General features: G+C 45.1%; 56 protein-coding genes and 5 pseudogenes (1 of these 61 running past the window's edge). 44 read left to right on the top strand and 17 right to left on the bottom strand.

Annotated elements, in window-relative coordinates:
- From J2T14_RS24120 to J2T14_RS24100, 5 genes and pseudogenes are all read left to right on the top strand, one after another.
- Nucleotides 1-808, top strand: a pseudogene (locus tag J2T14_RS24120) (alpha/beta fold hydrolase) (it extends 29 nt beyond the left edge of the window).
- 419 nt (nt 809-1,227) lie between these two features.
- Complete coding sequence (locus J2T14_RS24115; protein ID WP_307474954.1) at nt 1,228-2,025, top strand: SDR family oxidoreductase; 798 nt, start codon at nt 1,228-1,230, stop codon at nt 2,023-2,025.
- 323 nt (nt 2,026-2,348) lie between these two features.
- Nucleotides 2,349-2,933 carry a hypothetical protein gene (locus J2T14_RS24110; protein ID WP_307474953.1) on the top strand — a complete coding sequence of 195 codons (585 nt, stop codon included), beginning with the start codon at nt 2,349-2,351 and terminating at the stop codon, nt 2,931-2,933.
- Between the two features lie 96 nt (nt 2,934-3,029).
- Nucleotides 3,030-3,689, top strand: a complete 660-nt coding sequence (locus tag J2T14_RS24105; protein WP_307474951.1) for a hypothetical protein — start codon at nt 3,030-3,032, stop codon at nt 3,687-3,689.
- Nucleotides 3,690-3,801: 112 nt separating this feature from the next.
- Complete coding sequence (locus J2T14_RS24100) at nt 3,802-3,990, top strand: hypothetical protein (RefSeq protein ID WP_307474949.1); 189 nt, start codon at nt 3,802-3,804, stop codon at nt 3,988-3,990.
- Here J2T14_RS24100 and J2T14_RS24095 read toward each other — a convergent pair.
- Nucleotides 3,987-4,112, bottom strand: a pseudogene (locus tag J2T14_RS24095) (EcsC family protein); the annotation flags it as partial. The gene J2T14_RS24100 and the pseudogene J2T14_RS24095 overlap by 4 nt on opposite strands.
- Before the next feature lie 231 nt (nt 4,113-4,343).
- On the opposite strand from J2T14_RS24095, the gene J2T14_RS24090 reads away from it, so the two are divergent.
- Nucleotides 4,344-6,902, top strand: coding sequence for a rhamnogalacturonan lyase (locus J2T14_RS24090; protein WP_307474947.1), 2,559 nt, complete (start codon nt 4,344-4,346; stop codon nt 6,900-6,902).
- A gap of 239 nt (nt 6,903-7,141) precedes the next feature.
- Nucleotides 7,142-8,377 (top strand): MFS transporter, encoded by a 1,236-nt coding sequence (locus J2T14_RS24085; RefSeq protein WP_307474945.1) that lies wholly within the window; start codon nt 7,142-7,144, stop codon nt 8,375-8,377.
- Between the two features lie 54 nt (nt 8,378-8,431).
- Here J2T14_RS24085 and J2T14_RS24080 read toward each other — a convergent pair whose 3' ends face one another.
- Entirely contained in the window at nt 8,432-9,310 is an 879-nt protein-coding gene (locus J2T14_RS24080) for a sigma-70 family RNA polymerase sigma factor (protein ID WP_307474942.1), read from the bottom strand.
- A gap of 287 nt (nt 9,311-9,597) precedes the next feature.
- Here J2T14_RS24080 and J2T14_RS24075 point away from each other — a divergent pair, with 287 nt between their 5' ends.
- Entirely contained in the window at nt 9,598-9,966 is a 369-nt protein-coding gene (locus tag J2T14_RS24075; protein WP_307474940.1) for a DoxX family protein, read from the top strand.
- A 180-nt stretch (nt 9,967-10,146) separates the two neighbouring features.
- Here the strand turns inward: J2T14_RS24075 and J2T14_RS24070 are convergent, their stop codons facing one another.
- Nucleotides 10,147-11,070, bottom strand: a complete 924-nt coding sequence (locus tag J2T14_RS24070; protein ID WP_307474938.1) for an AraC family transcriptional regulator — start codon at nt 11,068-11,070, stop codon at nt 10,147-10,149.
- Between the two features lie 178 nt (nt 11,071-11,248).
- Between J2T14_RS24070 and J2T14_RS24065 the strand changes: the two genes are divergently transcribed.
- From J2T14_RS24065 to J2T14_RS24040, 6 genes and pseudogenes are all read left to right on the top strand, one after another.
- A complete protein-coding gene (locus J2T14_RS24065; protein WP_307474936.1) occupies nt 11,249-11,986 on the top strand; it encodes an SDR family oxidoreductase in 738 nt (245 codons plus the stop codon).
- 215 nt (nt 11,987-12,201) lie between these two features.
- Nucleotides 12,202-12,528 carry a DUF3892 domain-containing protein gene (locus J2T14_RS24060; RefSeq protein WP_307474934.1) on the top strand — a complete coding sequence of 109 codons (327 nt, stop codon included), beginning with the start codon at nt 12,202-12,204 and terminating at the stop codon, nt 12,526-12,528.
- A gap of 770 nt (nt 12,529-13,298) precedes the next feature.
- A pseudogene (locus tag J2T14_RS24055) lies at nt 13,299-13,811 on the top strand (GNAT family N-acetyltransferase).
- A 269-nt stretch (nt 13,812-14,080) separates the two neighbouring features.
- Nucleotides 14,081-14,422, top strand: coding sequence for a hypothetical protein (locus J2T14_RS24050; RefSeq protein ID WP_307474932.1), 342 nt, complete (start codon nt 14,081-14,083; stop codon nt 14,420-14,422).
- A 385-nt stretch (nt 14,423-14,807) separates the two neighbouring features.
- Entirely contained in the window at nt 14,808-15,722 is a 915-nt protein-coding gene (locus J2T14_RS24045) for an amidase domain-containing protein (protein ID WP_307474930.1), read from the top strand.
- 418 nt (nt 15,723-16,140) lie between these two features.
- On the top strand, nt 16,141-17,061 hold the full coding sequence (locus J2T14_RS24040; protein WP_307474928.1) for an aminoglycoside phosphotransferase family protein: 921 nt from the start codon (nt 16,141-16,143) through the stop codon (nt 17,059-17,061).
- A 174-nt stretch (nt 17,062-17,235) separates the two neighbouring features.
- Here the strand turns inward: J2T14_RS24040 and J2T14_RS24035 are convergent, their stop codons facing one another.
- Together J2T14_RS24035 and J2T14_RS24030 are read right to left on the bottom strand one after the other, a co-directional pair.
- A complete protein-coding gene (locus tag J2T14_RS24035) occupies nt 17,236-18,642 on the bottom strand; it encodes a serine hydrolase domain-containing protein (RefSeq protein WP_307474926.1) in 1,407 nt (468 codons plus the stop codon).
- An 81-nt stretch (nt 18,643-18,723) separates the two neighbouring features.
- Nucleotides 18,724-19,380, bottom strand: coding sequence for a TetR/AcrR family transcriptional regulator (locus J2T14_RS24030; protein ID WP_307474924.1), 657 nt, complete (start codon nt 19,378-19,380; stop codon nt 18,724-18,726).
- 217 nt (nt 19,381-19,597) lie between these two features.
- On the opposite strand from J2T14_RS24030, the gene J2T14_RS24025 reads away from it, so the two are divergent.
- Nucleotides 19,598-21,370 carry a fibronectin type III domain-containing protein gene (locus J2T14_RS24025; RefSeq protein WP_307474921.1) on the top strand — a complete coding sequence of 591 codons (1,773 nt, stop codon included), beginning with the start codon at nt 19,598-19,600 and terminating at the stop codon, nt 21,368-21,370.
- A 311-nt stretch (nt 21,371-21,681) separates the two neighbouring features.
- Nucleotides 21,682-23,502, top strand: coding sequence for an SgrR family transcriptional regulator (locus J2T14_RS24020; protein WP_307474918.1), 1,821 nt, complete (start codon nt 21,682-21,684; stop codon nt 23,500-23,502).
- A 115-nt stretch (nt 23,503-23,617) separates the two neighbouring features.
- On the opposite strand, the pseudogene J2T14_RS24015 reads toward J2T14_RS24020, so the two are convergent.
- Nucleotides 23,618-23,764, bottom strand: a pseudogene (locus J2T14_RS24015) (glycoside hydrolase family 88 protein); the annotation flags it as partial.
- Between the two features lie 272 nt (nt 23,765-24,036).
- Here J2T14_RS24015 and J2T14_RS24010 point away from each other — a divergent pair.
- The 3 genes from J2T14_RS24010 to J2T14_RS24000 all read left to right on the top strand — a co-directional run bounded on the left by J2T14_RS24010 (nt 24,037) and on the right by J2T14_RS24000 (nt 28,586).
- Complete coding sequence (locus J2T14_RS24010) at nt 24,037-25,851, top strand: family 43 glycosylhydrolase (RefSeq protein WP_307474916.1); 1,815 nt, start codon at nt 24,037-24,039, stop codon at nt 25,849-25,851.
- Between the two features lie 211 nt (nt 25,852-26,062).
- Nucleotides 26,063-27,328 (top strand): ATP-binding protein, encoded by a 1,266-nt coding sequence (locus J2T14_RS24005; RefSeq protein WP_307474914.1) that lies wholly within the window; start codon nt 26,063-26,065, stop codon nt 27,326-27,328.
- Between the two features lie 190 nt (nt 27,329-27,518).
- Nucleotides 27,519-28,586, top strand: coding sequence for an alpha/beta fold hydrolase (locus J2T14_RS24000; protein ID WP_307474913.1), 1,068 nt, complete (start codon nt 27,519-27,521; stop codon nt 28,584-28,586).
- Between the two features lie 162 nt (nt 28,587-28,748).
- Here the strand turns inward: J2T14_RS24000 and J2T14_RS23995 are convergent, their stop codons facing one another.
- From J2T14_RS23995 to J2T14_RS23965, 7 genes are all read right to left on the bottom strand, one after another.
- Nucleotides 28,749-28,937, bottom strand: a complete 189-nt coding sequence (locus J2T14_RS23995) for a hypothetical protein (RefSeq protein WP_307205288.1) — start codon at nt 28,935-28,937, stop codon at nt 28,749-28,751.
- 66 nt (nt 28,938-29,003) lie between these two features.
- Entirely contained in the window at nt 29,004-29,435 is a 432-nt protein-coding gene (locus J2T14_RS23990) for a hypothetical protein (protein WP_307474912.1), read from the bottom strand.
- Nucleotides 29,432-29,638, bottom strand: coding sequence for a helix-turn-helix transcriptional regulator (locus J2T14_RS23985; protein ID WP_307205292.1), 207 nt, complete (start codon nt 29,636-29,638; stop codon nt 29,432-29,434). Before J2T14_RS23985 ends, J2T14_RS23990 begins: the two co-directional genes overlap by 4 nt.
- Nucleotides 29,639-29,948: 310 nt before the next feature.
- On the bottom strand, nt 29,949-30,842 hold the full coding sequence (locus J2T14_RS23980) for a CPBP family intramembrane glutamic endopeptidase (protein ID WP_307474910.1): 894 nt from the start codon (nt 30,840-30,842) through the stop codon (nt 29,949-29,951).
- Nucleotides 30,843-30,995: 153 nt separating this feature from the next.
- Nucleotides 30,996-31,640 (bottom strand): response regulator, encoded by a 645-nt coding sequence (locus J2T14_RS23975; RefSeq protein ID WP_307474908.1) that lies wholly within the window; start codon nt 31,638-31,640, stop codon nt 30,996-30,998.
- A complete protein-coding gene (locus tag J2T14_RS23970) occupies nt 31,627-32,568 on the bottom strand; it encodes a sensor histidine kinase (RefSeq protein WP_307474906.1) in 942 nt (313 codons plus the stop codon). The genes J2T14_RS23975 and J2T14_RS23970 overlap by 14 nt, the downstream gene beginning before the upstream one ends.
- Before the next feature lie 352 nt (nt 32,569-32,920).
- Nucleotides 32,921-33,571, bottom strand: a complete 651-nt coding sequence (locus tag J2T14_RS23965; protein ID WP_307474903.1) for a nitroreductase family protein — start codon at nt 33,569-33,571, stop codon at nt 32,921-32,923.
- 115 nt (nt 33,572-33,686) lie between these two features.
- Between J2T14_RS23965 and J2T14_RS23960 the strand changes: the two genes are divergently transcribed.
- From J2T14_RS23960 to J2T14_RS23930, 8 genes and pseudogenes are all read left to right on the top strand, one after another.
- A complete protein-coding gene (locus J2T14_RS23960) occupies nt 33,687-34,052 on the top strand; it encodes a helix-turn-helix domain-containing protein (protein WP_307474901.1) in 366 nt (121 codons plus the stop codon).
- A gap of 166 nt (nt 34,053-34,218) precedes the next feature.
- Nucleotides 34,219-34,389: pseudogene (locus tag J2T14_RS30975) on the top strand (hypothetical protein); the annotation flags it as partial.
- A 303-nt stretch (nt 34,390-34,692) separates the two neighbouring features.
- Nucleotides 34,693-37,314, top strand: coding sequence for a leucine-rich repeat domain-containing protein (locus tag J2T14_RS23955; protein WP_307474899.1), 2,622 nt, complete (start codon nt 34,693-34,695; stop codon nt 37,312-37,314).
- A 327-nt stretch (nt 37,315-37,641) separates the two neighbouring features.
- Nucleotides 37,642-38,082 (top strand): GNAT family N-acetyltransferase, encoded by a 441-nt coding sequence (locus J2T14_RS23950; protein ID WP_307474896.1) that lies wholly within the window; start codon nt 37,642-37,644, stop codon nt 38,080-38,082.
- Between the two features lie 156 nt (nt 38,083-38,238).
- The gene (locus tag J2T14_RS23945) at nt 38,239-38,493 is read left to right on the top strand and encodes a hypothetical protein (protein ID WP_307474894.1); all 255 of its coding nucleotides are present in this window, start codon (nt 38,239-38,241) and stop codon (nt 38,491-38,493) included.
- Nucleotides 38,494-38,805: 312 nt separating this feature from the next.
- Complete coding sequence (locus J2T14_RS23940; protein ID WP_307474892.1) at nt 38,806-39,501, top strand: CTP synthase C-terminal region-related (seleno)protein; 696 nt, start codon at nt 38,806-38,808, stop codon at nt 39,499-39,501.
- A gap of 354 nt (nt 39,502-39,855) precedes the next feature.
- Entirely contained in the window at nt 39,856-41,424 is a 1,569-nt protein-coding gene (locus J2T14_RS23935; protein ID WP_307474890.1) for a class I adenylate-forming enzyme family protein, read from the top strand.
- Between the two features lie 154 nt (nt 41,425-41,578).
- Complete coding sequence (locus J2T14_RS23930; RefSeq protein WP_307205319.1) at nt 41,579-42,088, top strand: hypothetical protein; 510 nt, start codon at nt 41,579-41,581, stop codon at nt 42,086-42,088.
- A 1,712-nt stretch (nt 42,089-43,800) separates the two neighbouring features.
- Here J2T14_RS23930 and J2T14_RS23925 read toward each other — a convergent pair.
- Complete coding sequence (locus J2T14_RS23925) at nt 43,801-44,250, bottom strand: hypothetical protein (RefSeq protein WP_307205320.1); 450 nt, start codon at nt 44,248-44,250, stop codon at nt 43,801-43,803.
- A 171-nt stretch (nt 44,251-44,421) separates the two neighbouring features.
- Here J2T14_RS23925 and J2T14_RS23920 point away from each other — a divergent pair, with 171 nt between their 5' ends.
- From J2T14_RS23920 to J2T14_RS23890, 7 genes are all read left to right on the top strand, one after another.
- Nucleotides 44,422-44,808: a hypothetical protein gene (locus tag J2T14_RS23920; RefSeq protein ID WP_307474888.1), complete on the top strand. Its 387-nt coding sequence runs from the start codon at nt 44,422-44,424 to the stop codon at nt 44,806-44,808.
- Nucleotides 44,809-45,049: 241 nt separating this feature from the next.
- Nucleotides 45,050-45,196 carry a hypothetical protein gene (locus tag J2T14_RS23915; protein ID WP_307474886.1) on the top strand — a complete coding sequence of 49 codons (147 nt, stop codon included), beginning with the start codon at nt 45,050-45,052 and terminating at the stop codon, nt 45,194-45,196.
- A gap of 555 nt (nt 45,197-45,751) precedes the next feature.
- Entirely contained in the window at nt 45,752-46,699 is a 948-nt protein-coding gene (locus J2T14_RS23910) for a helix-turn-helix transcriptional regulator (protein WP_307474884.1), read from the top strand.
- 68 nt (nt 46,700-46,767) lie between these two features.
- Nucleotides 46,768-47,310 (top strand): DinB family protein, encoded by a 543-nt coding sequence (locus J2T14_RS23905; protein WP_307474882.1) that lies wholly within the window; start codon nt 46,768-46,770, stop codon nt 47,308-47,310.
- Between the two features lie 14 nt (nt 47,311-47,324).
- Complete coding sequence (locus J2T14_RS23900; protein ID WP_307474879.1) at nt 47,325-47,849, top strand: EVE domain-containing protein; 525 nt, start codon at nt 47,325-47,327, stop codon at nt 47,847-47,849.
- Nucleotides 47,850-48,349: 500 nt separating this feature from the next.
- The gene (locus tag J2T14_RS23895; RefSeq protein WP_169091743.1) at nt 48,350-48,508 is read left to right on the top strand and encodes a hypothetical protein; all 159 of its coding nucleotides are present in this window, start codon (nt 48,350-48,352) and stop codon (nt 48,506-48,508) included.
- A gap of 247 nt (nt 48,509-48,755) precedes the next feature.
- Nucleotides 48,756-49,331, top strand: coding sequence for a dihydrofolate reductase family protein (locus J2T14_RS23890; protein ID WP_307474877.1), 576 nt, complete (start codon nt 48,756-48,758; stop codon nt 49,329-49,331).
- A 60-nt stretch (nt 49,332-49,391) separates the two neighbouring features.
- Here the strand turns inward: J2T14_RS23890 and J2T14_RS23885 are convergent, their stop codons facing one another.
- A complete protein-coding gene (locus J2T14_RS23885; RefSeq protein ID WP_307205331.1) occupies nt 49,392-49,607 on the bottom strand; it encodes a hypothetical protein in 216 nt (71 codons plus the stop codon).
- Nucleotides 49,608-49,979: 372 nt separating this feature from the next.
- Between J2T14_RS23885 and J2T14_RS23880 the strand changes: the two genes are divergently transcribed.
- From J2T14_RS23880 to J2T14_RS23860, 5 genes are all read left to right on the top strand, one after another.
- Nucleotides 49,980-50,570: a chloramphenicol phosphotransferase CPT family protein gene (locus J2T14_RS23880; RefSeq protein ID WP_307474875.1), complete on the top strand. Its 591-nt coding sequence runs from the start codon at nt 49,980-49,982 to the stop codon at nt 50,568-50,570.
- A 246-nt stretch (nt 50,571-50,816) separates the two neighbouring features.
- Nucleotides 50,817-51,014 (top strand): hypothetical protein, encoded by a 198-nt coding sequence (locus J2T14_RS23875; protein WP_307474873.1) that lies wholly within the window; start codon nt 50,817-50,819, stop codon nt 51,012-51,014.
- The gene (locus J2T14_RS23870; RefSeq protein WP_307474872.1) at nt 51,011-52,204 is read left to right on the top strand and encodes a winged helix-turn-helix domain-containing protein; all 1,194 of its coding nucleotides are present in this window, start codon (nt 51,011-51,013) and stop codon (nt 52,202-52,204) included. Before J2T14_RS23875 ends, J2T14_RS23870 begins: the two co-directional genes overlap by 4 nt.
- Nucleotides 52,205-52,577: 373 nt before the next feature.
- The gene (locus J2T14_RS23865; protein ID WP_307474870.1) at nt 52,578-53,030 is read left to right on the top strand and encodes a GNAT family N-acetyltransferase; all 453 of its coding nucleotides are present in this window, start codon (nt 52,578-52,580) and stop codon (nt 53,028-53,030) included.
- A 38-nt stretch (nt 53,031-53,068) separates the two neighbouring features.
- Nucleotides 53,069-53,431 carry a hypothetical protein gene (locus J2T14_RS23860; protein ID WP_307205337.1) on the top strand — a complete coding sequence of 121 codons (363 nt, stop codon included), beginning with the start codon at nt 53,069-53,071 and terminating at the stop codon, nt 53,429-53,431.
- Nucleotides 53,432-53,594: 163 nt separating this feature from the next.
- Here the strand turns inward: J2T14_RS23860 and J2T14_RS23855 are convergent, their stop codons facing one another.
- On the bottom strand, nt 53,595-53,999 hold the full coding sequence (locus J2T14_RS23855) for a hypothetical protein (protein WP_307474868.1): 405 nt from the start codon (nt 53,997-53,999) through the stop codon (nt 53,595-53,597).
- Between the two features lie 297 nt (nt 54,000-54,296).
- Here J2T14_RS23855 and J2T14_RS23850 point away from each other — a divergent pair, with 297 nt between their 5' ends.
- The 5 genes from J2T14_RS23850 (at nt 54,297) to J2T14_RS23830 (ending at nt 56,766) form a co-directional block, all read left to right on the top strand.
- Nucleotides 54,297-54,728 (top strand): pentapeptide repeat-containing protein, encoded by a 432-nt coding sequence (locus tag J2T14_RS23850; protein ID WP_307474866.1) that lies wholly within the window; start codon nt 54,297-54,299, stop codon nt 54,726-54,728.
- Nucleotides 54,729-54,880: 152 nt separating this feature from the next.
- Complete coding sequence (locus J2T14_RS23845) at nt 54,881-55,261, top strand: hypothetical protein (RefSeq protein WP_307474864.1); 381 nt, start codon at nt 54,881-54,883, stop codon at nt 55,259-55,261.
- Between the two features lie 122 nt (nt 55,262-55,383).
- Complete coding sequence (locus J2T14_RS23840) at nt 55,384-55,776, top strand: hypothetical protein (RefSeq protein ID WP_307474862.1); 393 nt, start codon at nt 55,384-55,386, stop codon at nt 55,774-55,776.
- A 310-nt stretch (nt 55,777-56,086) separates the two neighbouring features.
- Nucleotides 56,087-56,560 carry a DUF2975 domain-containing protein gene (locus J2T14_RS23835; RefSeq protein ID WP_307474860.1) on the top strand — a complete coding sequence of 158 codons (474 nt, stop codon included), beginning with the start codon at nt 56,087-56,089 and terminating at the stop codon, nt 56,558-56,560.
- Nucleotides 56,557-56,766, top strand: a complete 210-nt coding sequence (locus J2T14_RS23830) for a helix-turn-helix domain-containing protein (protein ID WP_307474858.1) — start codon at nt 56,557-56,559, stop codon at nt 56,764-56,766. The genes J2T14_RS23835 and J2T14_RS23830 overlap by 4 nt, the downstream gene beginning before the upstream one ends.
- Before the next feature lie 339 nt (nt 56,767-57,105).
- Here the strand turns inward: J2T14_RS23830 and J2T14_RS23825 are convergent, their stop codons facing one another.
- Nucleotides 57,106-57,321 carry a hypothetical protein gene (locus J2T14_RS23825; protein ID WP_307474856.1) on the bottom strand — a complete coding sequence of 72 codons (216 nt, stop codon included), beginning with the start codon at nt 57,319-57,321 and terminating at the stop codon, nt 57,106-57,108.
- Nucleotides 57,322-57,671: the final 350 nt, after the last annotated feature.

The raw sequence follows: 57,671 nt of genomic DNA, 5'->3' as shown, positions 1-57,671 counted from the left end.
CGGGCAACCCATTGAATTGTATTTTGAGGATCTTGGCGCAGGCAAACCTGTAGTTTTGATCCATGGCTGGCCGTTGAGCGGGCGCTCGTAGGAGAGTCAAGTTCCAGCGCTCATCAATGCGGGTTACCGCGTCATTACATATGACCGCCGCGGATTCGGACAATCCTCTAGGCCGTGGAACGGTTACGACTATGATACGTTTGCGGCGGATCTTCATAAGCTGATCGAACATCTGGACCTTGAGGACGTGACACTGGTCGGATTTTCGATGGGTGGCGGAGAGGTTGCCCGTTACATTGGCACATACGGAACAAGCCGTGTCAAAAAAGCCGTGTTGGCTGCTGCGGTTCCGCCGTTCTTCTACAAATCCGCCGAGCATCCGGAAGGCGGTCTGGATGAAGCCACCATTCAGGGCTTCCAAGACGGTTTAAGAAAAGACCGCATCGCCTTCCTTGACGGCTTCACTCACAATTTCTTTAAAGCAGGGGATAGAACCGACCTAGTCAGCGAGTCCTTCCGTGTTTACAATCTTGATATTGCTTCTTGCGCTTCGCCAAAGGGGACGCTGGATTGCGTTGATGCCTTCGGCCGGACGGATTTCCGTGGCGATTTGGCGAAATTCGATATCCCGTTGCTTGTTATCCATGGCGATTCCGATGCGATTGTGACGTTTGAGGTAAGCGGTCAACTTTCCCACGAAGCTGTTGCAGACAGCCAACTCGTCGTAATTGAAGGCGGACCGCATGGTTTGAACGCGACTCACCCTGAACAATTCAATTCCGCTTTGATTAACTTCCTTAAAAACTAAATCAATGAACAGACGCCGGGACATCAGCCAGAGTGCAGACTCTTGCGACCTGGCGTCTTTTTTGGTGTTCTGAGAATAGCAAAAAAAAAGCGTTCTTACTTACTTTGTTTGTATCTTGACAAAGATTGGATACGTCCGCTAATCTATGGTTTGGAGATGAAGGAAAGGGGACTCGAAAGCCAATGTGGACTTCCTTGTAATGGTTTGTTTGAATCTGATCGCGTGACCCGGTGAATGTTATTCCCCATTCGTCCAGTTAGTCATGCTGATCCTCAACCATTTCAAGGGACTCGAGCAACCGTTTGATCAACCGTTGCGCGGATACTTGATGTATCCGCTTTTTTTATTTATGTGCGGGATCAATCCATCTCCATACGATGAACGGTTCTCTCGTCTCCTCATAACAGGAGGTATATCTAATGACCAGATTGCAAGGAAAAACTGCCATCGTGACGGGTGCGAGCCGTCCGGGCGGAATTGGGGCAGCGATTTGCAGGGCATTGGCTCGCGAAGGCGCCAGCCTGTTTTTTACACACCTTTACGACTACGATAAAACCGTTAATCCGAGTGACGCAGACGAGAGTTGGCCCGATCTTTTCGCCGGAGAACTACGTCAATTCAACGTTCAAGCCGCACATATGAAGTTGGACCTCGCAGCCTCTGGTTCGGCAGTCAGGCTGCTGAAGGAAGTCCGAAAAACCGTCGGGCTTCCAACTATCCTCGTCAATAACGCTACGTATAGCGTAGATGCTGATTTCCGTCAATTAAATGAAGCTCTCATCGATGCGCATTGCGCTGTCAACGTTAGGGGCACCTTCATGTTATCTGTCGAATTTGCACGCATGCTTGAGGCCGAGAAAAGCGCTCGTCCCTCTTATGACATGCTCAGCGGGCGAATCATTAACCTCACTTCCGGCCAGGGTAAAGGGCCCATGCCCGGCAATCTCGCCTATGCCGCGACGAAAGGTGCCATCTCCGTCTTCACCGAATCGCTGGCTGCAGAGTTGGCGCCGCTTCACATTACGGTGAACGCTGTCGATCCCGGTCCTACCGATTCGGGTTGGATGTCGGAAGAGGTAAAAAGTGCCCTGCTTCCGCGATTCCCGATGGGCCGGATCGGTCTTCCTGAAGATGTGTCCCGTCTGGTCGCTTTTCTGGCAAGCGATGATTCCCAGTGGATTACCGGGCAAATCATTCATTCCAGAGGCGGTTTCTAATTAGGAAGACTGTTCATTGGGAGGGACGGGAGACGATAGCTCGATAATGACATGGAGGCAGCCGGTCACAACGATAGGCTGCCTCATTAACTTGCAGGATAGTTCGATCTTGTATATTTGAAGGAAGAACCGAGTGCAATTTAAAGATTGGGAAGTTTCACTTTATTAGAGAGCATTAAGTATTCTAAAGGCATACTTCAATCAAGAAGTGCTATTAACATCAAGGAGAGCTGCGGAAAGATAAAGGAAGGTACGTCATTTAAATACCATAACTTATAATCCCTTGGCCTTTAGAATACAATTGAACCGTTGAGGTGCAAATTATGAGCATAATCGGATTCATATCTCTTCTAACAGTAATAGGGAAAATTTTTGATAAAAAAAACCCGGCTGTGTGGACCATATTTACATTGTTAATTTTCCTTCTTCAAACAATTTTTGTTTTTATTGATGGATACTGTATCAGGTGTATTTTGGCTGGCACATACGATTTCAATAACTTGCTTATGGTTATTTATTCTGCGGCTGTCATTAGCGGGGCTGTTATTTTATACAAGATAGTTAGCAGTAAAAATATTAAGCAGAGAAGAATCATTATTGTAGTGACAATGATCATTTGTATACTTTATACTGAATTTTTTAATGGAATTCTAACATTTAATAGTAAACAGGATTTTTTTGCATATCAGCTTTCTTTAAAAAAATACTATTTCTTAGCACCATTCAAATTACAAGCAATAGACCCTTCAGTTGAACATTATAGAGGTCAAGATGTAGACGTTTATTTATTTCTATATAAGCAAATGGTTAAGCTCGAAAATGGAAAATTAAAATATTATAGAACTAATGGATTTGGCGAAAATGGCGATTGGTTTGAATTTGGCGTTCCAGAGGGACAACAGGTCTGAAAAAGAGTTTACAAACCAACTGCTATTGAAGTAGACCTTGGATTTTTAATCTTTATTTATTACTAACTGTATGATTAATCTTAGGACGGTGAAGGGATGCTTTACATTCGCTATGTTTTACTTTTTGTTATAAGTCTTGGAATAGGTTTATTAACGGGTTTCTACGGTATTGAATTAACAATTGCTCATTTTATACTGATTGTATTCGGGCTCTTGGTATTTATATTTTCAGATCGTATTTTTTCATTCTTCGTTCTTTTTTTCTCTCGTGATATGGACCGCGTTGAAAAAATTCTTTATAAACAAAAACATCCCTACTACGCAGCCCTACTCTATATAACAAAAGGTGATTATGATGAAGCCAATAAAAAAGTAGAACTTCTAAAAAAATGGGGCAGACAAAAAGAGATGCGGGCTTCTTTAAAAGCTGGACTAAATATAGAAATGTGTGATTTATCTGCAGCGAAGAAGGAAGCCGAAATAATCAAAAATCCCGAGATTCGCTCTTATAATTACGCCTTGATCGCGCTGACGGAAAATGAGTGGGAGTCTTTTAGAATGTACAAAAGCAAACTGAAAAATAAGGTTTTTCTGTATGTGCTTGAAGCCGAAGAGGAATTCAAAAAAGGGAATACGGAAAAAGCGGAACAATCGGGTACTCTGGCAATCGAAGCTTCAAGGGGACTTCAGAAATATTTATTGTACACGTCTTTGGCAAGGCAGCGAACCAAACCTAACCGAGAGTCATTTTTTTAAACACTTCAACCTATAATTACCTGAAAATTAACGCAAACGGGAATTTGGATTTATGTTTTCTTAACAATTGCGTGTTACGCTATCCTTACAAGAAAAAAAGGAGAGGATGCGAATGTTAACTACGCTGTTGTTGGTTTTCATATTTATCATGATCGGCTGGGGCGTAATATCTTCGATGACGGCTCCGAAGACCGACCATAAACTCCGCAGACGCGGGAGGGACGGCGGCTCCCCGGCCGAATATTCAGAATCCGGAAACTCCGATGGCGGCTGCGACGGCGGAGGAGGCGGAGGCGATTAAACCCCAGTTTCATAGACCTCGTTCAATCTTCGTAACCGATAAGCGTTCGTTGCGGATTCGCCTAGCTCCTCGAGAATGGTGTAATTCGCCCAAGCTCCCGCCACCGCTCCAATCCCCGGCACATCTACCACTGTTTTTTAACATAAAATAACGGTTATTTGGGTGTTGAAGTCAGAATATTAAGACTATAATGAATAGGAATTTCCTCATTTAGGATGGGCATATCGGAAAGCGTTCATTTTTTTATCGTTTCATGAAAGCGCAATCAAATGAAAGTAAGGGGGAGTATTGCCTTAAAGACTAGCAAACTTGCAAAATTTTTTATCAAATAATTAATGGATGGTGATAGAGGAATGAAATTTAAGAGAGCGCGACTTGCTAGAAAGATGCTTGCCGGTGCCTTGGCCATTCCCCTTCTGCTTACAAGCATGGGCGGGGCATCAGCTGCGGGGGCGGAAATAAAAACTTCGGCTGGCAAGGCCCAAGGCGTACAACTGGAATATCTTGATCGGGGTTTGGTTGCTGCTTCTACATCGGAAGGTGTTTTTCTTAGCTGGAGGCTTCTTGCCAATGAAGTGACGGGTTTTTCGGAGACGGGTCTGACTGGAGCGAACTTCAACGTTTACCGTAATGGCACCAAGATTGCGACTGTAGACAACAGCACCAATTACTTGGATAAAGAAGGAACCGCTGCCTCCCAATATTATGTAAGTGCTGTCGTCAATGGACAGGAAGCGGACGAAAGCTCTCAGGTTAAGCCTTGGGGGAATTCGTATTATGATTTGCCGCTTAAGAAGCCCGCTGACGGCATCACGCCCGCAGGAGAAGCTTATACCTACTCGGCAAATGACATGAGCGTCGGGGATGTCGACGGCGACGGCCAATATGAATTTTTCGTCAAATGGGATCCCTCCAATTCGAAGGACGTATCCCAAGTCGGGTATACCGGCAGCACCTATATCGACAGTTACAAGCTTGACGGAACGCTGCTATACCGCATTGATTTGGGTGTGAATATTCGATCGGGCGCTCATTATACGCAATTCATGGTGTATGATTTTGACGGCGACGGCAAGGCGGAATCTATGATGAAAACCGCTCCTGGCACCAAAATCACAACGTTCGATAAAGAAGGCAACGTCTCCTCCGAGAAGTACATTTCGATGCCAGAAGAGGATATCGAGGCTGGTTACAGCAATACGGATGACTACCGGATGAGCAGAGATGACTATTACGAGCACATGGTCGAGAAGTTTATGGGCTGGTCTGAGCATGAGGAAGTTAAGAACGGGAATTGGCCGGCAACTCTCGAAGAAAGCTTTGGAATAGATAACAAATACCAATATCCGCTGTCCAGAGTAGATGCGGAGAGCTTAGTCGACTACTTCATGGATGTATACGCCCCGAGCAGGAGCAGCCGCAACAATCTCAGAGCGTTCGAGGGCTTTATTGTAAAAGGGCCTGAGTATCTAACCGTATTTAACGGGGCAACCGGCGATGAGCTGGAAACGGTTCATTATAAACCCGGACGCGAGGACGATGGTCTCATGTGGGGCGACTATGCGATGGGAAGAATCGAGCCTGGCAACCGGGTAGATCGTTTCCTGGCAGGAGTCGCTTACCTTGACGGAGAGAAGCCTTATGCCGTCTTTGCCCGCGGGTATTACACGAGAACTGCTTTAGTATCTTATAGCTGGGATGGCAAACACCTAAAGGAACAATGGTACGTGGACAGCGGATGGACTCCGATGACGAATCCATTTAACGACGGACCTCACGGCAGGGACGGCACGGATCCTGAATTCGGCTCCATTACCACGCAAGGTGCCCATACCTTAAGCGCAGCGGATGTTGACGGCGACGGCAAGCAAGAAATCGTTTACGGATCGGCTACGATCGATCATGACGGCACCTTATTGTACAGCTCGATGGATGTCATGCCTCCTCAAAGCGCAGCTCCCGGAACCATAGCAAGATTAGGTCATGGCGATGCGCTTCATGTAACGGATATCGATCCGGACAGACCAGGACAGGAAATCTTCATGGTGCATGAGGGCGGCGTTTGGGCTCCGTATGGCTACTCCTTACGCGATGCGAAAACGGGAGAAATCATCTATGGCGGCTATACCGGCAAAGATACGGGACGCGGCATGGTAGGCGATGTTGATCCTAATCGCAAGGGTCTTGAAACATGGGCGGTTGGCTTGTGGACGGCGAACGGCGAAAAGATAGGTACGACCGCGCCCGGTACGAACATGAATATTAAGTGGTCGGCGGATATGACGACACAGATCGTGAACGGTGCCATTGAAGCCACTCCAACGATTGAAGATTGGAAGAAAGGAAGACTTCTAACCGCTGAAGGGACTAGAACAAACAACTATACGAAGGGAACTCCAGGTCTAGTTGCGGATATTTTCGGTGACTGGAGAGAAGAAATGCTCGTTCGAACGACGGACAGCTCCGCAATTCGCATATATCTAAGCACAGAGGTAACTGACCGCAAGTTATATACGTTAATGCATGACGCTCAGTACAGAGCAGAAGTAGCAAGGCAGAACACGGCGTACAACCAGCCTGCGTATACAAGCTTCTATTTTGCAGCCGATACCGATTGGGCCAATGTTCCGATACCGGATATCCAGTCTCCGGGTATGCTGGCATCGATAGAAAAGCTCATGGATGCTTATAAAGCATCAGGGGAGCTGACGGGTCCGCTAGTGCCGCAGTTGAACAATACATTAAAACAGGCAAAGCATCATCTGGACAAAGGCTCCGTAAAGGATGCGGTTAAGTTTATGGAGAAGTTTATTTCCCAGCTCGACAATAAATCGAAGCAGGATGATATCTCCCCACGGGCAGAGAAGAATTTGTCCTATCACGCCAATTTATTTATTAAGATGTCGGAATAGTTGATAGCCGGAACAACATGGATTCCAAGAGAATACAAGTATACGAAAAACAGGCGCATGCCTGTTTTTTTTGTTGAATGAAGTAGATTAGGGAAGAACGCGTCTTATTGAATAGAAGAATATAAAAGGATAATGGTTAAATGCAGCGAATAAAATTAAAGGCTCACCGGGACCAAGCGGTTCCGACCGAACCATTAGCAAGGTTAAAGGCTAGTTGACAGAGTGATTGGAGGAAAAAGATGTTTGGCCTATCCAGACTTCCCCAAAATGCGCGCGGTTGCCTTCTGTACGAGCCGCTGTTCTTAATCCCGTACAGCATGTTCAGCACGTATGCCACGATTTATATGTTTGAAATGGGGATGAGCGAGACGGCAATTGGCTGGGTCACCACGCTGACTCTGCTTGTGCAGGTATTCTCATCCTTCATCAGCGGTTATCTGACTGACAGGCTCGGCAGGAAATGGGCGCTGCTTTATTTTGACGTGCTCAGTTGGACGGTCGGCACCCTGCTCTGGGCGGTATCGCAAAATATTTGGTTCTTTATCGTCGCGGCTGTCGTGAACGGTTTTCAACGGGTTCCGCATACCGCGTTCTACTGCCTGCTTGTGGAGGATACCGAACCCAAGGACCGGACCTTCGTTTTCTCCGTTCTTCAGTTCGTTGCCATGCTTGGCGGCTTGTTCGCTCCGCTCGGCGGACTGCTCGTCGCGCATTACGGCCTGATTCCCGGCATGCGGATCATGTATATACTCGCCTGCGTTTGCATGACGATTCAATTCGTCGGGCGACATTTTGCCACCCGCGAGACGGAGATCGGGCTTCGCAAAATAGCGGAAACACGCAGCGTTGGTTTTATGGCCGGGCTGCGCGAGTACAAAGGGGTTATCCTAGGCATGGCGGAGAATAAGCCGCTGCTGATGATTTTCGGCGTCTACATTCTGTTCCAGTTCCAGCTTACGATGAAAGGCACCTACTTGTCGCTCTTTCTCGTGGATGATCTTAAGCTGGACAGCGGTCTTGTGTCTATATTTCCGGCCGTAACTTCTATTATTATGCTCCTCTCGATGTGGCTGTTGCTGCCCCGGCTGGGCGATAACAACCTTCACGCGGTCATGCTATGGGGCTTTTTCATCTCGCTGGTGTCCAATCTGCTGTTGATTCTCCCGCTCCCCGGGATGATGTTCTGGCTGATCGTTAGCACCGTTCTCGCCGCGGCGGGTACGATGATGACGTATCCGTATTTGGAAGCGGCGGTCGCCAACGCCATTGACGACGAAAACCGCGCAAGCGTATTTGCCATGCTGTCCGTACTGATTCTGCTTGTCGTATCACCATCCGGCATTATCGGGGGATGGGCTTACCGCCTCGATCCTTCCCTGCCGTTCCTATTGATTGTTTTATCGTTCGCGGCAAGTATGGCGCTGCTGGTGCTGTATAAGAGGATCGCCAGGAGTGATGAGACGAAGGTTGCCTGATTGAAATTTTTTGCACATCAGCCTCTTTGCTTGTGGCTCGCGAGCGTATATGGTTTAATCCTTCATTTCTGCTAAGTCGAGCTGACGAATCCGCGATTGTTCGGCAATCAACTCGATCTCGGTGATTTTACCCTCTACAATCTTGAGTTCGAGTACGAAAAGCATTTGACCGCGAGGAGCGACGATTACCCCCACAGATCCGTTTATGAGCACCTGCCGTGCACCCTGGGCACGACCTGCGAAGCCCTTGGCCACAGCTTCCGCACCGTGAACGATTGGCCATGCTGCGACCGGAGGAAATGCAGGATCCTGTCGGAGCACAACATCGGGATCTAGTACCGCAAGAAGCTTCCCAAAATCTCCCGAACGCGATGCAGCCAGGAAAGCATCTACAAGCTCTCGCTTTCGCTTGAACTCCTTGGAATCCGCAGTCGCTTTTGCTCCCTGAACGCGACGGCGTGCACGGCTTGCAAGCTGTCTGGCCGCAATTTCATTTCGCTCGATAATCGGTGCGATTTCCGAGAAAGACAAGGCGAAAATATCGTGCAATACGAATGCAATACGTTCGGCGGGGTTCAAGTTCCCAAGGACCATAAGCATTGCAAGACCAACAGAATCAGCCAACAATGTTTCGTGCTCAGGATCGCTACCGTCTTGTTGGTTATTCACTGGCTCCGGCACGCTCGCCAGCGTAAGCTCTTCACGCCTCGATTTGCGAGTGCGGAGCATATCCAGACATACCCTGGAGACAATCGTCGTCAACCATCCCCCCATATTCTCGACATTGCTGCTATCGGTGCGGCTAAGACGTATCCATGACTCTTGTACCGCATCATCTGCCTCGCTTAAAGATCCGAGCATCCGGTAAGCCACCGTTTGCAGGTGATTCCGCTGTGTCTCAAACTGTTCTATAAGCCAATCAGGATCATTCATTTATCATATTCCTTTCTTTGGTTCCTTTTTACTATTATGTCGTATGAAGCTTAACAAACGTGACAACGAGATGTACCGGAACTGCATGTTGCGCATAAAGAAATAATTTTCACTGTATTGGTCACGTTTCTTTGCTGACTTACGACATAGTTAGTGACAAGGGAAACCGGAAAAAACAAACTAGCGAAGGTGTCCCGGAAAAATATTAAAACGATAGAGATGAATGTTGTGAGCACGAATTTGAAACGGATAAAGGTATTTACTAAAATTAACGGAGGAGATTCTAAATGATAATTCTTTCGATCGTTCTTCAAAGTTTACTGGTCTTATACTACGCCTTTTCAGGTGGCGCAAAAATCGCAGGGGCCAACTACTGGGTCGATATATTCAAAAATCTTGAATTACCCCAGTGGTTTCGTGTCGTCACAGGAAGCGTCCAATTAGTCGGAGCTGCGGCACTCATCATCGGCTACCGGTATGAAGGAATGGTCGCTTGGGCTGGCATTTGGCTCGGGATCACTATGTTATTGGCATGCGTCGCGCACTTTAGGGTCAAAGACCCAATTAGCAAAACGACTCCAGCCATCTTTTTCACAGCGTTAATCATCGTTCTAACCATCATCAATGCGGATGGTCTGAGACTCCCCCTATCTTAAGGCAAGTCTTTACGGATGTAACGCCTTCTGAGCTGGATGCGGCAAATCCGAGGTTAACTGCCGGCGGTATTCGCTCTGTAAAAAATCTCTACCTTCTTGCCGCAACTCCATTCGGACTATCGATGAGAACAGGACCCCGACATTCAATCGTCAGGGTCCTGTTCTTGTCTATGTCAAACGTTAACGCACGTTGGAACTCGAGATCGAACCGCGAAGCGCCTGAACATCCAGCATCGGTGGTCGTCCGTACACGCGGGCATATTCCCGGCTAAACTGGGACGGGCTCTCGTAGCCTACGCGGAAGGCCGCATCGGAGGCTTGCGCGTTTTCCGTCAACATTAGGCGCCGGGCTTCTTGCAAACGCACCGTTTTCTGGTATTGCAAGGGGCTCATCGCCGTGACGTTCTTGAAATGTTTATGAAACGCCGACGTACTCATGTTTACGGATTTTGCGAGCTGCTCGATCACGAGAGGGCGTTCGAATTGCCTGTTAATCAACCGTATCGCTTGAGCGATGGTGTGCGCTTGGCTGCCAATGATCGCGAACTGATGGATGAGCGCACCTTGTTCGCCCTGAAGCACCCGATACAGAATTTCGCGGATCACGAGCGGCGCGAGAACCGGAACGTCCTCGGGCTCGTCTAGTAACTGCATGAGTCGCACGATGGCTTCGATTAATGCAGGAGACGTCTGATTTACGGCTATGCCGCGTGAGGCTTCTGCGGGAACAAAAAGGGGACGATTCGTCTCCTTGATGATATCCAGGATGACGTCGGTATCGAAGCTCAGTTTCAAGCTTAAATACGGGATCTCGGGCGAAGCCTCGATGATTCTGCCGATGATCGGCAATTCAACGGATGTGACAAGGTAAGTCGAGGGATCGTATCTATAGGTCTCGTCGGCTAGCGTGGCCGTCTTCGCTCCTTGCGCCACGACGCAAATCGATGGCTTATATACCGATTCCAACGGTTCCGACAACTCTGTGGCATGCATCAGCGTCAAAGAAGGCAAGGACGTCCGATGCGTGCCGTTCGAGGGAGCATGACGACTTATCAAGAGCGCTAGCTGTTGCAAGGCTTGCTCCTCGCGCAGTGAATCGTCCATATTGGGAGTTCCTTTCCAGAAAGGGTTGTAGTTACTATTTATAATAGCGGACCCGAAGAGAATTAGGCAAGAATTGAATAGGTATGATCTAACGGGTTTAAACAAAAATTGAATAAGATATATTTACAAGGTCGAGCACGGTGAAAAACCGTAAAACAAGATAAAGGAGAGAACGGAAATGAGTTTAAATGGAAAAGTAGCAATCGTCACAGGGGCGTCGCGGGGCATAGGCCGGCAAATAGCCATCCAATTGGGGCAATCCGGCGCGAAGGTGATCGTCAATTATTCGTCCAGTCAGGGAGACGCGAGTGAAGTCGTAAAGACGATTCAGCAATCCGGAGGCGAAGCAACTGCAATCCGTGCCGATGTAAGTAAAGTGAGCGAAGTTGAAGCGTTGTTCTCGGAGACGATCGAGCGATTTGGACGCTTGGACATTTTGGTCAATAATGCGGGCATCATGGAATGTACGGCTATCGCGGACGTAACGGAGGAGATGTTCGATCGTCAATTCGCGATTAATGTGAAAGGGACTTATTTCGCTTGCCAACAAGCAATGAAGCGCATGTCAACTGGTGGAACGATCATCAATTTCTCGACCTCGGTGTCTGGCGCGATGCTCCCGGCGTACAGCGTCTACGCCGCAACGAAAGGCGCGGTCGAGCAGCTGACCCGTCAATTGGCAAAGGAATTCGGTCCCAAGGACATCGTCATCAATTGCATTGCACCCGGACAAGTGTCGACCGAATTGTTCTTGAATGGCAAATCACAAGAGTTGATTGATTCGTACAGCCGAATGAACGCGTTTGGACGGCTTGGCGAGCCGGAGGACATCGCGAATGCGATCGAGTTGCTGGTCAGCGACAAAGCCCGCTGGATAACGGGACAGACGATTCGCGTAAACGGAGGGTTCAATTGAGTATTAGACTCACGCGAAGGCGCTGCCATGGAGATGTCTTTTTACAGAGAGCCTCGGTTGTTGAAAAGGGGAATGCACAATGGGAGTAAGCCACCATGCAGCTTGCTCCATTTCTGCAATTGAAGTAACGGGAAGGATACTGCGGTGTTTGTTCTACCAGAACGTGTATGCGCATCCAGCTAACAGGGGATCATACACCGTGGAGGTGTGCAAATATGCCAAACATCAATTCCAATAACAATTCAAACTTTGAGGAAATTTACAACCAATACCGCCAAGAGGGTCAGCAAGGAGCTGCCCAAGAAATTAAAGCGGAACCCGGTAAAGAACAAATTGTAGCCGTTCGAAAGAATGAGGACGGGGACATCATTGCTTTTAAGACGGCATCCGGTAGAGAACTCGATTATGTAACTGCTTTAGACGATGCGAAAAGTGGAAAATTGGCGCATGTTGATGTGTTCCACAAATATGGACGCGATATCATTCGCAGTGAACCGGACGGGTTTGACGGGAACAATTTAGATAACCTTCCCACTTTTTGATTTTAATTTATTGGAAAATAAGAAATCCCGCCGAGTAACCGGCGGGATACGTTTTTAGAATATATCCTCAGGTGAATTTCTCTAGCAACGATGCGAGTTTAGTCAACGTTGATGCAGACGGGCTTGAATTGCTTTTTCACTTTTTTCGATACTGTGAGGGAGACATCCCGGTCTGCTGACGGAACATTTTGCTGATGCTGGAAAGGCGTTTTCCCGTAGAGGCGGGCATAATTTCTCAATAAGTGGTTGGGAGAGAGGCAAGCGCATCGTGCAATTTCGTTCAGTGTGATAGGCCTATCGTATAAGGATCTTATATAGTCATGAGCGATTGAAATCCTTTTATACAATTCTTCTTTAGTCGACCTGCGTATAGCGTGGAGATTTTCGATTTCTTTCCAAGAATGGATCTGTTCCAGTAGAAGGGTCTGCATTAGCGTAAGGTATTTTTCTTCCAGCCAGACCAGGTCGTGCTTTAGGACTGGTAACTCTGCTGTTTTAAACGATTCAAGCTGCGTATTAAGTCCCGGGCTTATCAAATAAGTTTTCTCGAAAAATTCGATAGGGTTATGTTCTCGGTACGGGTCGGTTAATAGCCCGTTCGTCGATGTATCCAGCGTACGAAGCACTTCACCGGCCAAATCATTCCTGAAGAAAACGCAAAAGGACTCCACATCCTCCTCTTGATCAATGACCAAGTCGTAGAAACCGGGATTCAGTAACAAATATCGATTTTCATCGATTTCCCAGATGAGTTTTTTACAGAACGACTTATGATTAGAACGCCAAAGCCAGGGGATGGCAAGATTGTAAGTGAGGCTGTCAACGCTTCACTTGAAGAGCTAAAGCCTTGGATGAAGTGGGCATAGGCACAGCATACTGAATATGATTTAGAAATTGGGATAAGAGAAGCACATGTTAAGTTTTTACTCCGAGAAAACCTAAGGCTTCTTGAATGTTTGAAGGGTTCTGGGTAGTTCATAGCTTCTTCGAGCTTACACAATATTGACTGGGATGTATGGAAGTTTGAAATAGGTTACTGGATTGACACGCGGTATAGTGGAAAAGGCTATATGATTGAAGCAGTTCAAGGTATCTGTGATTTTGCATTTAATCAATTGGATGCTCGAAGATTGGAGATACGCTGTGATACAAAAAACAGCAAAAGCAAGGCGATACCTGAACGATTGAAGTTTAACCTCGAGGGTATAATTAAAAATGAAGATCTCTCAGTTGATGGAAGTGAGCTAAGGGATACATTCATATTTGCAAAGATAAAATGTTAAATGGGGTTCAGCCAACATTTTAACGAAAATATATGCTAAGGATGTTTTCAGCTTCGCATTGTGGTATTTCATAGCCATCTATTGACGTTAGCGGACACTATGACCTTACGCATATATGTTCTTTAATTAATTTTTAGTAATATGATGTTGAAGACGTAGCCCAAGTGAAGACGCAGGAGCGTTCTTACCCTATTGCGTTGAACTATTGGGAAGAAAGGTTTAATCCTTAATTTTATGCGTAGTTTGAGAAAAACCTGCGGAGGTGGATTGTGAGATACAAACTTATATTTTTGATTGTAAATGTCGTTTGCTTATTTTACTTATCGTCCTGTTCAAATGCCAATAATTCTTTTCAATCATCCGAAATCGCCGAGGACTTCCCAATCCCAAGAGAAGCGAAATTAATTAGTTTCGACAAGACATCAGAACAGTACACACTTACGAATGTAACTGAAGAGGACGGCTTACCTGAAAGTTATCGAACTGAGATTGAGATACGAAATTGGAAAGAAGTAGACCGATTGGGCGCAAAATATGTCTTCGAAAAAAATGGACATAAAATCAGTTTATTTATTTTCACAGGAAAAATTGAGTTAAGCAAACTTCAATAATATTAAGAAAAGTTTATTTAAATAAGCCGGAATTCCTTAGTGTAAGGAATTTCCGGCTTATTTTATGTACTAGGGGAGTTCAACTTTATACCGTTTTGCTTCTTTGCTTCCTGACTGGTTGTGAAAGTACAGGAATGGGTGGAAGCAAGGTTTCAACAGTTGCCTTAATTCATTCTGAATTTCCACAGTTGGTCTGCAACATAAATGGCATCTATAACGTCGAATAACTAAACGGACAATCATTTTGTATAATTCATGGAAAATTAGGAAGATAGAATCATATGCATTTCGAAACAGTAATGATATCATTAACCAAGTTTCACTAATAAATCCCTATTAAGGTTTTTTTAGGTGTTTTGTGAAACATAATAAAGGAGTGATATAATTGAAGAGGTTTTTCACTAGTTTTACGCTTTCATTAGTTTTAGTGGCAACTTTAGTTACCCCGATTTTTGCAACTCCATCAGTTAAAAACCCAGAAAAGATTAACCCAGAAAAGATTATTATTGAGCATCTAAAACAACAAGGTAAAAATTACAGCGTTGGCAGTGAAGATTACAATATGTACATTCATAATATTCCTTGGAATGTAGATACTTCTCTTTCCAAGCATCCTGAGTATGATGAACTAGTAATATATGCTATTAATTACGGAAAAGAAAATATGAATAAACAGATTATTCAAAAAGATGCTAAAGCTAAACAAGACAAAACAGAGCTTTCTGTTCAAAACGTCGTTGCACCAATGGCATCAACAGCTCTCTCTTACAATCGTCAACAGGTTGTAAATTATGCTTATAATTGGACTACAAACGGGGGCACAAAAAGAAATACTAACTTTGATATCTATCAAAACGACTGCACCAATTTTGGTTCACAAGCTTGGAACGGCGGCGGAAATGTAATGCGTTCTCAGAGCTCAGTACCAGGTGGTATTACACAAACGACCTCTTATTGGTACAGTTTTAAAAGAGGGACCTCATTTGACGTTTCGACATCATGGATAAGAGTTGTAGATTTTTACGGTTACTGGAGTGGGTATAGAGGAGTTATTACTTCATCTTATGCTGATACAGCATTTGACAAATCTATTTTAAGAAACAATGCAGAACCTGGTGATATCGTTCAACTGTCACCTACCGGTGGCGGGGATAAATATCACACTATGGTTGTAACAAAGAAAGATGCAAATGATATTTATTTCACTTACCATAGTGGACCAAATAATTTAGACGTAGTAGACAAGCCATTAGCCCAAATTACAGGTAATAAATTCTTTTTATTGGTATTCGGTTCTTAATATTATATTAACTAACTTCCGGAAAAACATTCTATAATAATTGATAGGTGTTTTTCTTTTTTATAGGGATAGCGACAACATTTTGACGGTTTTTTACGCTAGCATTAGCGGACGACGTGCATTCCTCCCTCCTGACGACCTTAGCGGATGTAGGAAGCCGTTTTCCGACTGCCTTATGACCCTGGTGTTTAGCGGTCATAAGCTTAGAGCTAAGTAAAGTCCGCTTTTCACACGTCATAAAGCCCTTAGCGTATATTTTCGTTTAAATGTTGGCTGGACCTCTAAATTTAACGATTTGGTTTAATTCTAACGGGAAGTATAGTTTAGTTATAAAAGTATTTTCAAAAAAGCGTGTGATATACTGATCGAAGCACGAGACTTGAGGGGGTTGAGAGAAACTATGGAGGACTCTATAGTTATGATAGCAGAACGAATTGCAGGCGATTTTCTTCTGGAACAAGTAAAAACTTCATATCAGATCATAGGTAAAGGCATGACAAATCAGGTTTGCGTAGTTGAGACGGAGAGTCGCAAAGTTGTTGTCCGCATGAACGATAAAGATACATTTCCCAGCTTTATCAAAGAAAAATGGTGTATCGAGCAAGCAGCCGCAGTTGGCGTTCCTGGACCTGAGGTGTTGTCCATTGGTATAGTTGATGAGACCGCATATATGATTCAAGCCTTTATTGAGGGAGACAACGGGGTAGACAGTACGGTTCCGGGGTCCGATGTTTGGAGGAAACTGGGCGAATATGCCAAGCTTATTCATTCGATTCAAGTGAAGGGATATGGAGGAGATCTGATTGATCCAATCCATGGCGATTTTCAGTCACCTTCTCATGCCGGATCAGACGGCAGTTGGCAAGGGTATGTGCAGTATAATATCAATAGTTTGACTGAGGATGATCGCTTGATTGAGCTTGGAGTAATCACTCAGATGGAATCGCAGAGAGTAAGAAAACTGTTTGAAAATTTGAAGAGTGAACCGTTCCGCTTCGGTTTAAACCATGGAGATATCTCTTTAAAGAATACGATTGTCAATCAGGCAAACCAAGTTATATTGCTGGATTGGAATGCAGAAGTAAGCGTGGTACCGCATGCAACTGTTGCTCAATTGATGCATTACCAAATACTGGGACTAGAAGAAAGCGCAAGTGTAGAGGAATTCAAAGCGTTTATGGACGGGTACGGAATAAGTGAAAAAGACCTTTCCGAAACTAGGCATTTGCTGCTATTAAGGGCTTTCGATAGCCTCAGGTGGGCTATTGATCGGAGTCCTGATCTGATTGAACCCTATGCTGCGTTTGCAAAACAAGTCGTTGACATGATTATGGATTAGCAGAAAATGATTCCCAATACGATCAAGCTTGTCAGTAACCAGCGAATACTGGGAATTAGTTTTAGTTGCGAGAGAGTATTGCTGGGGTAGTACCAGCAAAGCTGACACTACCCATCATGCCAAACGGAACGACAGGTTATCCAATAGGGGTGGAGGAATGGGAAATTTATGTCTTCAGTTAACCTCAGCAGATTGACCGCTTAACGTGATCTTAGGTGCGGCGCGCATGCCGATGTAGCAATATACTGAACCGTCCGTCAGTGTGGAGAAAACCACGGGTATCCTGTCCTGACCATCGATCCCCCCGGCAAATACTGTCTCCGACACGGGTATAAGCTCCATTTCAAGCGGTGGAGAGGGGTCTTTTCTGCCGTCGGAGATTTCGTATACCAAATGTAATATTCCGTTGTGTTCTGTGATGGTAATGACGACTCCTTCACGCTTATAGATGCCAACGAACGGTGTGATATCAACCATTGGTGGCTGCGGCGCTGGTTCAAAGGTGGCGTCCGGAATTCTCATGCCGGCTATTTCCTCGAACAATTCCCGAAAAAGAATCGATTGAAGCAAATCGGTGCTCCCGCCGTTGGTCAACAAGGCAATGGCCGCGCCGCTCCCGGGAACTATACGCAAATACCCGTTCTGTCCGATCGTGGCACCGTCGTGCCCAAACACAGGAACTCCGTTCCAGTCATAAATCATCCAACCAAGTCCCCATCCTATGTTGCCAGATGTCCACTTATCAGGCGTTTCGGCCGCTAGACGTTGCATGGCGGCTACCGACTTAGAAGTCAACAAGCGGGTATTGTCCGGCGCAAGGCCTCCGTTAAGATGCATCTTGGCAAACCGAATGAGGTCAGCAGCCGTTGCGCACAAAGCTCCGCCGCTGGGGCCGGACGAGCGCGGCAGTAGGTTCCAGAAAGGAGCAGGTTCCGGAATTTGACCTACCCCGCCGGCCAAATGCCCCATCGCAGCCCGAAACCGCAACACTTCCTCAGGCAGCGTTACCGTCCCAACGAGTTCAAGCGGAACGAGAATTCGGTCTCTTAAGGCATCGTCCCACGTCTGGTTAGTCACGACCTCGACGATGCGGCCCAACACGTTATATCCCACACTGCTGTAAGAAACGACCGTTCCGGGGGAGCTTTCCAACCTTAGCCCATTGCAAGCCTCGATGTAACGAGCCAAGCAGTCATCGCCGCGACCGGTGTCGATTGTAAAATCGCTAGTCAGACCACTACTGTGGAAAAGTAATTGACGAATTGTTATCGCATCGGTTCCTGGGACGGTTAGCTCTGGTAGAACATCTTTAACAGATGCGTCCAAATCCAGTTCGCCCGAATCTACAAGCTGCATCACCAGTACAGCCGTATACACTTTAGAAATCGAACCGATCTGGAACAACGAATCGGTTGTCGCTTCTACACCTGTCCCTTGATGCAGCAGTCCACAGGCCAGCGCTTTAATTTCTCCATCAACGAGCACAGCCAGAGATGCTCCCGGCACGTTATAGATTTTGCGCAGCTCATCCAGTCTTTTTTTCCAGTAATCTAGGTCAAAGGTTTCCGTTGTAATTTTCATAATAGACTCCTCCATTATTTTTAATACCGACCGAAGGTATGAATAACTCCAAAAATTTTTTACATGTCTCTCACCGCCATTTCAATGATTCTCGCTGTAAAAACGATAGTACACCTCGTAACGTTGGATAATTTGCTCATCTAATAGGTCAATTCCAATTCCATTTAGTAAACTCTGGAAGAACCGGCATCTGCGAAGCATTACCTCAGGTGAAGCTTCGAAAATCATGGGGCTTAACCATAGGTTACTTAGAAGCATCACCATCTCGCTAAGTTCCCTGGGATACTCTGATTTGATTGACCCATCCGATACCCCTTGTTCAATGATTGGCTGTATATAAATGGGCACTGCATCCTCGATCATGCTTTGTAGTTGGGCTGCCAATATCTTTGGATTTTTCAAAAGGTTTGGCGCCGTCGACATCATCTCCAGTTGTGCGGGATCATGATTCAAAGAGGCCCAAATTATTTGACGAAGCTTCTCCAGACCGTTTAGTTGCTTGTCATCCCGGACAGAGGCCAATTTATCTTCAACATCTTTGTAGAGTTGTTTTAGAACCGCAATCATTATGTCTTCCTTCGATTTGAAATGGTGGTAAATCGCGCCTTTAGAAAGCCCGCCGAGCCCTTCGATGATATCCTGTATAGATGTGTGTTCATAGCCTTTTTTTATAAACAGATTGAGCGAAACTCTCAGAATCTGGTTTAGTGTTTCTTCGGGATATTTATTCCTTGCCATCAATACTTCCTCCTTCATACATTCAGTCGGTATGTAAATACCATAAAAAAATTATGCAAGATTGTCAAGCTGGAATGCAGCATTGCATGCGCAGATGTTCTATCTTTAGGTATATAATCTTATCTTTCAAAAAATGGATTTGGTTCTCTGGTGTTATTTGATTTTTTCCTGATTATGGTAGGTTTAAATAAAGACATTTCATTTGGAGGGAAACGCGATGAGACGAAGGTTTATGCTTTTGGTTTGCGGATTTCTAATGCTGTCGCTGCTGTTGCCCTTTCAGGCCGATGCCGCCGGAACCGATCCCGAGACGCGCCTTTTCCAGGTTGACGGCATCATTCTTGATTTTGACGAAAACCGTATTGCGTGGAAACAACCGGGCTATCACGAAGTGCTCTGGCTGTACAACCGTACGGATAAAAGCCAAATAAAGATTTTCGATCCAAGCGAGACCGGGGCCTATTATCCCATTGGTATTCATTTGGCGAGGCTAAGCGCTGAAGGCGTTTTTTATTCCCATTCCCGCGGTCTTGGGTATTATGGCTCCGCGCTGCAAGGCTGGGATGAGCACTCGGGGGACCTACACGAAGTAAATGGGAATTTTGCGGTATTTACCAATGGTGTTGCGAATCTAGCTACAGGAGAGTTCCGAACATTACCGACTTCGGGTTTAGAATTTGCATCATACATCCAATTTGATTTGTCGATTGACGGAACGGTGGTTTATACGGATCCGGATCCCACTTCAGAATCCGGCCTCTACAAGTCGCTTCCTGACGGTACGTTGACGACATACGCGCCTTCTTCGAACTACCGGGCATACTCCGGGGCCATGACCGACGGAAAAAACATTATCTACAAAGCACTCGCGCGGGATGACGGAAGTGATTCCAAATGGTCGCTTCAGGTACGCAGCGCAAATGGCGAAATCACTACAGTAGCCCAGAATGCAGAAGACCAGTGGTCCGACCCCCAAACATCATACCAGATCAACAACGGATGGATTGCCTATAGGGAGTATGATGCGGAAAAAGATCGTTGGATCTTGTATGCTCGGTCTCCGGAAGGCGTAGAAAGGCAAGTGTTTGCAACCGACGGGGCGTGGAACGGCCCTCCCCTCTCCATCAAGAAGCTGGGACCGGACGGCACCGTCGCGTACAAGCTTGGAGACACAACTTACATTCATTCCGCCCAGGTAGGCAAACTCTTGTATTCCTTCAGCGGTCCGGGGGAATTAGAATACCGGGAGCATGTCTTCGCCGGCGGTCCCTGGTACCGAGTTGACGGCGGTTCGTTGTATTCGATTCAAGTTGCTTATCCTGAAGCGCCGCAGTGGCCTGAAGGCGACGTTCTGACGGTTACCGGTGTGACCTATAACAGCGTACATCTGAATTGGCTGCCGGCGAGGGATGAAACGGGTGTAGACGAGTATATGGTATTCCAAAACAACACGCTGCTGGAGACCCTGAACGGGGACGTGAACAGCTATGAAGTGAAGGGGCTGTCTCCAAACTCGTCCTACCTCTTTTCGCTGGTCGCCGTCGATGCCGCCGGCAACCAGAGTGTGAAACAAGAAGCGACGATCACTACTGCTGCATATGCGACTCCCGGCTCTTTTCAGCTTTCCGATTCCAGAACTTATTCAGATGGCTGGTACAATTATGAATTTTCGTTATATTACGGGTACATTTCGTCCTCAGGACAAGAGTTGAGCGGATCTTGGAGCCCCCCTGAAGATTTCCGTGGAGTCGTTAAGGTTTCCATGGGTTCCCCGGAAGGGGAAGATTATGACCTTAGCCTGGAGACCGTGGGCGAGGGCAACCGAACGACGGAAGATACGACAAAACTCCCGGATGGTACCGAGTTCAGTGCTGCCGAGGTACCCGAAGGTTACAGAGCAGAGTGGAGAGTTAAGGGACATACGGACAAAGATTATAGTCCGGATAAAAAAGTTTTCGTCTATGTGAGCATCAAATATGACAATCACTGAAGGTATTGCTGTGTTTACAGAAACTTAATGATCGGCCGAGGGATCGCCATTGTTTTTGCCTTTGTCCTTGAATGGTAACAGGAGCACGCGTGATAAATGTCTTAAGGTGGGTTATACGTCATTTGGTTGGAGGAACCCCTTACGGGTATGACTGCAACTTTGTCTTGCTTTCATTTCGTTGCTTTCATTATGACAGTGGAAGAAAGGGGTAAAAAGTTAAGTTTTCGATATATCGGTTTCCCCTTTTAAACAACTGCGGTATACTGACTAGTAATCGCGGTTTGTTGGGTTAACGAATGAGAGGTGTAAGGATGTCTGCTGAAGAGAGGTATCTGGCGTTGTACGATAGCTTTAATCCAGGCCATCAGCTGGATGAGACGTACGAGATCACACTGGACGAGTTAATGGAGATATTCTATTGTACGAGACGCAATGTAAAATTCGTCATACGCAAGCTGGTCGATCAGGGGCTGATTGGCTGGCAGGCCGGTCTGGGGCGCGGCCATCGTTCCCGGCTATCTTTACTCGTCCAGAAGGAGCATTACTTGTTCGAGCTTGCGGTCAGGCATGCGCGGAGCGGGGAGTACAAATACGCGTTCGAACTGCTTGAGCGATATGGAGGGAATACGGCGGCGCAGGAGCGGTTCATGGCATGGCTGACCGACCAGTTCGGTTATCATCAGGAGACAGGCCGGCAGCTGGATGGCTGCAGTTTGGACACGCTCCGCCTGCCGGTCTATCGACCGCTTACGACGCTCGATCCGGCAATGGTGTATTACTGTTTCGATTCGCACATGATCCGGCAGCTGTTTGACCGGCTTTTGCGTTTCGATGAATCGACCGGACGGATAATGCCCGGAATTGCTCATCATTGGACGAGAAGCGAGGACGGTTTGGCATGGACCTTTTATTTGCAGAAAGGAGTCCGGTTTCACCATGGCCGCGAGGTTGAAGCGGAGGATGTCGTGTTCACGATTGAACGCCAGCTTCAGGGGCTGCCGAACAGCTGGATGCTGGATGGCGTCGAACGCGTCGAGGCTGAGGGGCCGCGTATCGTAAAGTTTACGCTAAGTAAGCCTAAATATTTGCTGCCCCGCTTCCTATGCGGAAACTCGATGTCGATCGTGCCTAAGGATCTCGTGCAGCAGAGCGAAGAGACATTCAGCAGGCATCCAGTCGGTTCGGGGCCGTTCAAGCTCGTCAAATGGACTGAAGGGCATGTAGTAATGGCTGCGCATACGGATTATTTCGAGAGGAGACCGCATCTGGACGTTGTCGAGCTGATTCTCTTGCCGGACGATCGTCCTCTCGGCTCGCGGCCGAAAGACTGGAAGCAGCTCATAACCGACCATGAATCCGTTGAGGAGAAACCGGAGCGCGAATGGCAGACGATCGAGGAAGTGGATCAAGGCTGCACGCTCCTGACGTGGAACATGAATAAGGAGGGACCGCACAGGCATCGCGCTTTCCGGCAAGCAATTGATCTGCTGACGGACCGCAGCGGGATGATACGGGATCTCGGAGGAAACCGGAAATTAGCCGCTTCAGGCTTCCGTCACGAAGAAGGCAAGCCTAAGCCGTCAGAACAGGCTTTGGACAAGACACGCGTGAACGGCCTGCTGGCTGAAGCCGGGTACGCCGGCGAACCGATCACGATCAGCTCCTATTCGATTCATGAGCAGGATGCCAGGTGGATTGTGGACCGCTGCGCCGAATTTGGGATACGGGTCGAGTTTAGACTGGAGGATTGGCATACGATTCGGAATACCGATCTGGTCGCTTCCGTGGACGGGATCCTCTACGGGGTCGTTTTCGCCGAAGACGAGGTATGCGAGCTCGAATTGTACGAGCAAGAGGGCAGCTTCATCAAGGAGCATCTGGACCCCGAGTTCCGGCTGTGGGTGAAAGGGCGCATCGACGAAGCGATGGCGAAGGAAGGCCCGGAAGACCGCCGGCGGATTCTGCTTCAGATCGAGCAGCGGCTGCGGGACGAATGCAAGGTCATGTTTCTTCTTCATAAGAAGGTGACGACTCATTTTCACCCGGATGTCAAAGGGGTTAGCATCAACTCGCTCGGTTGGATCGACTTCCAGCATGTGTGGCTGGAGAAGCCGAGTGAGCACGTCAGTTAAATCGGCCAAAAGCGGTAGCCTAGGACTGTATTTCGCGTCCCGGGCTATCGCTATTTCATTTTGAGAGAAAACGGCTTTGGTCAGTTGCGTTTATTATAGCCCTATATTTGACCGTCCGCACGGCTTTGGCAATGGCATGCACGTATAAGGCAGTACAGGAATTTTCCCGCCAGTTATCCGGACGGTCCGCTTTGTCCACGACCTGATACCATAAGCCGGAGGCGGCATCCGGGTATTTCGTCAGCGCGATGAGCAGATTACGGGGCGAATAGCGCGGTGGAGTCGAACTAGTTACCCAATAGGCTGCCGCGGATCGCACGGTAGCCTCGTTAAGCTAAACATTCCTGTTAAGGCGATCATTCGGTGGTTTATCGTGTTTCGTATAGCTTCCGATCCGGGCGGTCCAATCGGTGGCGGCGCATCGGCCTCGAGCATTTTGGGTGCTGAGCAGTTACGATATGTATGATACAATACAATCATAAAATCAGACTTCCAAATACATTATGCATCTTAAATGCAGCAAGGAGGATTATTTTGTCAGTACATAATTACAGTTATTCAGGTTACCTTCTGGTGCATTTTATCGGGGAACAGCCTGACGGAGAGCAGGTCTACTTCTCCTACAGTGAAGACGGCCTGCATTGGAAAGACTTGAACGCGGGTTTACCTGTGCTGCGTTCCGAACTGGGGGAAAAGGGCGTTAGGGATCCGTTTTTGGTGCGCTCGCCCAAGGAAGACAAGTTTTATCTGATTGCCACGGATCTCCGCATTGCAAACGGAAAAGGCTGGGCCGCTGCGTCTGCTGCAGGAAGCCGCGACATGATCGTATGGGAGTCCGCCGACCTGGTGAATTGGTCTTCCCCTTGGGCAGTCACGCTTGGCGTACCGGGCGCCGGCTGCGTCTGGGCACCGGAGGCTGTATACGACGAGGCTGCGGACGACTTCCTGGTGTTCTGGGCCTCCGCGACGCAGGAGCCGCAGGAATATGAACGGAAACAAAAAATCTTCAGCGCCCGTACTAAGGATTTTCGAAGCTTCACACCTTCCGAAAAGTATATTGAACGGGAAAATCATATTATTGATACCACGATCATTGCCCACAATGGCATCTACTACCGTTATTCCAAGGATGAAACGACTAAAAATATCCGGGTGGAAAAAGGCGCATCGCTGGATAAAGGCTCGTTTGACAATCTGAGCGCTCCGGCTTTAGAGGCATTGGTAGGGGTAGAGGGCCCTCAAATATTTAAGCTTGGCGACCGCGAAGAGTGGTGCCTGATCGTAGACCGCTTTGCGGAAGGAAAGGGCTACCTTCCCCTGCTGACCTCCGATCTTGAAAGCGGTGAATTCCGGGTTCTGCCGGAAGGGTCGTTCGATTTGGGGAAAACCAAGAAACGCCACGGCGGAGTCCTCCCTATTACGGCTGCTGAATGCAGCCGCCTTCTGGCGGCGTTTGGCGACGGCCATCAGGTGTTGCCCGGGCAATTCGCCGACCCGGATCTTGTGAAGTTCGGCGACCGCTATTACCTTTATCCCACAACCGATGGCTTCACGGGCTGGTCGGGTACGCAATTTCATGTATTTTCTTCTGCTGACATGCAGATATGGGAAGACGAAGGCGTGATCTTGGATCTGGCGACGGAGGATGTGCCTTGGGCAATAGGAAGCGCATGGGCACCGGCCATTGCAAGCAAAGACGGCAAATACTACTATTATTTCTGCGGCAAAATGAAAAGCGGAGAGAGCGCCATCGGTGTTGCGGTTGCCGAGACTCCGATAGGTCCGTTTCACGCGCAGCCGCAGCCGCTTGTTACCATGGAACAGACGAAGCGGCTTGGGATCGCTATGGGCCAGGCGATTGACCCGTCGGTCTTTTTTGAAGAGGACGGCTCGGCTTACCTGCTGTTTGGAAATGGGCACCCCGCGATCGTACAGCTCGGCGAAGATATGGTAACTGTCATCGAGGATACGATGAAAAACATTGTCGGTCTGCACGACTTCCGGGAGGCGGTCACCGTTCTGAGGCGCGGCGGACTGTATCACTTCACATGGTCCTGCGACGACACTGGCAGCGAGGATTACCATGTGAACTATGGCACGGCAGAGCAGCTTTACGGGCCGGTAACCTACCGCTACCCGGTTCTTTTCAAAAATAAGGAAAAGGATATGCTTGGGACCGCTCATCATTCGATCCTTCAGGAGCCCGGCACCGATAAGCATTGGATTGCTTATCACCGGTTTGTCACGCCGCTGACCCGGTTTACAGAAGGAAAAGGCTATCATCGCGAAGTCTGCATTGACCCGCTTAGCTTCGGCGAAGATGGGCTGATGCGGCAGGTGCAGTTGTAATTGAATGCTAACGGGTAACTTTAGCTCAAAAATCATCAAGAGAAGGCTGCCGATATCGAATCGGCAGCTTTCTTCGCTAAGCGGCAGTAATACGCAATAAAAGAGGAAATCACACAGCGATAAAGAATAAATATTTGGTAGTGTTGCCCATGGATAACACTTACATATTTTTTTATAAATCATTTAATAAGGTGGGGGTTCGCACAAGGTTATGTTACTAGAAAAATTATTTCTTAACGTCCTTATCGTCTTAGCTCCAGTTTTAGTCTTAACAGCGTTTGGTGACCGTTGGCGGTACTCCAAATCTCCTTATACGATAGGTCTTTTGCAAGGGATTTCATCTTCATTTTGCTTGATTTTCTCATACTACGCACTAGATTTATACTGGGATCTCCGGTATGTCCCACTTGTGATTTCTACGGTGTACGGTGGACCGATTGCCGGTTTTATTAATTACCTAATGATTTTGGCTACCCGGACTTATTTAGGCGGAAATGCGATATTGTTTGGGTTTGTAAGCATTACGTTGGCGTTTTTGGGGCCTTTATTATTTGCCAAAAAAATCGCTCGATTAACCGGGAGTCGGCGAATAAGAGCAGTGGTCCTCATTTCCATAATCCCCTCTGTTGTTATGCTGCTTATTCTAATTTCATATACACTCCTCAAACAAGTTGAAAAGCCCTTGGATTTTGAGCCCATCTGGGCAGTCTTGTTTTTTGGATTAATTCAAACATTAGGGACTTGGTTATCTTGCACGCTTCAGGAATTTAACTTTGAACGAGCTAAAATGAAAGAGGAAATTCAACGTGCAGAAAAGCTAAAGACATTAGGTGAAGTTGCCGCATCCATTGCACATGAGATCCGTAATCCGTTGACCGTTGTTCAAGGCTTTTTACAACTCATGAGTGCAACAATAGTCGAGGGCAAAAATCGAAATTATTTAGAAATTGCATTAGATGAGCTTGCACGAGCAGAGCTAATCATTACTGATTATCTGAACTTTTCAAAACCGAAATTAACAAAAATAGAAAAGTTTTCTTTATCTGATTTAATCGAGAATATCACTATACTGTTAACGCCATTGGCAAGTTACAAAGGAATACAGTTCGATAGCCAAGTGGAACAGCAAATTTATATGCATACCGATCGCGGTCAACTGCAGCAAGCATTAGTCAACGTAATTAAAAACGCAGTAGAAGCTTCAACGGAAAAGGCAGTGGTACAAATAAAACTGGCATTAAAAAGTGATCGAGTTGAACTGAAAATAATTGACAAAGGCAAAGGGATGACCCCAGAAGAGATCCAGCGAATCGGGACACTGTTCTATACAACGAAAGAAAGTGGGACAGGGCTCGGCACCTCTGTTGCAGTACGATTCATTGAGGCGATGAAGGGAAGCATAATTTATGAAAGTGAAAAAGGCAAAGGCACGGTCTGCACGATCTCTTTTCCGTTAGAATTACAAAACAGCTTTTGAGCTCAGTGGCATGATTTAGATAAGAATTTTAGTATCTCGCAAGAAAGTAGCTATGAAAGGACTTCTCCGGGCCCGTTCAACGGGCAGAATAGAGCAAGGCACAGACAAAAAGGGGATCTATTTTCCTTGACTTTCGACTAAGGCGTCGAGGCATGCCTGCGACAAAAAAGCCTAATTTTTCATACATCATATGAAAGGGGGCGCGTATCCCATAGTAGATCGAAAGCGAAGAAAAACTAGAAAGGCTGTCTCAATCATTTTTGCTTTTACCGCTGTCATCGTGGTTGCTCTCGCATTCCCGACGTGGACACCTTCGATTAAAGGAGAAAACAGTATTGCCACGCTGGAGCAGGTGAAATTAAACGGTGCGTGGCACGAGATCATGATCCGCGGCGCCGACCGTAATAATCCTATCGTCATTTTCGTCCACGGCGGCCCCGGTTGCTCCGAAATCCCTTACGTGCGCAAATACCAAGAAAGACTGGAGAAGCTATTTACCGTCGTGCATTACGATCAGAGGGGCAGCGGCAAGTCGCATCAATTCGGGGAAGATTATTCGGGCGTGACGGCAGGGGTGTTGGTCAAAGACTTGTTGTCGCTTACAGATTTCGTAACCGATAGACTAGGGCAATCCAAGGTAATTCTAATCGGTCACTCCTACGGAACGTACATAGGCATGCAGGCAGCGGCTGCTTCGCCGAAGAAATTCGCGGCTTATATCGGAATTGGACAAGTCGCAAATCATCACGTCAGCGAGTTGGACAGCTTCGCTTTCGCGCTAGGACAAGCCACCGCATCCGACGATAAGAGCGATATTAGACAACTGGAAGCCATGCGGCAGAATATTGAGGCAGGGCGCGACATAACTCCCAGAAGTCTGATCAGGAAGTATGGGGGAGCGGCAAGATTAATTGACGATAACCGCGACTATGTCGAAGGTTTTCTAATGAACCGAGAATATAACCTGTTGGATGTAATTCGTTACGCAAGGGGGATTGCGTTAACGCAGGACCAACTCTTAAATGAAGAATCCATACGGCCGATTACGAGCTTGGTAGAGAAGCTGGAACTACCGGTCTACTTCGTAATGGGAGCGCATGATTACATGACGTCGACGAGTGCGGCCAAAGCGTACTTCGAAGCGCTGGACGCGCCGGACAAAACGTTTATCGTCTACGAGCACTCGGCTCATTACCCTCAGTTTGAAGAGGAGGAACGGTTTGCCGAATGGATGGGAACGACGTTCCGAAACGAATAAAAAGAGGGGCATAAGATGTTGAACCTCTTCCTTATTTCTTCAAATCGTTTTCTTGCTTCTTCCGAGTTGTCAGCATATAACAAGGAATAGCCAGCGTTTGGATCCGTCGGCAGAGCATTTTCGAGTGAGTATAAGTTTCATGTGTTTCATATTTGTTTCGTATTATGAAACAACCTCAAATTTCAAAGTGTTTCGATTAACCACGATATATTCGCCTGTTGATTTATTCATTACTTGAGACACTTCCTTGGTATGTGTTATCTCAAACCAATCATTTTGTATATCCACCAATAATTTTACTTCCACATCACTTTCTCCGTATTTTAAACCACTATAAGATAATTTCGTCATCGTCTTCATTCCCTTCTTAATGATTAATATGTGTCAAATGGGATTTTCCAATAAACAGCGATTTTATTACATCTTTTTATAGTACTTGAAACGGTAATAAGTGTTATATCCAAGGATAAACAGATAGGCAAAAACTAATAGCAATACCATTATTAAATCTATAGCCATAAAGGCAAATGCTGTAATTAAGGCTCCAAGTACAAAAACCATCATGTCATATGCTTTCGCTTTTGCCCGATTAGCGATTGCCAAATTACGCTCATCTTTCTTATCAATCTCTAGTTGCTTTGCTGCGGCGGGATTATTCTTCATAGCGGTTCGGACGATTATTTCTCCCATACCGTGACCGAAAATACCACAGCCAAGCCCAACACAGATAAAAGGCAACGCTCGCAGCATACCTTGTGGATCTTCAATTCTTTTGATGAAGTACAGACCACCTGCTAGTAGTCCTACGCCCACAAGGGTAAGAAAATATGACGAAATAATTTTTTTCATGCATTTTCATCCTCCTCATAAATAAAGATTTCTTCAATACTCATACCGAAAAAACGAGCAATCTTGAACGCTAAAAGGATCGATGGGTTATAACGTCCGTTTTCCAGTGAACCGATCGTTTGCCTTGACACTTCAAGAGCCGTTGCTAATTCTTCTTGCTTAATTCCGCGTTGCTTGCGGATTTCTTCTAAACGGTTGTTCATGCGTTCACCCTCCATATGGAAAGGGAGCTTTCCATATGGAAAATATATCGTGCAACGCAAGCAATGTCAAGCGTACTTTCCATTTTGATAAAGCTTTTCAATTCCAGAGCTACAGAGATTAATTGGCAGCCATTGTTACGCTCCCGCAAGAACGGTAGTTGAACAAAGTGAGGAAAAAGAAAGGGCCATCCCGCAAAAGGATAGCCCTAAAACTTGCCGTTACAGACAGCGCGGAGAACCGTACCACAAGTAGAGCGAAATTTTGAATTACAACTTTGCAACTAGGCTGTTTACAGCAGAGATGCAGGAATCAAGATGATACAGGAAGGTTCCGGGCCTCAACCCTTCGATTCCGTGCAGCCCAAATTAGCATAGGAATGGAGATCAGAAGACTGACCACAACCGGAACAATGGAACCCTCAAGTCCAAAATCGCCACCTGTGAGAAGTGCGGCACCGTTCACCTTTGCAGTAAATAGACCGGCAGCTGAGTGTCCGGAAACAGGAATGCCAAGCAAGCCCTCAATGGCATTCCAAGCAAAATGCAGTCCCATGGCAAACCACAAGTTCCGCCGCCACAAGAAAGCGGCTCCGAGCAGAACACCTGCTTCCAGAGCAATGGCGAACGCGCTCCATAATGTTGCCCCTGTATTCCCAAGATGGGCAACCCCAAAGAATAGAGAGGTCACAGCAAGTGCGAGCGGTTTCCCCCCCAGTTTATCAATGGCTTGAAACATAAGTCCACGAAAGATAAGTTCCTCGACAATGGCTGCTCCCAAAGCTGTTTCAATGGAGGATATTAGAACAGAACTCGTATCCGCAGAACTTGCCCATTGAAAGGAGTAGCCTCCCAGAGCCATAATAATAAAAGCGGACCCTGTGATAAAGATTGTCCCGGTTAGTACGCCCAAGACAGTTTCAATCCCTGCGCGCTGTCTAGATATCTCTGGAGTGGACCGCCGGGCCAGGTATGTCAGCGTGAGCTTATAAACCAAGATGGCCAGAAATCCCATCACTAGAGTAAAAACAAGGGAAATCATCCCCTCTGCGCTCTCTGTCAGCTGCCGGAATAACGTATCTATGAGAACAATACCGATAGCCCCCACAATCATCCAGACGATTGGAAAGCGCCAAAATGAACTCCAAGCACTTAAATTCCTGCCATTCTGCAGCATCTCTTTATTTTCAGACATTTTTTTCTTCATGTTTCACATCGCTTCCTCTGTTGTTTGATGCTATGAGTATAGGCTGAAAAAGTCATAAAGAGACAGTGCGCTTTTGTCATCATTTATTCTATGGCTATATTCAAAAAAAGCCGGCAACCCTAATAGGTTACCAGCTTCTTTGGGATCGGTTTTTTAATGATCCATAATTCCCGAATCTCGGGCTTTACGGGCGGCCTCCCGCCTTCCTTTCACATTCAGCTTCGAATAAATCGTTGAGATATAATTTTTAACCGTCCCTTCACTAAGATACAGCGCCTCGGCAATGTCTGGATTACGCAGGCCAGAAGCCAGCTTGTGCAGCACTTCTATTTCACGGGCAGTGAGCCCGAATTCATTATTTTTCGCAGGGGTGGTATTGTTGATGCTCTTGATCATTTTACTCGCCATTTCCTGCGAGATTAAAGTCCCTCCCGCCTGAACCACCCGTATGCCTGCAGCCAGGTCTTTGGGATGAAGGGCTTTAAGCAGATATCCTTCTGCTCCATAGCTTAACGCCGCTAACACATATTCTACTTCCTTATAGGAAGTCAGCATGATGATTTTGGTTGCAGGTATTCGTTCTTTAATCAGGGCCGTTGCGGCAACGCCGTCCATGACTGGCATATTGATATCCATCAATACAATATCCGGCATAAACTGCTCGCAGCCCTTGATGGCTTCTTCCCCATTCTTGGCTAAACCGACAATTTCCAGATCCTCTTCCATGGATAGGACGATATGTAAGCTCTCGAGAATTAACTCTTGATCATCGGCAAGCAGCACTTTAATTTTCACCATGCGGCATCACTCCCTTCAGCGGGATTTCGCATCTGACTTCGGTTATCACTGGAGTTCCCTCCCCAGATGATAGGTGCAGGCTGCCTCCCAACCGCTCAACCCGATGTTTCATCGTGGTCAAACCGAAGCCGTAATTTAGCTTGTCGATCGGTTTGCCGTTATTTCGAACGGACAATTGCAGATTGCTCGCAGAAAATCTAAGCTCCAGATGCAGTTGAGAAGCTTTTCCATGTTTTAGTGCGTTTGTAAAGGATTCCTGGATGACCCGAAGGATCGCTTGCCGTACTTCAAAACGTATGGACCGCTCTGACCCCGACAGGCTCAAAGTCAGGGCCGTACCCGTGTGCTCCCGGAAACGGGCCACAAGGGATTCAACCTGTCGGATCAGACTTGGTTCCTCTTCTTCCCCCATCTCGTGTACGATGTTCCTCATTTCGTCCAGATTTTTCTCAGTCAATGTTCTTAAGCGAATTAACCGGTCTTTGGCCTCGGCAGGCTTGCTATCCATAAGGGCAATAGAAGCATCAAGGCTCAGAATGAGTGAGATAAAGGAATGCCCCAGTGTATCATGAAGTTCCTTGGACATGCGGTGGCGCTCTTCAAGCAGAGTCATTTTCTCGATCTCGGCCGAGTAGTGAGTTAACAGTTTATTTTGATGCTCTACTTCGGCTACCAGTTTATTCTTCTGATAATACGCATTGGCGACGAAGCTTGCCCACATGCCGATGAAGCAGAACAGCAGATTGTCTGTCCCGATACTTAGGGATTGCTCCCAAGATAATCTTAGGTAAGACTGAAAGGAAAAAGGAATGACAACAAGTAAGGGAATGATCCAAAGGGTTTGCTTAGTCAATAAGTACCCCATTGTAAGACTCGGCAGCAAATAGTCCGCTTTAGAAGTCAGATCAGGATGAATGACAGAATTCACATAATAAGATCCGCCAAGCAATAGCTCCAGTATGCAAAACCAGACTTTGTTCATCCGGCGCCCAGGAAACCAGAACAGCAAAGGGACGACAAGGGCTATGCTCAGCCAGATCGCGTTTAATAACGTTCGGTTCGAAAACTCACTTACTGCCAGAACCCGGGACAACAGCAAAATATAATGATATAAACGAAGAGCGAATATACCCCAATCCATGAAAGATAATATTTTTCTCATATCATCATCTTACAGGAAATCTAAAGGGTGAATAATAAAAGATTTCTCAAATACAGTTTAAACGAAACGTCTAAGGGATGCTAAGAGGCGTTCTTTTAGAAAGGTCTCCTAAGTCCGATCATGCCCAAGTGGTAATCGTATCTAATGGTAATCGGTAGGATGGATAGCCTTCTTTGCTCGCTTTGCCAATCGAAAGCAGCATGACCGGCTGGAATCGCTCCTTGTCCAAGCTAAAGACCTCCGTGATTCGCTCCTTGTCATAACCCGCCATTGGGTTGGTGTCATAGCCGTGGGCGCGAGCTACAAGCATCAGTTGCATCGAAACAAGTCCCGAGTCCAGCATGTTTATGTCGTGCAAGGCGGATGGAGTCAGGCTTGCATAATACGATCTTGCCTGCTGCAATTGCATATCCTTGATGTCCTGCGGCATATAGCCAAGTTCTACTGCTTTATTAAAAATCTCGTCCATATATTCGATATTGTTAGCGTCGTAAAATACCGCAATAATAGCCGAAGATGTCAAAACTTGTGTCTGGTTGAAGGAGGCCAGTGGCGCAAGTTTTTCTTTGCCTTCGGCGCTGTCGATCACAAGGAAACGCCAGGGTTGCATGTTAATGGCAGATGGAGCGCGGGAAGCTTTTGCTAAAATTTCGGTCATTTCCTCCCGACTGATTTTCACTTCGGGATCGTAAACTTTAACGGAACGACGTTCCAGTGCAATTTTATTGAAGTTGTTTGTTTTCTGGTAGTTGCCTGTAAGGATGCTCATGCAGGTTTCTCTCCTTTTTCGGTTGAGTTTGGAAATGATGTTGCTTATCATAACTATTAAGATGGTAAACTATAAAGTATACTTTATAGCAAGCGCTAAAAACGGGGCGATGGTCATGAAGATAAGTGAAGTAGCAAAAAGTATTGATCTCCCGATTTCAACGATCCGTTATTATGAGCAAATAGGCATTATCACGGATGAGTATGTTTTGAGGGATCAAAATAATTATCGGATTTATGCGTCAAATATCATTCATCATCTGAATGTTGTTAAACATTGTTTGGCAGTTGGCTTTTCGATTCAGGATATCAAATCAATGATCTCGAAAAACGGAATGTCGAAGGATGAGCATGTGAGCCTGATACAAAATAAAATTGCGGAAATTGAAGCCGCTCAAAAAAAATTAGATGAATCCAAGCAAAATCTGTATGACATTCTCATGTTGGACATTACTTGCGAAAAAGGGTTTGGGAAATATTAATGAATACTTAGCAATCTGAATTCATTATCCTTTTTATGAAGTATTGATTAATCATTCTGCCTGTCACATAAGTAAATGTAGAACAGAAGATAAGCAAGTGGATTGGGGCGGCACGATGATCGGTGCCATCTGGCGGGAAAAAACAAGATGAAACCTTGAGGAATGCTGTATTCGGGAAGTTTATGAGGAGATAGGTTACCGCCGTAAAATTGTCAATGAAATAAAAGATAAGGCAGGGGCATTTGGTCCAGTTGAATACCATGTAACATATTTCGAAGTTGCAATTTTAGGTGGTCAACCAAGTTTTTATTACAGTATTTCGAACAAAGAGCATTGAGCTAACGGGTACGTTAGCTCAATAAAAACAGCGGTAGTCTAGGACTTTATTTTCTCGTCCGCGGCTGCCGCTGTTTTTATAGTTGGGGTCAGTCTAATACTTTTTTTACGAGATCTGACGGTTTTATAATTCGAAAAGCCGCGCGGGATCAGCATATCCAGTCTAATACTTTATTTTCTTTCTACACTGCAGGAGGCTGGGGATTAATAGCAAACGGTAGACCGACAACCTTTGTCCAGGTATAATTAACGATGGTAATATTTAACGATTTATATTTAATTGCCTGGGGAAGGACTGTTGCGGATGGCTTTATCTCTTTATTCTCGCAAATCGTTGAAATTCGTATTGATTGTATGCTTGCTTTGCACGTTGCTGCCGGGTGTCTTGCACGCGGCTGCGAACAATCCGAATACCGGCTATGCCGACAAGCTGAAGCAGCTTGGCCTGTTCGCCGGTACGAACAACGGATATGAGCTGGACCGGGCGCCGACACGGCTCGAAGGTCTCGTCATTTTGATTCGGCTGCTGGGCAAGGAGAAAGAAGCGCAAAGCCTGAGCGGCGACCCGGTGCCGTTTACCGATGTACCGAAATGGGGCGCCGGCTTCGTCAACTACGCCTACCAAAACAAACTTGCCCAAGGGATCGATGGCAAACGGTTCGGCTCGGGCAACGCGATGACTGCGGTGCAATACGCCACCTTTATTCTACGGGCGCTTGGGTACCAAGACAGCCAGGGCGACTTTACCTACCAAGAGGCGCTTAATAAGGCGGCGGGCGTCGGTGTAATCGATACAGCGCTGCGCGATCAGCTGGGGCAAACGAAGTTTTTGCGCGGACATGCCGTACAGATTTCGTACCAAGCGCTGAAGCAGGCGTTAAAAGGCCAATCGACCACGCTTGCGCAAAAGCTGATTAACGACGGCGTGATTACGAAAGCTTCCGCAACCCAGGCCGGCCTGTTCGACGCAGGCTCAAGCTCCGGCGGCGATAAAACCGTCGTCACCTTCCCAGATCCGGGACTCGAACAGCTCATTCGAGCCGCGATAAATAAGCCGACGGGAGTTATTTACCGTTCCGATGTCGCTCAGTTAACCTCTCTGAACAGCGATCAGAAGCATACGCGAATCCGGTCCCTTAACGGAATCGAAGCATTGCAGAGCTTAACGCATATCGAACTCGACGATAACTTGATTAAAGATCTTACGCCTTTAAAATCGCTTACCAAGCTGCAATCGCTCAGCCTGGCAAGAAACTCGATTGAGGATTTGTCCCCGCTAAGCGCGCTGAAGCAGCTCGAAAGCTTGAACGTCGGCTACAATTTCATTCGAACGCCGGACGTTCTGGCCCAGTTGCCCGAGCTAAGCTCGCTGTTAATCAACGATAACGGGATAACAAGCATCGATAGCCTGGCAGCGCTAAAGAAGCTTAGCTTTCTGAATATTTCCTACACCGCCGTATCCAACATTAACGTCATTAATGGAATGCCGGCGCTGACTACGCTGAACCTGGACGGAACGCCGATTGCCGATTTGTCTCCTATGAAGGGCAAAACGTTAAGCGGCTACGATTCGGCTGAAGAAATTCAAGCCTTGGGCAAAAAGGCCCGCGAAATCATAGAAGTAACGATTAAACCCGGCATGACCGATGTGGAAAAGGAACAAGCCATTCACGATTATTTGATCGATCTGGTCACGTATGACGACAGCGAATTCAACCGCGGCATCCCGACCAAGACCAGTCCATACTCGGCATACGGCGCTCTGATCGAGCAGTATGCGGTTTGCGACGGATACGCCCACGCTCTGCAAATACTGGGCAAGCTTGCTGGCCTGGATATGTTTTATATTAGCGGGCGCTCCAGTATCGAGCACGCATGGAATCTTATTCGTCTGGACGGCGTTTACTATCACGTCGATGCAACATGGAACGATCCGGAAGACTTGTGGGGCGGAGCTTTGCCGGATTCTCCTGAGGCAGAGCGGCTGTACGAATTCCACAAAAGAATGAACTTTAATGTCACGAACGAAAATCGACAGCTTGCCATAAGCTGGGACTCTGAGCGGTATCCATCTTCAAATCAACAAGAACCGTCGGCCGGAAATCATTCCATACAAGTTTCTGTCAATACGGAAATTCCGGTTGCTCGCGATCTGCTGGTTTGGGTAACCCTGAAGCTTCGCTATCAAGACGGCGATGTTCAAACGGGCCGTAATGTAAGACAGCCTATCGTGATCCCGTACGGGATCAACCAAGCTACGGCAACGGTTAATATTCCTGCGGAAATTCCGATCGAGGATGGAGGCGTCACCTACTACTTAAGCTACGAAGCGTACGAAACCGAATACTTTTTCCATCTTGTCCAGGATCTTTTTTACAGCCAAGATCGGGGCATTACGTTTACCGACAAGGAGAAAGGCATTCTAGAACCGGGCGCTCATCTCAAATTTACAGTGCTGAAAATAGGCAGTAAAGGCATGACGTACAATCAGGCGGCAGCGCAAGGTCTGAAGGATCAAGCTGCTCTGGACGGCTTTATGTTCGACTATACGGAAACTTACGTAGGCAATTCCATCCCTCCGTATAACCTGTATAAAGCCATCAATACGCAGCCCGTAACGCTCCCGCCTCATAGCGCCATTTTCGTATCGGAGCTGCTCATCGGCACGGAATTCGAAATGACGTCATGGAAATATTTATACGGAGAAACGCCCCTTGCGGCAAATCATTCCGATCAGCCGAAGGTATATCAACCGGGCGAGCTTGCGTACACGCTTCGGCCTACGAACGAGAGGCTGAAACGGACGGCGGATGTATATTTCCGACTCTCCGTATTCGACGGCAGCTTTGACGAAAACGACTATCAAGCCGAGGCAGCCCAGCATAAGGTTGTGTTCCAGGATCAATGGGTTAAGCCAAAGCAATAGGAAGCGACAATAAGGCCGGAAACCGCTCGTATGAGTGGTTCCGGCCTACTCTGTTCCTACAGCAGCGTCTCCGCTCCGTCTATGAACACTAAATAAAGTATTAGACCGGAAAAAAAAGTGTTAGACTCGGAAAATAGAGTTGTAGACTGAGAAAATAAAGTATTAGACTGCCACCACTTCATTAAGCTAAACGGGTACGATAGTTCCATAAAAACACGGAAGCAGCCGACCACAATGGTCGGCAGCTTCATTACGCTAACTGGCAGTTATCTTCAATAACCTCAAAATGTTTAGTTAGATTCGTGAGTTATATTCTGGAAAGCGGTGATGCCGAAAATGCAAGTTATAAGGGAGTTTTCAATTAGTGATATTGAAACGATAACCGAATTGATGAGTGATTTAGCCCATCCTGCATCAAAAGAACAGATGCAAAAAAGATTGGAGAAAATAACCTCAAATCCAATGTATTGTACTTTTGTGGCTGAACGCGAAGGAAAAGTGGTTGGAATGGTTGGCCTTCGTCAGCTTTACAGCTATGAAGGGGATGATCCTGTAATTCAAATCTCAGCATTGGTTACAAAAACAGAGTATAGAGGGCTAGGAATAGGAAAAGAGCTTATTAAACAAGCAGAAAAATGGGCGAGGGAAAACGGGGCAAACGTTATTGTTCTGACTAGCGGCAATAGACCAGAACATGAAGAGGCACATCAATTCTATAAACATTTAGGTTACACCGTTTCTGGTTTTCGGTTTTCGAAAAGACTCTAGGGCATTAAACTAACTGGGAACGTTAGTTCAATCAAGAACAAAGGCAATTGACCAAAATGATGGGTTGCTTTTTCTACGCTAATGGGAAGGATAATTCATCTGGTCACCGAATACTTAACTCAGGTTTTAGGTCGTAAAATGATAAGGGTGATTTAATTGCCAAATGATTACGTATGGGGAATTTTCGTTGCTGATGGTTCAATTGGTTTTCCAAATTTCTTTCCAATAGGTATTTACACCACACGTGAGTTAGCTATCAAAGAAGTGGAAGCCTTGCCAAGAGAGCACAACTATCAAATACTTCGAATGCCGCTAAATAATAACTTCGCATATTACCATAAAATGAATGGTAAATTGGTTGGGATGGATTCGATCCATCATGAACATTTTCATTTCAAAGATGAAAGTTAAACCAATTGGTTGTTACGCTAACGGAGAACGATAGTTTAACATCGAAAGGGCTGCCATGTGGTAGCCCTTCATTAAGCTCCCTCGTAGAACGTTAGTTCAGAGCATCCAGGAGCAGTTTTGCCACCGCGGCAGTTGCTCCTTCTGTCATTAAGCTATCTGGCAGTAGAGTGGAATAAGAATGTTTTAAAAATGGGGTACGCGAATGTTATTGACTCGGATAACCATTGGTTGACAACGAGCCATTTACGGGATTAAAATTACTCTTTATGTATTTTCATAATGTGTCCCATAATGGAGAGGTGGTAAAAACAAATGATTCGTGTTGGGCTAATCGGTGATTATGATCAAGAGGTCAAAGCACATGAAGCAATCCCCTTGTCTATTGAGTTAGCGGCGAATGATCTCGGATATCAGGTCGATTTCGAATGGATAGCAACGCCTTCGTTGGAACAAGATTTCGAACTGAAGTTGGCAAATTATCAAGCGCTTTGGACAGTACCTGCAAGTCCTTACGCAAGTATGCAAGGTGCGCTTAATGGCATCCGATTTGCTCGTGAACATCAGGTTCCTTTTCTAGGAACCTGCGGCGGCTTTCAACACATGATCATTGAATTTGCCAGAAATATGATGGGACTTTATGAAGCAGATCATGCGGAAGAAAATCCTGGTGCCTCCTTAATGTTGGTTGCTCCTCTTACATGCTCTGTGAGTGAAAAAACGCACACTTTCAGACTCACATCAGGTTCAAAGGTTGCGACATTTTATGGCAAAGACGAAATCACTGAACAATACGGCATTTGCAATTATGGCTTGAATCCAGAATTTGCTCCTCTGTTAGAACATGCAGGGATGCGCATTGTTGGAGTAGATGAAAATGGTGAAACTCGTATAATGGAGCTTTATCAGCATCCCTTCTTTGTCGGAACACTATTTCAGCCCGAACGCTCTGCTTTTAATAAAATAGTACATCCGTTAATCAAGGCATTTCTCCAAATAGCAATGAAATAAATAACATAAATTTACATAGGTGACCCCTCTTCAGAGGGGTCTTTGTTAATAGAATTTATTAAAGGTTAAAGAGTGTACCCAATTAAACAAATGTAAATTTTTGTATTGAACTAACGTGGAACGATAGTTGAACACCGAAAGGGCTGCCGCGTGTTAGCCCTTCGTTACGCTAACTGGCAGTTTAGCTCAATATCATACGCGGAAACCGATCTCCTGGTAGAAGAACGATTTATCAGGGGAATTGATGAAAATGATTGGAATAACTAATTCCTAATACTTCCAGATACGTGGTATTCTATTCATAATCCGAGTTTTCATACCTGATTTAAAGTAGGAATATTGGGGGGCGATAACATGATTCTATCTGAACGATTGCCATTGGCAGCAAGTTTGTACCCTGAGGCGCCAGCGCTTTTGAGTCACGGGCAGATTATAAATTATGGGGAACTTCATCGACTCGCTGAACAGCTCAGCCATGATCTGTATGACGAGGGTCTCCGGCCCGGTGATCGACTTGCTCTTCTCGGGGATCCTAATCCCCAACTTGTTCTAGCGCTTTATGCCGCGGTAGGGATCGGTGTTATCCCACTTGTGCTGTCCCCTTTGCTAACTGTAACCGAGATAGCAGCCATTCTTGAGGATGCTGAACCGCACATGCTCATCCATGACAATCGTTACTCCGATACCGCTAACTACACGATACAACTTCTCTCGAATCCTCCGAAGCTGTTCAGGACGAAAGAAGGTTCGAGTTCTACTTCGCTGAATTCTCCTTTACGGAAGAAGCTTGAGCCGCCTCCAGTTGGTACTTGCAAGCGAAGTGCAGACGATACAGCCGTTCTGATCTACACTGGCGGAACAACAGGCATACCGAAGGGGGTAATGCATTCGCATAACGGAATGGCAGCCTGGAATCAATTTACTCCTTCCGCAGGTTTCGGTTATGATATCGGACGTCGTGTACTGGTGCTCAATATATCGCATCTCGTTGGGCAGTTCCAGCTGTGGGCGACAATGGCTGCAGGAGGATGTCTGGCCTTTCTGGACGAGTATCCAGCAAACCGTATACTGGAGTCCGTGGAACGCGATCAAATTACGCATCTCAGCACTGTCGGCCAGTTACTTCGCGACCTCACTCGAGAGGCGTCCTCAACCGGCAGGGATATGCGAAGTCTGAAGGTGATCGGTTGCGGAGGGTCCGTCATTGCACCGGAAACCCTACTGGACGCGATAGCGCAATTCCCGGGAGCATTGATTGTCAACAATTATTCGCAAGCGGAATGCGGAATGTCTATCAGCCGATCTTTTCCCATCCAGCATCAAGACGATCCGATTCGCCTTCGATCAGTAGGTCGTCCATCCGATCTAGCTGACCAGGGTGAAAAGGCCTTCCATGTTCGGATTATTGCCGGTGACGGTCGGGAGGCAGCAGTTAATGAGCCCGGTGAAATAGTTGTTCGCGGCGCGCAGACTATGATCGGGTATTGGCGCCAACCGAAGGCCTCTAACGAAGCGATGCCCGACGGCTGGGTTCGGACCGGGGACGTTGGCTATATGGATACCGATGGTTATCTTTATGTATTGGATCGCCTGAAGGATATGGTAATAGTAGGCGGTTCAAACGTGTATTGTGCTGAAGTGGAGCAGGTGATCGCAAACCATGAAATGGTTAGTGATGCGGCCGTGATCGGACTTCCACTTCTCTGTGAAGGTGAGACGCTCGTCGCTTGCGTAATTCTGCGGGATGGCGGTAGCTTGAATCTGGCACAGTTGCAAGCGTTTTGTGAACCAAGTCTCGCACGGCACAAATGGCCATCTCATTTATTCATCCTAGATACTTTGCCTCGAACGGCCGTGGATAAGGTGGACAAAAAGCAGCTGCGTAAGCAACTATCCTTATGTTTATCCGAAGAGTTACGCTAACGGGAGACAATAGATTAACAATTACCTGAACGAGGCTGCCGGCATAATCGGCAGCCTCGCTGAGCTAACTGGCAGGATAACGCAACTTTCGCCTATATATATAGTCCTAATTTATGGAATATCTACCAATTATGTAACCGAGGTGGTGAGAACAATGAAAATGACCATTATTTCCTTCATTTTTATACTTGCAATTACTGGGTGTAGTTCTGGTGCCAAACATATTACAAATACTGATTCCGTTGCAGAAATGGCGGTAGCGTCGGTGGCGTCAGATGATTCTGAACTGAGGGCAGATGAAAAGCAAAAATACTCATTGATTTCAAATGTTACCTTTCATGTATTAAAGCAAGAATACCTTAAGAATGAAGATAAAACCAACTCCAATGTAAGTGTTTTATACAGGGTGTATCAAAAATTTAATGGTTCTAATGACAACATTTCTGACCAATTTGAAAGTGTTACCATACCACATATAGTGAAGAGTACATTGGAAGCAAAACTTCATTTAAAAGAAAACGACTCTAAATGGCTAAGATTGAAGGCTTCAACTATTGTAAGTCAACAGGTATTAGACCAATGGACACAAGAGAACTATAAAGCAGAAATGGAATATTGGGAACAATCGAAACAAGGTTTGACATTTGAACAATTGATTAAGTGAATAAATTTGGTTTTCATCATTCAACTAACGGGTACGATAGCTCAAACACGACATGACGGCAGCCGGCAATACGATCGGTTGCCTTTGTTCGTTGAAATAACTGGCAGAATAGCTTAGAAAACTTAAAAAGCTTTGAAACTATAAAACTAGTTTTTGCGTCACAAACAGAGTAACCAATCGAAGCAGGGGGCTTTTTTCACTTATTTCACAGTACCCTTTAGCATAAAACTTCTTAATCGGATTACAACCATGTATTTCAATACCCCTATTTTTAATTTTCACTTTCTTGACTACGATTATATTCTTCTTCATGTTGTATTTTATTAACAGGAAGCATTCTCGTAAAGAATTCCTTGATCACTCTAAGATCGCATTGGATATAATCAGATTCATTTTTGTTGTCATTGTAACAATAAGCGCTGTAACAGGAAACCTTATTAATGACCTTAGCTTTTTTACTCAAATGATTCCTGATTTCAAAAATGATACTAATTTGGAGGAAGTAAGAAGTTATTTCCGACTCACTTTCCAGATCCTTGCTATTCCCTTTGTATTCTCTAGTACTTTACTTAGAATTTGCAGTCGACTGGCTGTTGTTAAAAAAATAACAGTCTGTAGAGTATGTGCATTTGGTCCTTCAATTTCGGTTGGAGTTCGATACACGAAGGGCCGACGTGAACAATTAGAGGCAGTGACGAGTTTGTTCTTTTCTAGACTGGGACTAAATTTCTCAAATTAAAACACACTGAGCTACCAAAGGAAATAGAAGGAAATGAATCTTCGTATCTAGAAGACATACAGACTGTGCGCATGACGCGGCAGACTGTATGGAAAGTCTTGAAATAGGGGGATAAGCTTGATGCGAAATCAAGGCAGAATTGCGTTTCTGTGGATGAATTACTTTTTGTTAGGGATAAGCGTTTTGTTTTATATTGTTCTCCTGCGGGCACCGAGCGTCTTTTTGGAGGGAGCTGCTGCCGGAATGATTGTGTATGGTGGATGTTACGGGTTGATCCGTATCGGGTGGCAGAGGGTTGTCAGAGGGGCGCTGCTTGCAGTATTCTTTTCCATATTTGCTTTTGCATTGTACACAGTATGGTATGTTCTACAGAAGCTCTAGTATCTGCATAACGGTAAAGCTTCATCACTCCTTGTAAAAGCCCTCTTCAGTATGCAAGAACGTAAGAGGGCTTTCGCTTTAAGCTGCAACGCTTCATGAATTGTGGGGTTAAACTCAAGCTAGAGCTCTTATCCTCGGATGCCAAGTCGGTCTTGCTAACGCACAGCTGTATCCGGCTGGAGCATCCGGAGCTGGCCGCAATCGCCCTTCGTCATCGCAATTCGTTTGCGCAAGTCTTTTTGCGCTGCATTTGAAGCGCGGGTGCCTATTAGTAATGAGAATTATAGAGACTATAAGAAATTTGCTGGCCAACTTGAGTCTAAAGATGAAATGGTTAAACAATAAGGTGTAATGTATCTAAGTTCCTTGGTATTTATGAAAATAGTTTTAATGATTAAAGTTTATAATTCAACAACACATCGTTACGCTCCCTCGAAATGATTCAGTTTCCTAACCCAGACTCATGAATTCGCAGGATTTCACCCTCGTGTAATTGTGAGAGATGAAGAAATGTGGGGCCGAGCCCTTTTGCGTAACATCTCCCGATACTCCGTGCTTCTTGTCATCCTGCGAATACATGAGCTGATGAGGATTAATTGGTTTTATGCTGCTTGTGGGCTCGTATTTCAAGCAGCTTCTGTGCATAAGGAATACGCTCAAGAATGAGTTGGAGCTCGTGTTTAATTTGTTCAAGCTGGCGTTGGGCCAGGTCAAATTCTTCGAGCAATTGCCCAAGATGAAGCTTGTAAGCGTGGAGTGCCTGAGTGGTGCCCACACTGGATTTTGCAAGTGAAATGAGTAGTTCAGCGCGTTTAACTCCAGCATGACGCTTCACAAATTGCTTCCAACCATCAAGAACCTGTTCTATGTTTAACCGACTGATCTCTTTCGGTAAAGGAAAGAGTCTGAGTGTAGCGATAGCACTGGTGCAGGTAAGGATTTTAAAGACCTGACGAAGTTCAGGGAAAACAATGTCTACCCAGCGATGAATCTGGTTAACCGCAGCGTTGAGGCGCTTGGTAACCGTTTCTCGGTTTGCCATTAGAATACGCAGTTCCTCGTAAGCTTCGGGATGAAAACGAACAGGGGAACGGGCAGAATAGTTAGATACCATTCAACATGCTTTACCATTAATTCCCTATTTAGGAACATGCAACTATAAGAAAAATGCGTCGTATAAAAGGTAATCAGAATAAAAGAAGGGGGATGTGCAATGAATTTCCGCATGAATATTCTATTTTTAGTTTTTGTGACTTGTATGACTGTTCTATCTGGATGTACTAGCAATGACAGCCAGTCAGAGGGTTCGATTGTTAAAGAAGAAAATACAGTCGGTAAAGAAAATAATATTGAAATACTGGGATTAACAAATGGAAATAGAAAAGTAACTTCGTCTCAGTTGAGTCAAATAACGAAAGATATGACATACAAAGAAATTATATATGCGTTAGGAGACACCAAGGACATTGGTTCTGGATTATATATATTCAGATATGAATATGAAAATGGTGAATACCTCGACTTTAACTTTGGAGGTTATGGGATAATAAGTGAAGAAGACTACCAAGACATTCAAAACATGTTGAATAAAAAACGATAATTCAACTGACCGCCCCCTAAAGGGCGGTTTTCTTTCGGTCATAAAACAACACTAAGATTTAACATAGCCTTTTCTTTAGGCGTTCTGAAATGACTATATTCACCCATCCTCCGCAATCACTATCCTTGGAATTATAACATTAATTAAACCTACGTGTTAAACTAACGGGCAGGTTAACGCAGTGCCATTGTAGAAGAATAAGTCATAAAAGATGCTTAGGAGATTAGGTGGGGGTAAAGAAATGACAGAGCTTGAAAGAAATTTAGTAATCAAACTTTGGAACAGCAACATTTCTGAAGATAAATTTAGAAATGAATTCTTTATGAGTGAGTTTCCTGAGCAGAAAATAATAAAGTTATTAGAAAGAGCACTTGCACACTCGACATGAGGATATCGCAAGAAATCTACAAAAATTAAAATCTCCAGAAAGTATTGAAAGCTTGTATGCAGCTGCACTGTTAAAGTTAGAAAGTTAGAGTTACTTGCTCAATGTGACAATGAAATTATCAGAGGTTTTGTTAAAAAGAGACTTGTGTAGAACAGGAAATACGATACTAAAATTCCAACCCATCGTTCCTTTAACGGAGAACGATAGCACAATGACAACAGGCTGCCGAATTTATCGGCAGCTACTTTATTTTCTTTTCATAGTAAGACGCTCCATGCTGAACGCTTCACGGCTAATTGTCCAAAGAAAATTAAGAATGAGACTGTAAAACAAAGTGTTTTCTTAGTGCTTAGGTTAAGATATGTCCCCTGTTTAAGCATTACATGCTACCCGCGTACGTTCTTTAATTGGTAATTGGAAATGGAATATAATGAGGAGGATGTAGCCCAAGCGAAGGCGCGGGAGCGTCCTTTTTAATTGATCGGGCAGGATAGTTCCAATATAGGATATTGATATTAAATGGACCTGGATGATGGATCAGCGGGGGGAAAGAAAATGAATAAAACCGACCGGCAGCTTGCCATAATGCTTGAACTACAACGGAGCAAGGTATTGAGAGCGGAAGATATGGCTTCTTTATTTGAGACGAGCGTGCGGACGATATATCGAGACATTCAAGCCCTGAGCGAAATGGGGGTCCCAATATTGGGAGCTCCCGGTCAGGGCTATTCCCTGATCGATGGATATTTCCTGCCGCCGGTCAGTTTTTCGGCGGAAGAGACCGTGGCCTTGCTTATGGGAACAGATTTTATCGAACATAGGTTGGATGGTAATTACGGAACTGTGGCTCAGGCTGCCAGACGCAAGATTGAAGCTATTCTGCCGGAGCCAGTGCGAGATGAATCGGCACGCGTTCGGGAAACCATGCGGCTTCTTCACGCTAGTGAACCGTTAACTGGCTTGAAGGAAAAAGACTATCTCGGACAAGTGCGGCGGGCGATTTTGGAGCGGCGAAAAATAAAGATTTCGTACCAGAAAAAAATGCCGGAATCGGACGGCAATAGGAAGAGTATGCGTGAGGTCGATCCGTACGGACTGGCGCTCGTTCAGGGCAATTGGATCTTGATCGGACGCTGCGACCTGCGGCAGGATATCCGCCATTTCCGCTTGTCGCGAATGACTGAGCTAGTCGTGTTGGATAAGTACTTTGTTATGCCGTATGGCTTTAACTTGAGCCATTACCGTCCGCCAGATGACCGCAACGAACGCGTGCTGATTCGGGCCAATCCAGAAATAGCCGATAAAATCGTCGAGACCGGTAATTTTTATATGGAAGCGGTCGAGGAGCGGATAGACGGTGTTTGGTTCCACTTTCGCGTTCGAACGCCGGAGGAATTGCTGCATCTTATCCTTAGTTGGGGAGGAGACGTCGAGGTTGTGGAACCGAAGTCTTTACGCTGCCGGATTCGGGAAGAGGCCGAAAAAATTTTAAAACGCTACTGACATGCTGTTGTCAGGAGCGTTTTTTTATACTGGGATTATACCCAGGATGAATGAGGAGTGTTGTTTATATGAGAAGTACAGCAGAAGCATTGCAGGCGTTTGAAGCGACGGTTGGACGGTATTTAGTTGAACTGGAAAACCTCGATATGGAGCAACTACATGCAAAGCCGAACGAGGAGGAATGGTCGATTGGGCAAATGTATATGCATTTGATTCAGTCGGCTCAATTCATGCATCTGCGTAATGTTGACCAATGTTTGGCGGGAAGCGAAGCTGTGCTTAGGAGCACGGGGGAAAAAACGGAGAATGGCAAGGCCGCGTTTGAGCTTGGAAGTTTTCCGCCCATTCGGATACGGGTCCCGGCTTCACCACAGTACACACCGCAGCAGCCGGAGTGTAAGGAGCAGCTGATAGAAGGACTTCGTGGCGTAGTGGAACGGATGAAACGTACTGAAATCGCTTTGAGTCAGGCGGTGGAAGGGAATAAAATCCTTCATCCAGGTTTCGGCGCGTTAAACGCTACAGAGTGGTTTTTGCTGGTAGAAATGCATTATAGGCATCATCTATTGCAACTGGAACGTTTACAAAATTTTTTAGAAAATTGCCAATAAGAAAGGGACGGAAGATGCCGAATGAAATAAGCCAGCAAAGCCGTTACTGGATTGGCGTTGTAGCTGCTTCACATGTACAACGAGCTGTACAGGGTGGATTCGCGCAGCTCTGTCATGGCGAAGCTGCACCCCTACGTCGGATGTGTCCTGGTGATTGGCTAATATACTACTCTCCACGGACGGACATGTCGAAAGGGAAGTCGCTCCAATCCATTACCGCCATTGGACAGGTTGCGGATGACAGCGTCTACGAATATCGGATGTTCGAATCTTTTGTGCCATTCCGTCGGGATATCAACTACGTCCCATGTCGAGAAGTAAAGATTGCCGATTTATTGGAACAGCTTACCTTCACAAGTGGCAATCGCAATTGGGGGTATAATTTCCGATATGGCCATTTCGAGATCGGAATCGAAGATTTTCTGACAATCGCTGGTTCAATGCTTGGCGATACGGAAGACTTCCAACATAATTTCCAGTTCCTTAAGGATGGACCAACCGGCGGGTTCTTCGATGAGAACGGCGCCCTCCAATGGTAGCGTGGGTGAAAATATATCTTTAAGCTAACGGAGAACGATAGTTCAATGAATGTTGGAGGACAAGAACATATATGCATAGAGAGCTGTGCGCTGCGCGGCTTTTTCATTTTGCGGATATATGTTCTTGTCAAAAGCGAAAGACAAGAACATATATCCGAAGCCATATTAGGACAAGAACATGTTATCATAGCCGATTTTTTTGGCCGGCAGCCACATCACTCTTGCGTAGTACGATCGTACGTATATAATTGGAAAATTCACAAACAATATATAGGCCAAGCGTTACAGAAAAGATGTAAATACGGAGGAATAAGAAAATGGATGATATTCGTGAAATTCCACAGCCTGACATCCCTGAAATAGAGGAGAGGGAATTCCCAGAGTTTGAACAATCGACTCCGCACCCGGATGACGTGGATACTCAAGTCTGTACCTAGTAGCACACTAAGATGATTTTCATTTCATGGGCCTTTTGGAATTTGATTGCGAAGGAGATAAACATGACTAAGTCGCAAGCTATAGGGAAAGTAGATCAGACCAAAGAAGTTCCTGCTAAATACAGTGAATCAAACGAATTCAACCACGAACGCAATCAAGTAACTAAAGCGCAAAAACAAATGGCATCTCAAGAGACAACGGGAGTACTTGATCAAGCATAAAACGTCTCAAGGATAATGTGTAACAATACAATTTACTACTTTCGACATCCATAACCGATGAAGGAGCTGCCGCGGCAGCTCCTTTTTCCTTTTACATCTTCACAAAACAAGAAATTTTGTACATCTGTACTGGCAGGCATGAAGCTAACGGGAGTTTAACTTAGCAATCCATAGGAAACAATCCAAGCTGAAATGTGCTAAAATGCAACTAATGTAGACATCCCTCATGAACAAAGGAGCACTAAAAATGAGAAAACTCGTTCTATTTTTGCACGCATCGCTTGACGGTTTTGTAGAAGGGCCAAACGGTGCAATGGACATTGGCTGGATTTCCTACGATGGTGATTTAGAGAAATACGCGAAAGAAATTCTAAGTACTGCCGACACCGTCATTTGGGGACGAGGGACTTATCAATTAATGCACGGTTATTGGCCATCTGTGCCTTCGAACCCATCAGCTTCGCAGCATGAACGGAATCATGCCGAGTGGATCGATAAGACAGCAAAAATCGTTTTTTCCACGACGCTGGACAAAGTCGAATGGAACAATTCCAGACTGGTGAAAGAAGATGTCGAGGAAGAGATCAAGAACCTCAAACAGCAGCCAGGCAAGGATATGGTCATCCTCGGCAGTCCTAGGATCGCACACCACCTTATGCAGCTTAATTTAATCGATGAGTATAAAATTACGGTTTCTCCCGTCCTGATCGGCAACGGATTGCCGTTATTCCAAGGTCTCAAGGAGAAGGTCAATCTTAAACTTATCGAAAACAAGACCTTTGATTCTGGAGCCATAGGTCTCGTTTACCAGTCGGTTAGATGACCTTTGTCTCCTAAAATAGATTACGCTAACGGGGAACGATAGTTCAATGCAGCCGGGCATCTACTCCACAATCGATTTTAGAGCTTCTGCGGCAATTGTCTTAGCTGCCTCGTTGTTTTGCGCTGAGCTCTTCGCAATAGTTTGGAGCGCTTTCTTTGCGATCTCCAGCTGTGTGGTTAAACGGTCAGCCATTTTGGCGATTTCGATGGTAAAGTCGTCTGTTAATTCACCATTCCCTATTAAGACGACCGCAGTAAATTCAAATCTATTCTTCACCTTTGTTCATCTCCTTCAGCTTGATTGCATTGCTGCGTAGTCGGTCCTCCAATAGACGCACGCTGGAATCCGATGCAATTTCCCATTGGACGAATATTTAAATCATAGGCTACCAAATGCTACTTTGTAAATATTCACTCATTTTACCCATCCTCACGGACACGCGGCATCTGCATGTTAAGCTAACGGGAGACGATAGCTCAATGAAAACGAAAAAATGGCAGCCGACATAATGGCTGCCTTTTTCTCACCTAACTGGCAGGATAGTTTAATCGGTTCTCGAATATTTTATCAGTTGGATAATTTAATGAACGTTGTGTATATAACGTTGTCTGAATGATACGCTAATCTTATATGTGAGGGTGAATTCGTTTGAAGCAAGGACTTATTGTGTTTTTGAACGGAACTTCAAGTTCAGGAAAGACTAGTATTTCTATGGAACTAAAAAATCAGAAAGAGATTCCTTTTCATCATTTATCCATAGATGATTTTTTTCGTAATTACTTTGATTTTATTAATAATAAATTTCCAGATATTGAACCTACAAAAGAAGTGGATAATATCGGACAAATAATTTTTGATCCCATAGTCTCAGTATACTATGCAACAATTAAATTGTTTTCAGAAATGGGTTTGAATGTAATCGTCGATACCGTAATCGACAATGACAAGCGGTTTAATGATTATCTTGATGTACTTTTTGATTATCCTACATTATTTGTAGGTGTAATATGCTCGAAAGAAGAACTCACAAGAAGAGAGCAAATCAGAGGAGATCGAGAGATTGGACTAGCAAATTCCCAGTACGACAAAATATATTCTTTTAATGAATATGACCTTGAAGTAAATACTGAAGAGTTGAGTCCAACAGAGTGTGCCGAAAAAATATTAAGTTTTATTATGTCCGATCAGTATTACTCTGCATTTAAAAAATTAAGTAAAAGAGAGATTAGTGTTTCATAGTAAAGCGAATCCATCAGATAACAACATATTCAAGCATTGGGGCTATTGACCCTCGGTCCTTAAGCTAACGGGAAACTTTAGCTCAATACACAACTTAGATGAAGCTGCCGCGGCGATCGGCAGCTTCATTGCTTTAACGGGCAGTATTTTTGACTAGCTCTTGTTTTTATGCTCGAGATAATGGTAACATTTTATGGGAACATGTGTTTGTTTTTTTGTATTTTCCAACGGATAGGGGGAATAGGCGTGGTTGAAATTATTGAAAAAGTGCAATTTTCGGTTATTGGAAAATTAGGAAAGAGGTTTGCTAATGAAGCATCCCAATGGATACCATCATTATGGAAAGAAGCAAATAGTAACTTTATTGAGATAAGCAATCTCGCCAACCATAATCATGTGCAAACGGCTCCCGTTTGTTTCGTTAAGGAGCCGATGTGTACATGATTCAATTGACGAACCGCCAGGCACGACAATTTCTGCTATTGAAGCACGGGTTGTTGGGCGAATATCATTTTACCGGAAAGCAGGGAGTATTGGATTTTGTGCGGCAGGTCGGCTGTATTCAATACGATCCCATCGATGTTTGCGGAAAAAACGCCGAACTGGTGTTGCAGTCGCGAATCAAAGGATTTACCAAGAACATGCTCGCCGAGTTGCTGTATCAAGATAGAATCCTTGTCGATTATCCCGACAAGAACTTGGCCATTATCCCTGTCGAGGACTGGCCGTATTTTGAGCGGTACAGGCAGGCCGCCCGACAACATGCCAAGCGCTATCCCGAAATGGAAGCGTTGATAGAGCAAGTACGAGCTCACATCCAAAATCACGGTGCGCTAAGTTCGGATGATCTAAAATTGGATGGAAATTTCGCTTGGCGATCGGCCATCCATTGGAGCAGCGGAAACAATTCATCCCGGTCGGTGCTGGAGCAGATGTACTCGACAGGCGAGTTGATTATACATCACAAAAAAGGAACGCGTAAATATTACGATATCGCCGGGAAGTACATACAGCCAAATCTGCTGAATGCGCCGGAGCCGCTGGAGGGCGAGCTTGAGCATCACAAGTGGCGAGTACTGCGTCGAATCGGCGCTGTTGGACTTTTATGGAATCGCGCATCCGATGCCTGGCTGAACATATGGGGATTGAAAGCGGAGCAGCGCAACGAGGTTTTCCGCCAACTGTTGCACGAAGCTCGCATTGTTGCTGTTGCCGTGGAACAAATGAAGGATATACTTTATTGTCGCACGGAGGACTTGCCGCTTATTGAAGCCGTTCTGCAAAATCCAGCGCCGAAATGGCGTTGCGAGCTGATTGCCCCACTAGATAATTTCATATGGGACAGAAAACTTATCAACGAATTGTTTGAATTCGATTACACCTGGGAGATTTACACGCCTGCAATCAAACGGAAATTCGGCTATTATGTGTTGCCTCTATTATACGGAGAAAGCCTCATCGGACGAGCCGAGGTAATCGCGGAGCGAAAAGCCGGGACGCTCGTTGTTAAAAACATCTGGTACGAGAACGACATAAAGCAAACAAAGCAATTGCGAACAGCCTTGAACAATTGTTTTCAAAATTTTGCATTATTCAACGGATGCGAGACGATTTCGACAGAGTATATGAACTGATATTTCCAGTTCCCCGGTAACATTTGCCGACAAGTTTCCGCGTACGATCGAATATGGGGTGAATGTATTTGATGGAGTCTATCTCATTAGAAAAATTATACGAGCTATTCATTGATACGATTAAGAACTGTGGAACTTATTTACTAAGTTCAAATGATCCCGTAATTGCATATAACATCTTTGAAGAGTTCGATGTAGGCGCAGTTTCATTTTTACTTCGTAACAATTTACAAACGGGGAACGATAGTTCAATCACGACAAAGCGGAGGCCGGCCATTCGATCGGCTGCCGTTCGTCGTTGAGCTAACTGGCAGGATACTTCCACGAAGATGCAGAAGTAAACTAGGAAAACCCTTTAGTGGAGATGGTTTAAATGAATGAGATTTTAATCCAAAAAGTTAATCATCTGGATACCCGAAAGTTATTATTATTGGTTGAAGAAAGCACGAGTGAAGGATTCCGTCACCTCAAACGATTGGTAAACGACTATGAAACTGGTGTAAATAAATTCGATAAAGATGGGGAGGCGGTCTTTATAGCTTATCAAAACAACGATATTGTTGGAATTTGCGGATTAAATCAAGACCCTTATGCGAATAGCAATGAAGTTGGTCGTGTCCGTAGACTTTATGTCTCGTCAAGAGTACGTCGATTTGGTATTGGGAAAATGTTAATGGATTCGGTTATCGCAGAAGCTAGAAAATGTTATACGATGCTTGTACTAAAAACTGATAACCCGGTTGCCGATGTATTTTACCACTCTATTGGGTTCACGGTTATTACTGATCCAAAAAATGAAACTCATTATCTTCGATTAAATGGCTAAGCTAACGGGACGCTAGATCAACCGGTCGGAGGATTAATATGCACAAATACATTTATTGGCACGCTTTTTTCAAAGTGAACAGAGAGGAAAAAGTGCATAAGCTACTTACAAGATTTAATGAAGTATGTGACATGAAGGGTACTCTAGTTTCGTGTGAACGTTATTGGAAGGACTCCTCCTTATTCGATGTTGTTTTTAGTACACCTTTAAATAAGGACGAAATTGCTGATGCTGTTTTCGCAGCATTAGTCATCTCTCACAAGTTGGCTTATCAATGGGAGGTTACTGGCCCGTACATTTCTGAACCAGGGATGTGGGGATTTCGCGGATTGACCACTAAAACCAAGGTCACTGGGATTGAATGGATCGAGTTTAGGGTGGAGTCCGAGATAAGTGATTGAACTATCGGGGAACTTTAGCTCAACAACAAGACAGCCGCCGACAATACATCGGCAGCCAATTTTGAAGAGAATCTAAATGTTAGGTGACATGAACAAAAACCAACACGATGTTTTAGAAAAGAGCAAAAAGAAAAAACAAGAACTAAAAAGCAACCGCAAATGACTAGACGCTCAATAACTCTTGCCGCTCTAATCTTTCCACCTCATCATCATGTAAAGCTGCTCGACGCTTTAGGAGTTCATATGTCTCGCTCCACTCGTCAGGGTATCTTGTCCATTGAATTCGCTTATTCAGCTCTCCAAGGGCATGCTCTACTCTATTTCTAAATTGTTTCCATACCATCTTAGCTTTGTAATAGTCACCGTTATTACGAGTAGCATTCACTACGTCATAGCAGAGTTTATCTTTTCTGGAAATCTCCATACTGATTTCATCAACTTTAAAAAGAATTTCTTTTTTGAGTTTGGCGTCAATCTCCATAGTTGCGATCATTTCGGCCATAATAGAAATTATATTGTGATTATTTTGAGCTGAGTGATTAATACTTTCAGCGAGTTGGATAGTCATATATTTTTCCCTCCTAGTAACAGGGATAGTTTTATAAGGTGCTGTTACCATTCTGGTTTTATATAATACTGTTCGTTAGAAGGGACTTTTTTTAGTCACTAAGCAAGTGATAAAGAATTAATTCATTTCTGGATTTCGTTGTGTTACTCAACTAACGGGACACGATAGCTTAATAATGACAAAGAGGCAGCCAATCACAACGATTGGCTGCCTCATTATGCTAACGGGCAGCATAGTTTAGTAATTGCAGCGAATTAATAGATCAAGAAATCATTCCATATTATGGGGGTAGCTTGAATGAATGAAACGAATAGTAAATTTTATACAGGGGATTTGACCAATTCCACAATTGAAAATGCCAACTTACATGAGACAACAATTAGGTTTGCAAACATGAAAAACGCTCAAATCATTCATGTTGACTTAACTGGTTCCACGGTCCGAGCGAGTAATCTATCTGAAGTATATCTGGAAGGTAATGCATGGTGGGGTATGCACATGAATCAATGCGATGTTTTTGGATTGAATTTTGATTCTGGAACCTTGGAGGATGCTACGGTCTCCAACTCGGATCTTGTAAATCTGACGATCAATAACTGTCTAATTGATGGTTTAAAAATTAACGGTGTCTCGGTAAAAGAGTTGATTGAGAACCATCCCGATTACCGTTTTAATGGGGAATCGGTCCCCAAAAAGACACTTTATAACGAAGCCAGAAATCGAACTTAATTATTAAGCTATCGGGAGACGATAGTTGAACAAAATAAGGAGTTGTTTGCGGCAGCTGCTCTTTTGTTTATTAAGATAAAGATCAGGGTACAGGAATATCCTTCAGATAATTTGTTAAGCCCAAGTGGATATATGATAAAGGGGGATTGCTTATGAACAAAAACATGTCGATTGAGGAACGATTAAAAATGGCTAAGCTCCAAATACAGGAGGAAAAAAGTTATCTAAGCGACCTTCCCATTGATACAGCGTCAATCTTTCAAATAGTCAAAAAATTTATCGATCAATGGGATCCTTTTGGCCTATTAGCAATTGAGTGCCCCCCAGACGAATACGAATCCGAAATTCGCCGTATTACGATTTATATTACTAAGCATCTCAATGACTTGGACGTGCATGAACTCGAAAAACATATCCGATCAACATTTGAGGATACCTTTGAAGAGGATGTTGTTCAAGACCAAAGGTCGGTTGATGTCACCAATGCAATTTTTACTTCTTTGAAAGAAGGGAAATTCATTTTCCCATGTTGATTTGGACAGCGGAAACCATAAACTACTGAGGGACCAGAAGGGCTGCGCTTGGCTGCCCATCGTTCAGCTAACGGAGTACGATAGATTGCTGAAATGTGTTACAAAAGGAAAGGGAGGTTTTTATGCCAGAGAACGATTCTTCCGTAATTCTGCCGCTAGATAAGTTCGGGAAGTTTATAATGAATAACCTAAGAGACAGGGCAATTGATCATTATGATACGCTCAGTAATGGAAAATGTAAGGCTCCTTCATTGCGACAGATTCAGGCTGAGCTTAATCAATTCAATGAGGAACAAAAAAATATAATACGAACTGTTATCTTTAGCTGTGTAGGCAATGGAATACACGACCTACTCTTTGCATTACAAGAGGCTCATGATAATAATGAAAAGATTGATGTGTTTGTAGATGGGGTGAATGTGGCAGAAGTAAGTGATGGCTTGCAAGGGGAGCTATTTACAAAAAATGGCTGGTATCACCGATTCAGCAAATTCGGACTGATTGGTGAAGAATGATTGCTGTTATTAGGAGCGCTCGTTACGCTAACGGGTACTATAGTTTAACAATCCAACCAGGACGAGGCTGCCGGTATGAAACGGCAGCCTCGTTGAGCTAACGGGCAGAATAGTTTAATCATTTTCGCGAATAACTTCAATAAGTGGGTTCATAAATATGTCCGTATCTCGGATCAAATTTGAAGGAGGAACAAATAAGCCGTATGGCTTCTTCTTTATAAATAACTTGTTGGGCTCAAACAAAGGAATCAATACATTTTTATTGTAAAACGATAAATGAAGTGATAAAATCAAAAATGAGGTGAAATAGATGAATAAAGAGACGCTCTTTTTAAAAGTTGTTCTGGTTGTTATGGCAATTCCTGCATTAGTGATGTGTTTTTATGGACTCCCAGCTATGGTGCATAGTATGATGCCGGATTTCCCGGATATTAAAGTTTATCTTTCCGCTTTGGCTGCGTATGTGGCGTCTATTGCGTATTCATTTACGCTACTTCAGGCATTTAAGCTTCTCAGGTACATCGATACAAATACCGCTTTTTCACAAACCTCTGTTTTAGCGCTTAAGAAAATAAAGCGAGCGGCGGTTGTCGTATCACTCATGTTTGCATGTAATCTCCCGCTTTTCTACTTTGTAGCTGACGGCGCAGACGCACCAGGCGTCATGGTCATCGGGCTATTTATAACCTGTGCTCCAGTCGTAATCGCAGTATTTGCCGCAGTTCTTGAGAAACTGCTCAAAAACGCGATCGAGCTCAAAGAAGAACAGGAGTTGACCGTATGATAGTGGTTAATATTGACGTCATGCTTGCAAAGCGGAAAATGAGCGTTACTGAGCTATCGGAGAAAGTCGGCATTACAATGGCGAACCTGTCGATACTTAAAAACGGAAAAGCGAAAGCCATTCGAATCTCAACACTCGAAGCGATCTGCAAAGCACTTGATTGCCAGCCTGGAGATATTCTAGAGTATCGGCAGAGGATTGAATAAAATAAAAAAACCCGCCGTACGTCGAAGATGTAAGTAATGATGAAGAGTTCGAAAGCTATATCAATCCTAACGACTACATAGCCTTCGCCTTTGAGGCTAACGGCAATATGACACTATACCAAAAGAATAACTCATTAATATTAATGCTTGCTCATGACCATTGTTTTGAGCACATTACACCCCTTGATGGTGGTTATCCGGAATATACAATATACAGAATTAATGATTGTCCAAACTTGTTGCTTGGGTTGAAGAAGTTGCTAAGCAAGAACTAAGTAGATTGATAACACAATGAATGATTAAGCTAACGGGAAACGATAGTTCAATGCAGCCGGGCATCTACTCCACAATCGATTTTAGAGCTTCTGCGGCAATTGTCTTAGCTGCCTCGTTGTTTTGCGCTGAGCTCTTCGCAATAGTTTGGTGCGCTTTCTTTGCGATCTCCAGCTGTGTGGTTAAACGGTCAGCCATTTTGGCGATATCGATGGTAAAGTCGTCTGTAAATTCACCATTCCCTATTAAGACGACCGCAGTAAATTCAAATCTATTCTTCACCTTTGTTCATCTCCTTCAGCTTGATTTCATTGCGGCGTAGTCGGTCCTCTAATAGACGCACGCTGGAATCCGATGCAATTTCCCATTGGACGAATATTTAAATCATAGGCTACCAAATGCTACTTTGTAAATATTCACTCATTTTACCCACCTCACGGACACGCGGCATCTGCATGTTAAGCTAACGAGGGACGTTAGCTCCATCAAACAACCAGGATGAGGCTGCCGAAAAGATCGGTGGCCTCTTTAAGCTATCGGGCAGCATTCCTATAATGAAGAAATACGAGGTTTGAGAAACAAAAAGACTCCTTGGTAAGATGTATATGGGTCCCAGATGCTGGCCAGCGACC

The organism is Paenibacillus harenae, from assembly GCF_030812415.1.
Lineage (GTDB): Bacteria > Bacillota > Bacilli > Paenibacillales > Paenibacillaceae > Pristimantibacillus > Pristimantibacillus harenae_A.
The sequence above is the reverse complement of the archived record's forward strand: the minus strand, read 5'-3'. Positions and strand labels throughout refer to the sequence as shown.

Coding starts and splice junctions, on each gene's coding strand:
- J2T14_RS23955 (WP_307474899.1), top strand. CDS start 34,693: ATGGCTTTATCTCTTTATTCTCGCAAATCGTTGAAATTCGTATTGATT.
- J2T14_RS23940 (WP_307474892.1), top strand. CDS start 38,806: ATGATTCGTGTTGGGCTAATCGGTGATTATGATCAAGAGGTCAAAGCA.
- J2T14_RS24035 (WP_307474926.1), bottom strand. CDS start 18,642: ATGAAAATTACAACGGAAACCTTTGACCTAGATTACTGGAAAAAAAGA.
- J2T14_RS23850 (WP_307474866.1), top strand. CDS start 54,297: ATGAATGAAACGAATAGTAAATTTTATACAGGGGATTTGACCAATTCC.
- J2T14_RS23915 (WP_307474886.1), top strand. CDS start 45,050: ATGACAGAGCTTGAAAGAAATTTAGTAATCAAACTTTGGAACAGCAAC.
- J2T14_RS23840 (WP_307474862.1), top strand. CDS start 55,384: ATGCCAGAGAACGATTCTTCCGTAATTCTGCCGCTAGATAAGTTCGGG.
- J2T14_RS24090 (WP_307474947.1), top strand. CDS start 4,344: ATGAAATTTAAGAGAGCGCGACTTGCTAGAAAGATGCTTGCCGGTGCC.
- J2T14_RS23995 (WP_307205288.1), bottom strand. CDS start 28,937: ATGACGAAATTATCTTATAGTGGTTTAAAATACGGAGAAAGTGATGTG.
- J2T14_RS23870 (WP_307474872.1), top strand. CDS start 51,011: ATGATTCAATTGACGAACCGCCAGGCACGACAATTTCTGCTATTGAAG.
- J2T14_RS23935 (WP_307474890.1), top strand. CDS start 39,856: ATGATTCTATCTGAACGATTGCCATTGGCAGCAAGTTTGTACCCTGAG.
- J2T14_RS23865 (WP_307474870.1), top strand. CDS start 52,578: ATGAATGAGATTTTAATCCAAAAAGTTAATCATCTGGATACCCGAAAG.
- J2T14_RS24025 (WP_307474921.1), top strand. CDS start 19,598: ATGAGACGAAGGTTTATGCTTTTGGTTTGCGGATTTCTAATGCTGTCG.
- J2T14_RS23905 (WP_307474882.1), top strand. CDS start 46,768: ATGAGAAGTACAGCAGAAGCATTGCAGGCGTTTGAAGCGACGGTTGGA.
- J2T14_RS23965 (WP_307474903.1), bottom strand. CDS start 33,571: ATGAGCATCCTTACAGGCAACTACCAGAAAACAAACAACTTCAATAAA.
- J2T14_RS24085 (WP_307474945.1), top strand. CDS start 7,142: ATGTTTGGCCTATCCAGACTTCCCCAAAATGCGCGCGGTTGCCTTCTG.
- J2T14_RS23830 (WP_307474858.1), top strand. CDS start 56,557: ATGATAGTGGTTAATATTGACGTCATGCTTGCAAAGCGGAAAATGAGC.
- J2T14_RS24030 (WP_307474924.1), bottom strand. CDS start 19,380: ATGGCAAGGAATAAATATCCCGAAGAAACACTAAACCAGATTCTGAGA.
- J2T14_RS24020 (WP_307474918.1), top strand. CDS start 21,682: ATGTCTGCTGAAGAGAGGTATCTGGCGTTGTACGATAGCTTTAATCCA.
- J2T14_RS23895 (WP_169091743.1), top strand. CDS start 48,350: ATGACTAAGTCGCAAGCTATAGGGAAAGTAGATCAGACCAAAGAAGTT.
- J2T14_RS23890 (WP_307474877.1), top strand. CDS start 48,756: ATGAGAAAACTCGTTCTATTTTTGCACGCATCGCTTGACGGTTTTGTA.
- J2T14_RS23950 (WP_307474896.1), top strand. CDS start 37,642: ATGCCGAAAATGCAAGTTATAAGGGAGTTTTCAATTAGTGATATTGAA.
- J2T14_RS23910 (WP_307474884.1), top strand. CDS start 45,752: ATGAATAAAACCGACCGGCAGCTTGCCATAATGCTTGAACTACAACGG.
- J2T14_RS23980 (WP_307474910.1), bottom strand. CDS start 30,842: ATGAAGAAAAAAATGTCTGAAAATAAAGAGATGCTGCAGAATGGCAGG.
- J2T14_RS23860 (WP_307205337.1), top strand. CDS start 53,069: ATGCACAAATACATTTATTGGCACGCTTTTTTCAAAGTGAACAGAGAG.
- J2T14_RS23925 (WP_307205320.1), bottom strand. CDS start 44,250: ATGGCAAACCGAGAAACGGTTACCAAGCGCCTCAACGCTGCGGTTAAC.
- J2T14_RS23835 (WP_307474860.1), top strand. CDS start 56,087: ATGAATAAAGAGACGCTCTTTTTAAAAGTTGTTCTGGTTGTTATGGCA.
- J2T14_RS23975 (WP_307474908.1), bottom strand. CDS start 31,640: ATGGTGAAAATTAAAGTGCTGCTTGCCGATGATCAAGAGTTAATTCTC.
- J2T14_RS23960 (WP_307474901.1), top strand. CDS start 33,687: ATGAAGATAAGTGAAGTAGCAAAAAGTATTGATCTCCCGATTTCAACG.
- J2T14_RS24110 (WP_307474953.1), top strand. CDS start 2,349: ATGAGCATAATCGGATTCATATCTCTTCTAACAGTAATAGGGAAAATT.
- J2T14_RS23990 (WP_307474912.1), bottom strand. CDS start 29,435: ATGAAAAAAATTATTTCGTCATATTTTCTTACCCTTGTGGGCGTAGGA.
- J2T14_RS23930 (WP_307205319.1), top strand. CDS start 41,579: ATGAAAATGACCATTATTTCCTTCATTTTTATACTTGCAATTACTGGG.
- J2T14_RS24065 (WP_307474936.1), top strand. CDS start 11,249: ATGAGTTTAAATGGAAAAGTAGCAATCGTCACAGGGGCGTCGCGGGGC.
- J2T14_RS24000 (WP_307474913.1), top strand. CDS start 27,519: ATGAAAGGGGGCGCGTATCCCATAGTAGATCGAAAGCGAAGAAAAACT.
- J2T14_RS23985 (WP_307205292.1), bottom strand. CDS start 29,638: ATGAACAACCGTTTAGAAGAAATCCGCAAGCAACGCGGAATTAAGCAA.
- J2T14_RS23855 (WP_307474868.1), bottom strand. CDS start 53,999: ATGACTATCCAACTCGCTGAAAGTATTAATCACTCAGCTCAAAATAAT.
- J2T14_RS23900 (WP_307474879.1), top strand. CDS start 47,325: ATGCCGAATGAAATAAGCCAGCAAAGCCGTTACTGGATTGGCGTTGTA.
- J2T14_RS24070 (WP_307474938.1), bottom strand. CDS start 11,070: ATGGACGATTCACTGCGCGAGGAGCAAGCCTTGCAACAGCTAGCGCTC.
- J2T14_RS24005 (WP_307474914.1), top strand. CDS start 26,063: ATGTTACTAGAAAAATTATTTCTTAACGTCCTTATCGTCTTAGCTCCA.
- J2T14_RS24115 (WP_307474954.1), top strand. CDS start 1,228: ATGACCAGATTGCAAGGAAAAACTGCCATCGTGACGGGTGCGAGCCGT.
- J2T14_RS23920 (WP_307474888.1), top strand. CDS start 44,422: ATGAATTTCCGCATGAATATTCTATTTTTAGTTTTTGTGACTTGTATG.
- J2T14_RS24060 (WP_307474934.1), top strand. CDS start 12,202: ATGCCAAACATCAATTCCAATAACAATTCAAACTTTGAGGAAATTTAC.
- J2T14_RS24100 (WP_307474949.1), top strand. CDS start 3,802: ATGTTAACTACGCTGTTGTTGGTTTTCATATTTATCATGATCGGCTGG.
- J2T14_RS24075 (WP_307474940.1), top strand. CDS start 9,598: ATGATAATTCTTTCGATCGTTCTTCAAAGTTTACTGGTCTTATACTAC.
- J2T14_RS23845 (WP_307474864.1), top strand. CDS start 54,881: ATGAACAAAAACATGTCGATTGAGGAACGATTAAAAATGGCTAAGCTC.
- J2T14_RS24105 (WP_307474951.1), top strand. CDS start 3,030: ATGCTTTACATTCGCTATGTTTTACTTTTTGTTATAAGTCTTGGAATA.
- J2T14_RS24080 (WP_307474942.1), bottom strand. CDS start 9,310: ATGAATGATCCTGATTGGCTTATAGAACAGTTTGAGACACAGCGGAAT.
- J2T14_RS24040 (WP_307474928.1), top strand. CDS start 16,141: ATGATAGCAGAACGAATTGCAGGCGATTTTCTTCTGGAACAAGTAAAA.